Origin of the sequence: Streptomyces albicerus, from assembly GCF_008905045.1 — a bacterium.
GTDB lineage: Bacteria > Actinomycetota > Actinomycetes > Streptomycetales > Streptomycetaceae > Streptomyces > Streptomyces albicerus.
In genome coordinates, this window is the sequence record NZ_VWMY01000023.1 from 126,186 (window position 1) to 167,556 (window position 41,371).

The 41,371-nt window shown below is 69.6% G+C and carries 33 protein-coding genes and 3 pseudogenes (1 of these 36 running past the window's edge); 19 read left to right on the forward strand and 17 right to left on the reverse strand.

Translation table 11 applies throughout. The features are described 5' to 3' along the window. On the forward strand, positions 1 to 436 hold the 3' portion of the coding sequence (locus GAS53_RS22060) for a hypothetical protein (RefSeq protein ID WP_151479389.1). The gene continues 173 nt to the left of window position 1, outside the view; only the last 436 of its 609 coding nucleotides appear in the window; its start codon lies off the left edge, out of view; it ends in the stop codon at positions 434 to 436. A 285-nt stretch (positions 437 to 721) separates the two neighbouring features. Here the strand turns inward: GAS53_RS22060 and GAS53_RS22065 are convergent, their stop codons facing one another. Then, entirely contained in the window at positions 722 to 2,554 is a 1,833-nt protein-coding gene (locus tag GAS53_RS22065) for a phosphoenolpyruvate carboxykinase (GTP) (protein WP_151479390.1), read from the reverse strand. Between the two features lie 350 nt (positions 2,555 to 2,904). On the opposite strand from GAS53_RS22065, the gene trhA reads away from it, so the two are divergent. The 4 genes from trhA to GAS53_RS22085 all read left to right on the forward strand — a co-directional run bounded on the left by trhA (position 2,905) and on the right by GAS53_RS22085 (position 6,890). Beyond that, complete coding sequence (gene trhA, locus GAS53_RS22070; RefSeq protein WP_151479391.1) at positions 2,905 to 3,618, forward strand: PAQR family membrane homeostasis protein TrhA; 714 nt, start codon at positions 2,905 to 2,907, stop codon at positions 3,616 to 3,618. A gap of 180 nt (positions 3,619 to 3,798) precedes the next feature. Next, positions 3,799 to 5,460 (forward strand): DHA2 family efflux MFS transporter permease subunit, encoded by a 1,662-nt coding sequence (locus tag GAS53_RS22075; protein WP_151479392.1) that lies wholly within the window; start codon positions 3,799 to 3,801, stop codon positions 5,458 to 5,460. A 5-nt stretch (positions 5,461 to 5,465) separates the two neighbouring features. Further along, positions 5,466 to 6,095, forward strand: a complete 630-nt coding sequence (locus GAS53_RS22080; RefSeq protein ID WP_151479393.1) for a TetR/AcrR family transcriptional regulator — start codon at positions 5,466 to 5,468, stop codon at positions 6,093 to 6,095. Positions 6,096 to 6,161: 66 nt separating this feature from the next. Further along, positions 6,162 to 6,890 (forward strand): Mut7-C RNAse domain-containing protein, encoded by a 729-nt coding sequence (locus GAS53_RS22085; protein ID WP_151479394.1) that lies wholly within the window; start codon positions 6,162 to 6,164, stop codon positions 6,888 to 6,890. A 43-nt stretch (positions 6,891 to 6,933) separates the two neighbouring features. Here GAS53_RS22085 and GAS53_RS22090 read toward each other — a convergent pair whose 3' ends face one another. The 5 genes from GAS53_RS22090 to GAS53_RS22110 form a co-directional block, all read right to left on the reverse strand. After that, entirely contained in the window at positions 6,934 to 9,387 is a 2,454-nt protein-coding gene (locus GAS53_RS22090; RefSeq protein WP_151479395.1) for a galactose oxidase early set domain-containing protein, read from the reverse strand. Then, entirely contained in the window at positions 9,387 to 10,670 is a 1,284-nt protein-coding gene (locus tag GAS53_RS22095) for a glycosyltransferase (protein WP_151479396.1), read from the reverse strand. Before GAS53_RS22095 ends, GAS53_RS22090 begins: the two co-directional genes overlap by 1 nt. Further along, entirely contained in the window at positions 10,667 to 12,346 is a 1,680-nt protein-coding gene (locus GAS53_RS22100; protein WP_151479397.1) for an ArnT family glycosyltransferase, read from the reverse strand. Before GAS53_RS22100 ends, GAS53_RS22095 begins: the two co-directional genes overlap by 4 nt. Continuing rightward, the gene (locus tag GAS53_RS22105; RefSeq protein WP_225859029.1) at positions 12,343 to 13,659 is read right to left on the reverse strand and encodes a glycosyltransferase; all 1,317 of its coding nucleotides are present in this window, start codon (positions 13,657 to 13,659) and stop codon (positions 12,343 to 12,345) included. Before GAS53_RS22105 ends, GAS53_RS22100 begins: the two co-directional genes overlap by 4 nt. Positions 13,660 to 13,857: 198 nt before the next feature. After that, entirely contained in the window at positions 13,858 to 15,888 is a 2,031-nt protein-coding gene (locus GAS53_RS22110) for a thioredoxin domain-containing protein (RefSeq protein ID WP_151479398.1), read from the reverse strand. A gap of 179 nt (positions 15,889 to 16,067) precedes the next feature. Between GAS53_RS22110 and GAS53_RS22115 the strand changes: the two genes are divergently transcribed. Next, on the forward strand, positions 16,068 to 19,271 hold the full coding sequence (locus GAS53_RS22115) for an AAA family ATPase (RefSeq protein ID WP_151479399.1): 3,204 nt from the start codon (positions 16,068 to 16,070) through the stop codon (positions 19,269 to 19,271). A gap of 253 nt (positions 19,272 to 19,524) precedes the next feature. On the opposite strand, the gene GAS53_RS22120 is transcribed toward GAS53_RS22115, so the two are convergent. Both GAS53_RS22120 and mca read right to left on the reverse strand, forming a co-directional pair. Further along, positions 19,525 to 19,788: a hypothetical protein gene (locus tag GAS53_RS22120; protein ID WP_192583224.1), complete on the reverse strand. Its 264-nt coding sequence runs from the start codon at positions 19,786 to 19,788 to the stop codon at positions 19,525 to 19,527. After that, on the reverse strand, positions 19,781 to 20,641 hold the full coding sequence (gene mca, locus GAS53_RS22125; protein ID WP_192583231.1) for a mycothiol conjugate amidase Mca: 861 nt from the start codon (positions 20,639 to 20,641) through the stop codon (positions 19,781 to 19,783). Before mca ends, GAS53_RS22120 begins: the two co-directional genes overlap by 8 nt. Positions 20,642 to 20,788: 147 nt before the next feature. Between mca and GAS53_RS22130 the strand changes: the two genes are divergently transcribed. Then, positions 20,789 to 21,181, forward strand: coding sequence for a DUF4307 domain-containing protein (locus GAS53_RS22130; protein WP_151479402.1), 393 nt, complete (start codon positions 20,789 to 20,791; stop codon positions 21,179 to 21,181). 225 nt (positions 21,182 to 21,406) lie between these two features. Beyond that, positions 21,407 to 21,904: a transcription elongation factor GreA gene (gene greA / locus GAS53_RS22135; protein ID WP_151479403.1), complete on the forward strand. Its 498-nt coding sequence runs from the start codon at positions 21,407 to 21,409 to the stop codon at positions 21,902 to 21,904. A gap of 64 nt (positions 21,905 to 21,968) precedes the next feature. Here the strand turns inward: greA and GAS53_RS22140 are convergent, their stop codons facing one another. The 3 genes from GAS53_RS22140 to ilvA form a co-directional block, all read right to left on the reverse strand. Beyond that, positions 21,969 to 22,814, reverse strand: a complete 846-nt coding sequence (locus GAS53_RS22140; RefSeq protein ID WP_151479404.1) for an ABC transporter permease — start codon at positions 22,812 to 22,814, stop codon at positions 21,969 to 21,971. Further along, positions 22,811 to 23,821, reverse strand: coding sequence for an ATP-binding cassette domain-containing protein (locus tag GAS53_RS22145; protein ID WP_151479405.1), 1,011 nt, complete (start codon positions 23,819 to 23,821; stop codon positions 22,811 to 22,813). Before GAS53_RS22145 ends, GAS53_RS22140 begins: the two co-directional genes overlap by 4 nt. 187 nt (positions 23,822 to 24,008) lie before the next feature. Next, the gene (ilvA, locus tag GAS53_RS22150) at positions 24,009 to 25,238 is read right to left on the reverse strand and encodes a threonine ammonia-lyase (RefSeq protein WP_151479406.1); all 1,230 of its coding nucleotides are present in this window, start codon (positions 25,236 to 25,238) and stop codon (positions 24,009 to 24,011) included. A 162-nt stretch (positions 25,239 to 25,400) separates the two neighbouring features. Here ilvA and GAS53_RS22155 point away from each other — a divergent pair, with 162 nt between their 5' ends. The 3 genes from GAS53_RS22155 (at position 25,401) to GAS53_RS56415 (ending at position 26,836) form a co-directional block, all read left to right on the forward strand. Beyond that, positions 25,401 to 25,901, forward strand: a complete 501-nt coding sequence (locus GAS53_RS22155) for a MarR family winged helix-turn-helix transcriptional regulator (protein ID WP_192583232.1) — start codon at positions 25,401 to 25,403, stop codon at positions 25,899 to 25,901. A gap of 177 nt (positions 25,902 to 26,078) precedes the next feature. Beyond that, on the forward strand, positions 26,079 to 26,588 hold the full coding sequence (locus tag GAS53_RS56410; RefSeq protein ID WP_225859030.1) for a sigma factor-like helix-turn-helix DNA-binding protein: 510 nt from the start codon (positions 26,079 to 26,081) through the stop codon (positions 26,586 to 26,588). After that, positions 26,585 to 26,836 (forward strand): hypothetical protein, encoded by a 252-nt coding sequence (locus GAS53_RS56415; RefSeq protein WP_225859031.1) that lies wholly within the window; start codon positions 26,585 to 26,587, stop codon positions 26,834 to 26,836. The genes GAS53_RS56410 and GAS53_RS56415 overlap by 4 nt, the downstream gene beginning before the upstream one ends. 120 nt (positions 26,837 to 26,956) lie before the next feature. Here GAS53_RS56415 and GAS53_RS22165 read toward each other — a convergent pair whose 3' ends face one another. Beyond that, on the reverse strand, positions 26,957 to 28,111 hold the full coding sequence (locus GAS53_RS22165; RefSeq protein WP_192583225.1) for a cystathionine gamma-synthase: 1,155 nt from the start codon (positions 28,109 to 28,111) through the stop codon (positions 26,957 to 26,959). Between the two features lie 631 nt (positions 28,112 to 28,742). Here GAS53_RS22165 and GAS53_RS22170 point away from each other — a divergent pair. The 3 genes and pseudogenes from GAS53_RS22170 to GAS53_RS58790 form a co-directional block, all read left to right on the forward strand. After that, entirely contained in the window at positions 28,743 to 29,861 is a 1,119-nt protein-coding gene (locus GAS53_RS22170; RefSeq protein ID WP_151479409.1) for a hypothetical protein, read from the forward strand. Between the two features lie 189 nt (positions 29,862 to 30,050). Then, positions 30,051 to 30,731 carry a peptide-methionine (S)-S-oxide reductase MsrA gene (gene msrA, locus GAS53_RS22175; protein WP_151479410.1) on the forward strand — a complete coding sequence of 227 codons (681 nt, stop codon included), beginning with the start codon at positions 30,051 to 30,053 and terminating at the stop codon, positions 30,729 to 30,731. Positions 30,732 to 30,878: 147 nt separating this feature from the next. Then, a pseudogene (locus GAS53_RS58790) lies at positions 30,879 to 31,028 on the forward strand (DUF4291 family protein); the annotation flags it as partial. A 73-nt stretch (positions 31,029 to 31,101) separates the two neighbouring features. On the opposite strand, the gene GAS53_RS22185 reads toward GAS53_RS58790, so the two are convergent. Next, entirely contained in the window at positions 31,102 to 31,725 is a 624-nt protein-coding gene (locus tag GAS53_RS22185) for a dihydrofolate reductase family protein (protein ID WP_151479411.1), read from the reverse strand. A gap of 113 nt (positions 31,726 to 31,838) precedes the next feature. Between GAS53_RS22185 and GAS53_RS22190 the strand changes: the two are divergent. Together GAS53_RS22190 and GAS53_RS22195 are read left to right on the forward strand one after the other, a co-directional pair. Then, positions 31,839 to 32,350, forward strand: a pseudogene (locus GAS53_RS22190) (DUF4291 domain-containing protein). 371 nt (positions 32,351 to 32,721) lie between these two features. Next, positions 32,722 to 35,019 (forward strand): bifunctional serine/threonine-protein kinase/ABC transporter substrate-binding protein, encoded by a 2,298-nt coding sequence (locus tag GAS53_RS22195; RefSeq protein ID WP_225859032.1) that lies wholly within the window; start codon positions 32,722 to 32,724, stop codon positions 35,017 to 35,019. Positions 35,020 to 35,148: 129 nt separating this feature from the next. Here the strand turns inward: GAS53_RS22195 and GAS53_RS22200 are convergent, their stop codons facing one another. Next, complete coding sequence (locus GAS53_RS22200) at positions 35,149 to 36,327, reverse strand: FAD-dependent monooxygenase (protein ID WP_151479413.1); 1,179 nt, start codon at positions 36,325 to 36,327, stop codon at positions 35,149 to 35,151. A 472-nt stretch (positions 36,328 to 36,799) separates the two neighbouring features. Here GAS53_RS22200 and GAS53_RS56420 point away from each other — a divergent pair. Beyond that, positions 36,800 to 37,055 (forward strand): annotated as a pseudogene (locus GAS53_RS56420) (transcriptional regulator); the annotation flags it as partial. A gap of 276 nt (positions 37,056 to 37,331) precedes the next feature. On the opposite strand, the gene GAS53_RS22210 reads toward GAS53_RS56420, so the two are convergent. Further along, positions 37,332 to 37,763, reverse strand: a complete 432-nt coding sequence (locus GAS53_RS22210) for a hypothetical protein (RefSeq protein WP_151479414.1) — start codon at positions 37,761 to 37,763, stop codon at positions 37,332 to 37,334. Positions 37,764 to 37,878: 115 nt separating this feature from the next. On the opposite strand from GAS53_RS22210, the gene GAS53_RS22215 reads away from it, so the two are divergent. Then, complete coding sequence (locus GAS53_RS22215; protein WP_192583227.1) at positions 37,879 to 38,433, forward strand: SAM-dependent methyltransferase; 555 nt, start codon at positions 37,879 to 37,881, stop codon at positions 38,431 to 38,433. A 19-nt stretch (positions 38,434 to 38,452) separates the two neighbouring features. On the opposite strand, the gene GAS53_RS22220 is transcribed toward GAS53_RS22215, so the two are convergent. Both GAS53_RS22220 and GAS53_RS22225 read right to left on the reverse strand, forming a co-directional pair. Then, the gene (locus GAS53_RS22220) at positions 38,453 to 38,842 is read right to left on the reverse strand and encodes a VOC family protein (RefSeq protein WP_151479416.1); all 390 of its coding nucleotides are present in this window, start codon (positions 38,840 to 38,842) and stop codon (positions 38,453 to 38,455) included. A gap of 239 nt (positions 38,843 to 39,081) precedes the next feature. Then, positions 39,082 to 40,122, reverse strand: coding sequence for an NAD(P)-dependent alcohol dehydrogenase (locus GAS53_RS22225; RefSeq protein ID WP_151479417.1), 1,041 nt, complete (start codon positions 40,120 to 40,122; stop codon positions 39,082 to 39,084). Positions 40,123 to 40,295: 173 nt separating this feature from the next. Here GAS53_RS22225 and GAS53_RS22230 point away from each other — a divergent pair, with 173 nt between their 5' ends. Then, on the forward strand, positions 40,296 to 41,213 hold the full coding sequence (locus tag GAS53_RS22230) for a helix-turn-helix transcriptional regulator (RefSeq protein ID WP_151479418.1): 918 nt from the start codon (positions 40,296 to 40,298) through the stop codon (positions 41,211 to 41,213). The last annotated feature ends 158 nt before the right edge of the window (positions 41,214 to 41,371 follow it).

The window sequence follows — 41,371 nt, forward strand, 5'->3', positions numbered from 1 at the left end:
GGAGCGTCCGCCGCTGCCGGACTTCCCGGATCCGTCCGCTCAACTGGACGAGGTGCGGGGGGACTTCGACAAGCTGCGCACCTACTTGGCCGACGTCGAACTGCCGCCCGCCGCGGCGGGCCGCCTCACCGAGCTGACCGAACTCCTCGCGGCCCTGCTGGATCCCGGCTGGGTCGCCGAGGTCCTCGCCCAGGACCCGGACGGGGTGCACACCCTGTCCCGGGCCGTACGGCAGGACATTCCGGAGGCCGTCGACACGTTCGTACGGACTCGGTGGTGGACCCGGATGACGCCCGGCAGCGAGCCGCCGGAGCGGCATCTCGAGCGGCAGCTCGCCGTGCTGCACAAGGAGGCGGAGACCTTGACGACGAACCTCCGAGAGGTCGAGGCCCGCCGTCAGGAGTCCCACACCCGCTACTTGGAGGACCGCTCGTAGCCGTCCTGCTCGGCGGGAGTTCTTCGCCCCCGCCGCCCCTACCCCGTCCCATCCCTGGGGGCTGCGCCCCCAGACCCCCGCTCATCGGCCTAACGGCCTCGTCCTCAAACGCCGGACGGGCTGAAAATCAGCCCCTCCGGCGTTTGAGGAGCGGGGTCTGGGGCGGAGCCCCAGAAGGATGGGACGGGTAGGGGCGGCGGGGGCGAAAGAAAACCCCCGCGGCCGGCCCTGACGACGTCGCAGGTCAGGGCAACTCGGACCGGCCGCGGAGCTGAAACGTGGGCGTCAGCCCAGGCGCTGCACCAGCGCACGGTACTCGTCCCACAGCTCCTTCGGCGTGTGGTCGCCGAAGGTGTTGAGGTGCTCGGGCACCAGCCCGGCCTCCTCGCGCCACACCTCCTTGTCGACGGTGAGCAGGAGGTCCAGGTCGGACTCGGACAGTTCGAGCCCCTCGGTGTCGAAGGCCTCCTTGGTCGGCAGGATGCCGATCGGCGTCTCGACGCCCTCGGCCTTGCCGTCCAGACGGTCCACGATCCACTTCAGGACGCGGCTGTTCTCACCGAAGCCGGGCCAGACGAACTTGCCCTCGTCGTTCTTGCGGAACCAGTTGACGTAGTAGATCTTCGGGAGCTTCGCCTGGTCCTTGTCCTTGGCGACGTCGACCCAGTGGCCCATGTAATCGCCCATGTTGTAGCCGCAGAAGGGGAGCATCGCGAAGGGGTCGCGGCGCAGTTCCCCGACCTTGCCCTCGGCCGCCGCCGTCTTCTCCGACGCCACGTTCGCGCCGAGGAACACACCGTGATTCCAGTCGAAGGACTCGGTCACCAGCGGAACCGCCGTGGCGCGACGCCCGCCGAACAGGATCGCCGAGATCGGCACGCCCTTCGGGTCCTCCCACTCGGGCGCGATGATCGGGCACTGGGAGGCGGGGACGGTGAAGCGGGCGTTCGGGTGGGCGGCCGGCGCCTCGGACTCCGGCGTCCAGTCGTTGCCCTTCCAGTCCGTCAGGTGGGCCGGAGTCTCCTCCGTCATGCCCTCCCACCAGATGTCGTTGTCGTCGGTCAGCGCGACGTTCGTGAAGACGGAGTTGCCCCACAGCGTCTTCATCGCGTTGGCGTTGGTGTGCTCACCGGTACCGGGCGCGACACCGAAGAAACCGGCCTCGGGGTTGATCGCGTACAGCCGGCCGTCCTCGCCGAACCGCATCCAGGCGATGTCGTCACCGATCGTCTCGACCGTCCAGCCGCGGACCGTGGGCTCCAGCATGGCGAGGTTCGTTTTGCCGCAGGCGCTCGGGAAGGCGGCGGCGACGTACTTCGACTCGCCCTGCGGCGGCGTCAGCTTGAGGATCAGCATGTGCTCGGCCAGCCAGCCCTCGTCGCGCGCCATCACGGACGCGATGCGCAGGGCGTAGCACTTCTTGCCGAGCAGCGCGTTGCCGCCGTAGCCGGAGCCGTACGACCAGATCTCGCGAGTCTCCGGGAAGTGCGAGATGTACTTCGTGGAGTTGCAGGGCCACGGCACGTCCTCCTGGCCCTCCTCCAGCGGCGCCCCGAGCGTGTGCACGGCACGCACGAAGAAGCCGTCGGAGCCGAGTTCGTCCAGGACCGGCTGACCCATTCGGGTCATGGTGCGCATGGACACGGCGACGTACGCCGAATCGGTGATCTCGACGCCGATCGCGGAGAGGTCGGAGCCGAGGGGGCCCATGCAGAACGGGACGACGTACATCGTCCGGCCCTTCATCGAGCCTCGGAAGACACCGCCCTTTCCGTCCGTGCCCTGGAAGATCTCCCGCATCTCGGCGGGGGCCTTCCAGTGGTTCGTCGGGCCGGCGTCCTCCTCCTTCTCGGAGCAGATGAACGTCCGGTCCTCGACCCGCGCGACATCGGTCGGGTCGGAGGCGGCGTAGTAGGAGTTGGGGCGCTTGATCGGGTCGAGCTTCTTGAAGGTGCCCTTGCGGACGAGCTCCTCGCTCAGTCGCTCGTATTCGGCCTCTGAGCCGTCACACCAGACCACGCTGTCCGGCTGCGTCAGTTCGGCGATCTCGTTGACCCACGAGATCAGTTCCTGATGGTTGGTGGGAACGGTTGAGGGAGCCGCGATGTCGCGCGCCACGATTGCTCCTAGATGAGGGATTTTTTGTTGAATGCCCCGTGGGGGCCGCGACCCGGATGCTTCACGTGACCAACCTCGTAACCGATCTTTCCGGCACGTATCGATCCGCCTGGCGCTCATCCGGTGCCGACCGCACTCATTTGATCATCCGACGGGTCCGCGCATATGTCCAGAGGGCCTCACACCTGAGCAGCGTGAGCATCACCACTTATTGCCAGCCATTTACACAGGGTCATTTCGCGCCCACCAACCTCCCGGCCTCCATCTGCCCGTGAGACCCTGGCCACTTGGCGACCTTCATACGGTCAGACTGATGTGTAACTTACGGTTCCGTAGGTACGATGGCCTTCATGACTGCGTCCGCCCCCGACGCGCCCTCGGACTCGCCGGCCGACAGCCGCGTCTCCGCCGCGCTCTCCCTGCCGCATGACGTCAAACCGAAGCTTCGTGGCTGGCTGCACGCCGGAATGTTCCCGGCCGTGCTCGTCTCCGGCCTCGTCCTGACCGCGCTCGCCGACTCGACCCGGGCCCGCATCGCCTGCGGGATCTTCGTCCTCACGGCCTGCCTGCTGTTCGGCGTCAGCGCGGTCTACCACCGGGGCACCTGGAGTCCGCGCATGGACGGTGTGCTGCGCAGACTCGACCACGCGAACATCTTCCTGATCATCGCGGGCACCTACACCCCGCTGACGATGCTGCTGCTGCCGGACGGCAAGGGACAGTGGCTGCTGTGGGGCATCTGGGGCGCGGCGGCCGCGGGCATCATCTTCCGCGTCTTCTGGATCGGCGCCCCGCGCTGGCTCTACACCCCGTGCTACATCGCGATGGGCTGGGCGGCCGTCTTCTTCCTGCCGGACTTCATGCGGGCGGGCGGCATCGCCGTCCTGGTCCTGGTGATCGTGGGCGGGCTCCTCTACAGCGCGGGCGGCGTGATCTACGGGATCAAGCGCCCGAACCCGTCACCGCGGTGGTTCGGCTTCCACGAGGTGTTCCACTCCTTCACGCTCGCGGCGTTCATCGCGCACTACATCGGCATCTCCATGGTGGCCTACCAGCACGGGTAGCCCTTCCGACCTGCCCCTTCAGTGGCCGTGGCTTTCGAGCCGCGGCCACTTTCGTGTGCCCGGACGGCCTCGCGCCCTCACCTCCTCACGCCCTCACGCCCTCACGCCCTCACGCCCTCACGCCCTCACGCCCTCACGAAGTATTGACAGCAACCATCTTTTGACAGCTACTCTCATTTCATGGCTACTGTCATTCAGCCCGTCGAGGCACAACTCGACCCGCGCCGCTGGTGGGCCCTCGGAGCCCTGGTCGCGAGCATGCTCGTGCTCGGCTTCGACATGACGATCCTCAATGTGGCGCTGCCGACGATGGCCGAGCAGTTGGAGGCGAGCACCGGCGAGCTCCAGTGGATCGTCGACTCCTACATCGTCGTGTTCGCGGCGCTGATGCTGCCCGCGGGACTGCTCGGCGACCGTTTCGGGCGGCGCAGGATGCTGATCGCGGGGCTCCTCGTGTTCCTCGTCGGCGCCCTGCTCGGCACCCTCGTCGGCACGCCCGCTCTCCTGATCGCCGCGCGGACCGTCATGGGCGTGGGCGCCGCGCTGGTGATTCCGCTGGGACTGTCCGTCCTGCCGTCGATGTTCGGGCCGCAGGAGCGTGGCAAGGCCGTCGCCGCCGTCACCGCCTCCATGGCCGCGGGTATGCCGCTCGGGCCGCTCGTCGGCGGGCTGCTTCTCGACCACTACTGGTGGGGCTCGATCTTCCTGATCAACATCCCGATGGTGGCCATCGGGATCGCCGCCTGCCTCTTCCTCCTGCCCGAGTCCCGCGACCCCGCGTCGCCCAGGGTCGACGTGCTGTCCACGGCCTTCAGCGCAGTGGGCCTCGGCGCGCTGGTCTTCGGCATCATCGAGGCGCCGGAGCGCGGCTGGGGCAGCCCGCTGGTCGTGGGATCGTTCACGGCGTCCGCGGTGCTGCTCGCCGCCCTTGTCGTACGGGAGCGGCGCGCCCCACGGCCCATGCTCGACCTGAAGCTGCTCTCGCACCGCGGCTTCCTGTTCAACAGCCTGGCCGCGACTCTCGGCACCTTCGTCTTCTCCGGGCTGCTGTTCATGCTGCCGACCTACCTTCAGGAGATCGGCGGCAACGACGCGTTCGGCACCGGCGTACGGCTGCTGCCCTTGATGGCGGGGTTGATGGTCTCCGCGAGGGCGAGCACGGCGCTGGTGCAGCGCCTGGGACCGCGCCCGGTGGTGACCGCGGGCCTGACGGTGCTGTGCTTCGCCGCGCTGCTGGGCGCGCGCACGGCGCCCGACAGCGGTTACGCGTTCACCGCGCTCTGGCTGACGATCGCGGGACTGGGCTTCGGCCTCGCGATGGTGCCCGCGATGGACGCGGCGCTCGGCGGGATCCCCGCGGACGAGGCCGGCAGCGGGTCCGGGCTGTTGATGACGCTGCGCCAGGTCGGCGGGGCGATCGGCATCGCGCTTCTCGGCAGCCTGCTCGCCGGCGCCTACGACGACCGGCTCGACACCACGGGCCTGCCCGCCCGGGCCGCCGAGGCGGCGCACGACTCGCTGACCGGCGCGCACCTGGTCGCCGAGCGGCTCGGCCTGCCGCGCCTTGCCGCCTCCGCGGACGCCGCGTACGTGGACGGGATGGGCACGGTCCTGGCGGTCTGCGGTATCGCGGCGCTGGTGGCCGCACTGCTGACGGCGGCGCTGCTGCCGAACGTACGGCCTGCCGGGTCTGCCGGGCCCGACGGAGAACGGCCCGTCGAGGCCGAGCCCGGTGATCGCCCGGCCCCGGACCCGGCACAAGAGGACCCGGCGGAACCGGGGGACCCGGCGGACCCGGCTGAGGCGGACGTGGCCCGCCACGGCACGCATGACCGACAATGAGCAGCATGACCACGGCACGTATCCCCGCCGCCCCGCAGGCCCGGCTGGGCCTGCGCGAGCGGAAGAAGCTCAAGACACGTACCGCGATCAGGAACGCCACCTATGCGCTGATCTCGGAGCAGGGGTACGACGCGACGACCGTCGAGCAGATCGCGGAGCGCGCGGAGGTCTCACCGAGCACCGTCTTCCGCTACTTCCCGACCAAGGAGGACATCGTCCTGACGGACGAGTACGACCCCCTGGTCGAGGATCTGCTGCGGGAACGCCCGGCGGAGGAGAGCCTGCTGGATTCGCTGCGGTTCGTGATCCGGCAGGGACTTCGCATGGCGGTCGCCGACGACCCGGACTTCGCGGAGCGCGAGATGAAGCTGCGCATCGGGCTGATGGCGAAGGTCCCGGCCGTGCGGTCCCGGGCGATGGAGAGCATGTCCGTCACGGGCCGCCTGATGTGCCGGGCGATGGCGGAGCGCACGGGGCGCGACGAGAACGACCTGGAGGTACGGGTCTACGCGATGGGACTGATGGGCGCACTCCTCGAAGCGTGCATCTACTGGGCCGAACGCGACTGCCAGGACGACCTGCTGGACCTGATCGACCGCACCCTCGCCACCTTCAAGGACCTCCCGAAGCGCTGAGCCGGGGGCACCGGGGCCGCCGAAAAGCACCGGCTCACCGCCCGGCGCGCATGTCATCCTGACCCGGTGAACGGACCGGAGATCCATGTCGAATTCGCTCCCGAGCTGGGAATGTTCGTCCCGCACAGGCGGCGTACGGGTGCCACCGCGGTCGCCGCCGACGGCGTCTCGACGCTCGGGCACGTCGTCGAGTCCCTCGGCGTACCGCTGACCGAGGTCGGCGCCCTCGTGGTGGACGGCCGGGAGGTACCGGTGTCGCACATCCCGGCGGCCGGCGAGTCCGTCGAGGTGCGGACCGTGGAACGCCCGCAGCGGGTGCCGGGCGCTCCGCTGCGGTTTCTGCTCGACGTTCATCTGGGCACGCTTGCCCGCCGGCTGCGGCTGCTCGGCGTGGACACGGCGTACGAGTCCACGGACATCGGCGACCCCGCGCTCGCCGCCCGCTCGGCGGCCGAGCGGCGTGTGATGCTCAGCCGTGATCGGGGGCTGTTGCGGCGGCGGGAGTTGTGGGCGGGTGCGTTCGTGTACAGCACGCGGCCCGATGAGCAGTTGCGGGATGTGCTGGGTCGGTTCGCGCCCGAGTTGAAGCCGTGGACTCGGTGCACTGCGTGCAACGGGCTGCTCAAGGAGGCCTCGAAGGAGGAGGTCGTTGATCAGCTTGAAGGGGGGACGCAGCGGTCGTACGACGTCTTCGCTCGGTGTGAGGAGTGTGGGCGGGCGTATTGGCGGGGCGCGCACCACGAACAGCTGGAAGCGATCGTGGTGCGCGCCCTGGGGGAGTTCGGTGGGTTGTGACGTGCTGGTCGATGAGGGCTGGTCGCGCAGTTCCCCGCGCCCCTTACGGGGCCCGGCCTACGTCACCCTTCCCACACGCCACCCCGTCCCTGTTGCGGTCCAAGCGCAACGGGTCGTCCTTGCCGTTGATCTTCAGGCGGCCGTAGTCGTTCGCCTTCAGCCAGGCGCAGCGGGAGGCGGTCGTCTTCTTGACCTCGTCGGGGAAGGTCGTCGGGACGCAGACGTTGGCGGTGCCGTAGTGGCGGTCGCAGCCGGAGATCGTGGGGCTGACCTTTGCCGAACGGCGCTTCTTGCCGGGCTCCTTGACGCTGCCGTCGAGGGAGTCCGCGAAGGCGTGGACGTGGGCCGAAGCCGTGTCCTCGGAGGCCGCGGCGAGGGCGGACGGGCCCTGGAGGTGGACCCACTCGGCCACCGACGGGACGCCGTTCGCGTCGACCGCGAAGAGCATGTACCAACCGGGCGGCGCGATGTTGGGGTTGCTCGTCACGTTCAGGTCGACGTTGTTGCCGTCCACGGACAGGGGCAGGTCGACGAAGCGCTGGTTCGGGTCGGACGAGTGCGTCACCGCCGCCGGGCGGATCAGTTCCGCCTTCGCGATGGGCCGGTCGACCGTGATGCGCTGCGTGTCTCCGTACACCCATTCCTTGTCGATCACCGAGGTGATGTCCGGGCGCTCGCCCTTCAGGAGATAGGGCGGGGTGTAGACGGAGACGTTGTGGTTCCAGGAGCCGTTGCCCGGGTTGTCGCCGGTCGCCATCACGCGGCCGTCCGGCAGCAGGAACGCGGACGAGTGGTAGCCGCGCGCCTCCGGGTCGGTGGCCACCGGGTCGAAGGTCTCCGTCGCCGGGTCGAAGATCGACGACTCGTAGACCGGGTTGGCGCGGTTGTGCAGGGCACCGCCGGTCTCCAGGACCTTCCCGTCGGGCAGCAGCACGGCGGAGACGTACATCTTGCCCTGGTTGCCGGTCTGCGGGACCTGGCCGTTGCCGAGGTCGACTGTGCCCTGTGGGAGCGGCGGGCCGGCGACGTACGTGGGGTTGGGCGCCTTGAGGTCGATGATGTCCGTCAGGCGGTTCGCGTCCGGGTTGGAGTCGATGTTGCCGCCGCCGATGGTGAGGACCTTCTGGTCCTGGGCCGGGGGCAGCAGCACGCTCGCCGACTGGTCGCGCTCATCCTTGTTCTGCAGCCCCGGCGTCTGGGTGATCGTGTTGGCGTCATAGTCGTAGATCGCCGAGCCCGTGCCGGGGATGTTGTTGCCGAAGGTGTGGCTGCCCGTGTAGAAGAGGCGGCCGTCCTGCATCAGGACCATCGTCGGGTACAGACCCCAGTACGACCAGGTCTGGTTGACCTGCCACGTCGGCAGCCACTTGTTCTCGGCGTCCGACCAGCGCTCGGCCGTCACGGATCCGGTCGAGTCCTCCTTCAGCCCGCCGAAGGAGATCACGTCACCGTTGCCGAGGATCGTGGCCGACGGGTACCAGTGGCCGTCGTTCATGTCGTTCGTCTTGCTGTACGTCTCGGTGACCGGGTCGAAGATGTACGAGTCCTTGTAGCCCTGGTAGCCGATCGTGCCGTCGGCGGACGGATAGCCCTTGTTGCCGCTCATGACGAGCACGCGCCCGTCGTCCAGCTGCACATGGCCGGCGCAGAACATGTCCTTCGGAGTGGGGATCTGCTTGTACGAGCCGTTCGCCGGGTCGTAGACAGCGCTCTCGAACTCGCCCGCCTCGAACCTCTCCGGATCGTTGCCGGAGCCCGCGATCAGCAGCACCTTGCCGTTGTTGAGGACGACGGAGTGCATGGAGCGGACCGGGTTCTGGGTGGGCAGCACGTCCCACTTGCCGTTGGCGCACTCCTCGGCCGTGCCGGTGCACACCGGGTCGGGGACCGGGTCGGCGACCTGGTCCATCGTGTAGTCGTCGGTGGTCGCGGAGCCGGTGCCGTAGACGGAGACGCCCCAGCTGATGCGGTCGGTGCCCGCCGGGACCTCGGGTGTACGGACCGTCGCCTCCGACCAACCCGCGCTGATCGGCAGGGTCTTGAGGTCGGTCCAGTACTGCCAGCCGGCGGTCGTGTCGTGCCGGAAGAGGGTGAGCGAGGTGTCCGGGGTCGTCGACTTGTACCAGAGCCCGAGGTCGTACTGCTTGCCGACGCTGACGACCGGCGCGCACTCGGCGGACTCGGTGATCAGCGCCTTGCGGTCGCCCTCGGTACGGCGGGTCAGCTCGACCTTCATGGCCTTGGAGCCGGAGTGGGCGTCGGCGACGGTCGAGAAGGTGAAGTCGTTGTCGCCCCAGCCGGACTTCTCCCAGCAGTACGGCATGTCGTCCGCGCCTCCTGGGCCCGCGGTCTCGAAACCGGGGTTCTTCACGAGGTTGGCGGCGGAGGCGGGCTGGGGGACGGTGAGGAGCAGTCCCGAGGTGAGGGCTCCCACGGCCAGCAGGGTCGTGCGGCGTCTGGGGCGGGCGGGTCTTCTGCGGGCGGGTCTTCTGAACATCAGCTGGTTCTCCTTGCTGTGCGGCTCCCTGCGTGACGGCCCGTCTCGGCGGCCGTCGTGTTTCCGGTGCGCTCTCCCTTCCGGGGGAGATAGACCAGGGCCTCCGTGCTCACGAAGCGCAGGACGAAGGTGGTCACCAGGGCGAGTGCGGTGGCGCCGAGCGCGGTCATGCCGAACCGGCCCACGAACAGCGCGATCAGTGGGATGCGCAGCACCAAGTCGGCGTTGGCGAGCAGCGCGAACCGGCCGGCGCGGTCCCACCAGTGCCGGTGCTGTCTTCGGTCCCGGAAGCAGAGGTGCTCGATGAGCAGGAAGTTCCAGGCGACGCCGAACTGGTTGGCGACGATCTCGGCCGGCAGGTAGTGCATTCCGGCGGCCGTCAGGGCCCAGAGCGCGGCGAGGTTCGGCAGGAAGCCGGTCGCCCCGATCAGCCCGAACACCACCATCCGCGCCACCGGTGACGCGGTGCGCAGCCCGGCGAGGTGCCGGAGGAACCGCATCCCCTCCTGCGCGGTCGACTTGGACTCGCCCGCGAACCGGTCCTGGAAGACGAACGGCACCTCGGTGACCTGGCGCGGGCGGGCGCGTACGGCCGTTTCGAGGAGGATCTTGTAGCCGAGCGGCTTCAGGACGTCCGCGGTGACCACGCTGCGGCGGATCGCGAAGAAGCCGCTCATCGGGTCGCTGATGCCACGCAGCCGGCGCGGGAACAGCGTCTTCGTGAGCCAAGTCGCGCCGCGCGAGACGGCGACGCGGTAGCCGCCCGCGAGTCCGGCACGGCTGCCGCCCTTGATGTAGCGGGAGGCGACGACGAGCCCGGCGTGGGTGCGCTCGCCTGCGGCCACCAACTCCGGTACCAGGGACGGCGGATGCTGGAGGTCGCCGTCCATGACGACGATCCAGTCGGAGGTGGCGGCCCGGATGCCCTCGACGACGGCCCCGCCGAGACCGCCGGCCGGAGTGTCTCGGTGCAGCACGGTCACCGGGTACGGGCAGCTCCGCGCGGCCTCGCGGATCACCTCCGGGGTGTCGTCGGTGGAGTCGTCGACGAACACGACCTCGCACGGCAGCCGCGCGGGCACCGACTCGGTGATCCGGTGCAGCAACTCCCGTATGTTCGCGGACTCGTTGAAGGTCGGCACGACGATGGTGACGGCGCCGGGCTCGGGGATCGCCCCCTTTTCGCGCTCGGTTCGCCTCCGGGGCGCTGCAGCCGGTGCACTCGCGGCGGCGCGAACCGCCGGTTCGCCCAGCTCTCCGGGGACTGTGGACTCGTACGTCATCGGTCGCCTCCGGCGGCCGTACCGGCCGTGCCCGTCGCGCTTGCCGTACTGCCCGTGATCTGCCGGATCTCGATCCGGTCCTCGCCCTTGCCGAAGGTGGCAACCGGCGTCGAATGCTCCATCGCCTGCTTGACGTTGGGCAGGTCGACCGCGTCGCGCCGCACCGTCGGGGAGGCGACGACGTAGTCGATGTCCTTCCAGCCGCGCGGCATCGTCTTGGTCACCGCGGGGTCGAGGTCCGCCTTGTAGAACCAGATGACGCCGAGTCCCGGCCGGTAGCCGGCGTGGACGAGGTCGAGCCAGAGCGCGTCGTCGACGAGGACACGGGTGTCCTCGGGGTTCTCGACCTCGGTGGCCAGCCACTTCGACGCGGCCCGGTAGGGGGCGTTGGCATCGGCGGTGACGGCGGTGCGGTCGCCGTCGTACCAGCGCGGCACGACGTACGCCGCCGAGGCCGCGACGAGCAGCGCCGCGACCGCGTACCGGGCCCGGGTGACGTACTCCTTCTCCTCGCCGTCACGCCATCTGCGCAGCACGCCGTGCGCGACGCTCGCGGCGCCTCCGGCGAGGACCAGCGCGAGGAACGGCAGGGCCTGGATGACGTACATCGCGGGCAGGTAGCCGTTCGGGCGCAGGGCGACCACCGCGAGGATGGCGACGGTGAACGCGGGTCCGGCGAGCGCCCGGGCGGTCACCGACCAGCGCCAGGTGATCAGGAGCAGGAGCGCGCCCGCGAGGCCGCCGAGGGGCAGCACGCGGTCGTAGTAGAGCCAGGACTGGAGGACGCCGTACGAGCCGGAGCCCTGGTCGAGGATGAAGCCGGAACCGGGCCTGGTCAGCTGGTACTCGAGACCGTCCCAGAGCGAGACGTGCCCGGCGCCCGGGAAGAACTCGCCCTTGAGCAGGGCGAAGAGGGGATACGACAGGCCGATCAGCACGCAGGCCGTGACGGCGCCGGTGATCGCGAACTTCCGGGTGTCCTTGTGGCTGTGCCGCCACATGGTGATCAGCACGGCGGGCAGTACGAAGATCATCGTCTCTTTGGTCAGGACGGCCGCCGCGGCGGCGATGCCCGCCCCGAAGTGGTGCCAGAGATGGCGGCTCGGCGAGGCGGCCAGGACGAACGCGACCAGCGTCCACATCACCGCGATGTTGTCGAGGAAGATCTCCCGCTGCAGGACCACCGACAGCGGCGAGAGCCCGAAGAGGAGCATGGCGAGCCCGGACGCCCAGCGGGGCAGCCAGAGGCGGCGGGCCAGGACATAGACGAGGATCGCGCTGATGGCGCTGACCAGCAGCATCACGATCCGCATCGAGCCGACCGTCATCGACTCGGGGCTGAGCGCGGCCGGTATCCAGGTGAGCAGGGCTATCTGGATCCAGCCGAGGGGCGGGTGGTCGTACCAGTACGTGTAGTGGGCGAGCCCCTCGCCCTGCTGCACGGCCCAGGCCTGGGCGAGGTAGGTGCCCTCGTCGTCACTGAGCGTCGGATAGTCCGCGATGTTCCAGCCTTGCACGGTCATGACAACCACAAGGAGTACGCCGCAGAGGATCAGGTCGGCGCGCGAAGTGCGCAGGCGGGAAGGGGTCGTTCGAGGAGTCGAACCGGTATGGGGAACAGGCGTCCGCTGCGCGGGGACCTTGGGGGTGGTCACCGCGGGAAGGGTGGAGGTCACGCAGGAACGTCCTCTCGGGACCCGCGGTTCGCTACGGCCGCGGCTTCGGTGGCTTCAGTGCCTTCGAGGGCCTCGACATCGGTGAGATGCGCGCCGACATGGCTGGTCAACTCCCAGTCGTTCTGGCCCCGTTGCTCACGCCACACGGCACGGACGGCCGCACCGGCGAGGAGCACCTGATAGAAGGGGCCACCGACGATGAGCTTGAGGTAGTGGACGAATCGGACGCGAAGCCCGTACTGCTTGCCGAAGTCGTGCAGCCCGACAAGCTCGAAGACGAAGGTGACGAACGCGGTGACGGCCGGCAGGAAGGTGATGAAGGCGATGCCGACCGGTACGTCGAGGAAGAGCGCGACGGCCACGTTGAGCGGGATGATCACGCCGGAGATCGCCTGGAGGTAGGGCGTCATCAGCGTGTAGCGGGCGAGGAGGCGCTGCCCGAAGCCCGGCAGCTGCTTCCAGTCCTTCTTCCGGTAGACCTGCAGGAAGCCCTGGTTCCACCGGGTGCGCTGCTTGAGCAGCGACATCAGGCTGCCGGGGGTCTCCTCCTTGGTCACCATGTCGGAGTCGTACGCGACGACGACCTTCTTGCCGATGCTGGAGAGCCGGACGCCCAGGTCGCAGTCCTCGGCGAGGCAGTTGGGGTCCCAGCCGTCGGCGGCCCTCAGGACGTCCGTGCGGACGAAGACGGTGTTGCCGCCGAGGGGGATGAACCCCTTCTGCGCGTGCAGGTGGAGGCGCGAGCGGAACCAGAAGAAGTACTCCAGGCAGTTGCGCAGGCTGTACCAGCTGGAGTGGAAGTTGATGAGCTGGACGCCGCCCTGGACGACGTCCGCGCCGGTGGAGCGGAAGGCGTGGTCGACGTGAGCGAGCAGCTCCGGGTGGACCTGGTCCTCGGCGTCGAAGACTCCGACGATGTCGCCGCGGCAGTGCGGCAGCGCCGTGTTCATGGCCTTCGGCTTGTTCTTCTTCTCGTGGGTGTCGACGACGACACGTACCCGCGGGTCGCGCTCGGCGGCCTCGCAGGCCACCTCGGTGGTCTCCGGGTCGTCGTGGCCGACGATCACGATGATCTCGAAGTCGGTGTGGCTGGATTCCAGCAGGCGCTGGATCGTGTGGTCGAGCACGGCCTGCTCGTGTCTCGCGGGCAGCAGCAGCGAGAACGACAGGTGCTCGCCCCCGTCCGGTCTGCTGAACCGGGTGGAGGCCAGCACCTCGGGCGTACGCCACGCGTGCATCTGCCACCACAGGGTGAAGGCCGCCATCCAGAAAAGGGCAAGCGAAACGGCAGCGATGAAGACAGATGTGAGCAACAGATCCCCCCAGATCCCCAAAACCCCCTGTCGCGACAGTGAGTCACTCCTGTCGCGTCCGATGGAGAGAATAAGGGGAAAGTGTGAAGTCTGGGAGCTGTTCTGATAAATAGAGTGTTTCGGAATGGTCGGTCGACTTGTGGGACGTATCCGAACACGTGCACACATTAAGCCCCATAGTGCAGGTGTTTCTGCTGCTCAGCGCCCCAGCGCCGCCCGGAGACGGTCGACATCGGTCGTCGGAGCGTCACATGTGAAATTACGGCAGACATACGCGGTCGGTTCACCGCTCACGAGTGGTCGGTCGGCGAGCAGGGGGAGTTCGTCGCTGCCGGGCGCGCCCGCGGCGACGACCGCGCCGGGTGCGGTGGCGAGGAGGGCGATGCGGTGGAGTTCCTTCGTCGCCGGGTCGTCGGCCGGTCCCACGACGGCCACCTCGCGCGGCCCGTCGAGCAGGGCCTCCGCGGTGGCAAGGCCCCAGCCGATGAAGCGCGGGGCGCGCGGGGCCAGTGCCTTGACGACGCCCAACGCCCGTTCCGCGGCGGTGCGGTGGGGCTCGGCGCCGGTCTGGGCCGCGTACGACAGCAGGGCGCCGGCGGCCGCGCTCCAGCCGGAGGGCGTGGCGTTGTCGGTCGGGTCCTGCGGGCGGCGGATGAGCTTCTCGGCGTCGGCTGCCGTGTCGTACAGCGTTCCTGACTCCTCGTCGGTGAACTGCACGAGGACGTGGTCGAGCAGGAACCCGGCGAATTCCAGCCAGACACCCTCGCCGGTCACCGAGGCGAGCGCGAGGAAGCCTTCCGCCACGTCGGCGTAGTCCTCCAACACGCCCGCGTTGGCGCCCACTTTGCCGTCCTTGCTGGTACGGGCGAGGCGGGCGTGCTCGTCCAGGTGGAGGCGTACGAGGAGGTCGGCGGCGGCGAGCGCGGCGTCGACCAGGTCGGGGCGGTCGAAGTACGCGCCGGTCTCGGCCAGGGCGGCGACGGCGAGACCGTTCCAGGCGGCGACGATCTTGTCGTCGCGGCCGGGGGCGGGACGGCGGTCGCGCGCGTCTAGGAGCCGCGCACGGATGGAGGCGATTTTGGCGGCGTCGAACACGCCTTCCCGCTGCGGGAGCTGGAGGACGGAGGCGCCCTCCTCGAAGGTGCCTTCCTCGGTCACTCCGAAGTGGTGGGCGGCGAGTTCGGCATCCTGCTCGCCGAGGACCTCCCGGAGCTGCTCGGGCGTCCAGACGTAGTACGCGCCCTCGACGTGCCTGCCCGTTCCGTCGTCGCTGTCGGCGTCGAGCGCCGAGGCGAACCCGCCCTCGTTCGTGCGGAGTTCGCGGACCATGAAGTCGGCGGTCTCCAGAGCGACGCGGCGGGCGAGGTCGGAGCCCGTGGTCCGCCACAGGTGCGCGTACACCCGGCACAGCAGGGCGTTGTCGTACAGCATCTTCTCGAAGTGGGGCACGACCCACTCGCGGTCGACGGAGTAGCGGGCGAAGCCGCCGCCGAGCTGGTCGTAGATGCCGCCGCGGGCCATCCGCTCGCAGGTGTCGGCGGCCATCTGCAGCGCGCCCTCGCCCCCGGTGCGGGCGTGATGCCGCAGCAGGAACTCGACGACCATGGACGGCGGGAACTTGGGCGCCCCGCCGAAGCCGCCGTGCGTGGAGTCGTAGTCCCGGGTGAGCCCGAGCAGCGCCTGTGCGAGCTCCTCCTCGCCGGGCGCCTGCGTGGCGCCGAAACCGATCTCCCGGCCCGCGAGGTCCCGCACGATCTTCCCGGCGACCTCGGCAACCTCGTCCCGCCGGTCGGTCCACGCGCTGTGCACGCCCTCGAGGACCTGCCGGAACGAGGGGCTCCCGTGCCGGGGCGCGGGCGGGAAGTAGGTGCCGAAGTAGAAGGGTTCGGCGTCGGGCGTGAGGAAGACGGTCATGGGCCAGCCGCCCTGCCCGGTCGCCGCCTGCACGGCCTCCATGTAGACGGCGTCGACGTCGGGCCGCTCCTCCCGGTCGACCTTGACGCTCACGTAGTGCGCGTTGAGGTAGTCGGCGGTCTCCTGGTCCTCGAAGGACTCGTGCGCCATGACGTGACACCAGTGGCAGCTGCTGTAGCCGACGCTCAGCAGGACCGGTTTGTTGCTCTTGCGCGCCTCCTCGAAGGCCTCGGTCGACCAGGGCCACCAGTCGACGGGGTTGTCGGCGTGCTGGAGGAGGTAGGGGGAGGTCTCATGGGCCAGTCGGTTCGGCATGGGATCCATCCTGCCGCAGTACCGGGGAGGCGGTGCGGATCACTGGTGCGTGCCGGGGGTAGGTGATGGGTCCGACCCATTCCGGTTGAGCGTGGACATGCCAGAGTTTCTCTCGCCTTCCCCGCTCATCCGCAGGACACTTGACCAAGAAAGCCGTTGCCGGCGGAGGGGGACGCGATATGCGGGACAGCCATCGGGCGGAGGCCGAACGGCTGTTGGCCCGGGCCGTGGAGGAAGAGGTCCGGCGCTCAGGCGGGCGGGCCGACGGGAGCGTACTGCTTTCACGGGCGCGGGCCGCCCTCGACGCCATGGCACAGACGGCCGCCGAGGAGTACGAGGCGTACACCAAGGCCCTGGACGAGGCGGAGGCGGGCCGACTGACCTGGGGGCAGCGGTACGCCCGTGAGGGTGCCGGAACTCCTCTGCTGGTGGCGGCCGTTGCCGCCGTCGCGGCCTGTGTCGCGGACCTGGCGCTCGGCACCGGCGCGGGCACGGCGGTGGGCGCCGGCGCGGTCGTCGGCGTCGCGGGCGCCGCGACCACGGTGGCGAAGGTGACGGCCTCGCATCTGCCGGCCGCGAGCCGCCGGGCGGGAGCCCTGGGCCAGCCCGGCGGCCCGGAGCAGCTGCGCCTGGCGTGGCTGACCGCCCTGGAGGTCCGCGGCATCCGCCCGTTCTTCGACCAGCAGCGCGTACTCAGCGCGTCCACCGGCGCGAAGAAGGGGGCGCCCCAGCTGCGGCGTACGGACAAGAGCGCGGCGGCCCGCAGGCGAAGTGTCCTGGAGCAGTCCTTCGGTCAACTCCCTGAGCCGATGGGTCCGTTCGCGGGCCGCCGGCAGGAGGTGCTGCGGATCGCGCAGTGGGTGCACGCGGCCCGCGCGAGCACGGAGACCAAGCCGACGGTGGTTGTCCTGCACGGCGCGCCGGGCTCCGGCCGCAGCACGCTCGCCATCCACGCGGCACACGAGCTGAAGGACCAGTTCCGTGGCGCGTGCGTCGTGGACCTGCGCGGCGACAGCCCCGAGGAGTCGCCGCTGAACACCCGCGACGCGCTGCTGCACCTGCTCAACCGGCTGGGCGCACCCCGCGAGCAGCTCCTCTTCCGCGAGCGCTCCTCGCCGGATCAGCAGGTCAGGCGGCTCGCCGAGCTCTACCACCAGCATCTGACCGGCCTCCCGGTGACGATCGTCCTGGACGACGCGAGCGATGTGGAGCAGGTACGGACCCTCGTGCCCGAGCGCTCCGACAGCCTGGTCGTGGTCACCGCCCGCAAACCCCTCGACCTGCCCGCCGACCTCCCCGCCTGGGTGCACCAGCTCCCGGTCGAGCCGCTGACCGCACCGGGCGCCGAGGAGCTCCTGAAGGCGGCGGCGCAGGACGCCTCGGGCCCGTACGACGCCGAATCCTGCGACGAGGTACGGGAGTTGTGCGGCGGCCTGCCTCTCGCGCTGCGCATCGCGGGCTCGTCCCTCGGCCCGCGTACGCACCGCCAGCTGGCCGTCGACCTGGCGGCGTACGGCCCGGTCGAGCCGGTCGAACGGGTGCTGTGGCTGCGCTACACCGACCAGTCGGACACGGCCCGCCGGCTGCTGCGCCGGCTCGCTCTTGCGGGCCGCGCCTCGCTCGGGGCGGCCGCGGCGGCCGCCCTGCTCGCGACGGACGAGCCGGAGGCGACCCGTCACCTGGAGGCCCTCTCGCGCGCGGGCCTGATCGACCACGTACGCGGCAGCCGCTACCGCCTGCACGACCTCGTACGGGCCTTCGCGCAGGCCCGCCTGCTCGACGAGGAGGAACCGGCCGAGCGCACGGCCGCGCAGGAACGGCTCATCGTGAACTACGGCGAGCTGGCCGACTCGGTGATCCGCCTGGTCGACGGCAAGACGTCCACGCGCGCCGACCAGTTCGGCCCGCACGGCTTCACCTCGCTGGACGCGGCCCTGCGCTGGCTGGACGACGAGTCGAGCTTCATCACGGCGGCCCTGCGGCACGCGGAGGGCGTGAACCAGGCGGCGGTGCTCAACCTCCTGGGCGCGCTGTGCGACTACTGCCTGCTGCGCGGCGACCTCTACCGCCTGGGCGAGATCAGCGAGCTGACCCAGGCCGTCGACCAGGGGCTGCTCGTGCGCTCGGTCCAGTGGCGCACGGGCATCGCGGCCCGCCAGCTCGGCGAGCTCGACAAGGCGCGTACGCAACTCGCCTCGGTGGTCGACCTCTACTTCGAGGCCCACCACGACGCGGGCGCGGCACGCGCACTCTGCTCCCTCGGGATCACGCTGCACCACCAGGGCAATCTCACGGAGGCGGCGGCGAAGCTCCAGGAGGCCATGGACCTCCAGGCCTCCCCCGAGCTCGCGGCGGACCGCGCCTGGACGATGCACGCGCTGGCGGCGGTCGAGCGGGACCGGGCCAGGCTGCGCGCGGCCCTGGACCTCCTCACCGAGGCCCTGGTCCTGCACCGCGCGGGCGAGTCCGTGCACGGCGAGGCCTGGGCCCACTTCCAGCTCGGCCAGCTGGGCCTGCGTATGGGCGACGTATCGCGCGCCGAGTCCGAACTCCGGGAGGCCCTCGACCTGTACGGCCGCACCCGCGACCCCCGCGGCGAGGCCTGGGCGCTGACCCAGCTGGCCCGGGCCCGGCTGGTCGACGGCGACCCGTCCTCCGCCGTGGACGGCCTGCGCCAGGCGGCCTCCCGCCACCGCGACAACGAGGACATGCGGGGCGAGGCCTGGACGGTCTACTACCTGGGCCAGGCCCTGGAGGAGACGGGCAACCTCGACCAGGCGGTCCGTGAGCTGGAGCGGTCGCGGACGATGTTCTCCCGGATCCGCGACGTGTACGGGCTGGCGTGCGCCCGCCACCACTCGGCCCGGGTGACCCGCGACCAGCGGGCCGCGCAGACCGGCTCACTGCGGAACTCGGGCTTCGCCCGGCAGCTCCTGGTGGACGCGCGGGCCGACTTCCAGCGGATCGGCGTCGCCCACGGCGAGGCCTGGACCTGCCTGGAACTGGTGGTGGTGGACGCCGGCAACGCCCGTACGCAGTCGGCGCTCACCCTGTGCGACGAGGCCGCGTCGCTCTTCGCCTCGTACGGCGACCGCCGCGGCGAGGACTGGGCCCGTTTCCTGCGCTGCACGCTGCTTCCGTACGCCTCCCCCGGCGGCACCGAGGTCGGCACGGCCGTCGCCCAGGAGGAGCTGACCCAGCTCTCCCGCACCGGCCATCCGGCCCGCGACGGAAAGCTGGACGACTACATCGAGGCGTACCAGCTGCTGCTGGAACGGGGAGCCGACCTGGACGCCGGCTGGCAGGCCTGGCGACTGGGCATGGTGCCGAACCGGCATGCCCGGGAGGTCATGGGGGTGGCGGTTTCGGCTCGGCGGGCGTGAGCGCTCCGCTGGACGTGCCGCGATGGTCCGTCGATCGTCTGCGGGTCTGTCGTGGCTGGTCGCTCCCCCACTCTCGGCTTCGCTCGAGCGGGGGGACCCCCATCGCGGCGGAGCCGCAAATGTCACAGCCCCGCGCCCCTTCGGGGCATTGCCGAACCGCAGTCGACTTCGCCAAGGCCGCTTGGGCCAGGGTTCTGATTCACGGGCGGAATCTGGTTCGGTGACACCCGACAGGCGTCACCGAACCCGGACGTCAGCCCTTCGCGGGCGAAGTCTTCCCGCCGGAACCGGCCGAGCCGGTCGCCTTGTCGGAGGCGGCCGCCTTCGGGTCGGGGTCCTCCTTGAAGTCGACCTTGCCCATGTGCCGGTTCATGCTCTTCATCAGCCCCCACACCGCCAGGGCCATCACCGCGAAGACGATGAAGCCGAGGACACCGGGGGTGACCTTGTTCTCGTCGACCTCCTTGGCGAGAGGGACGAGGTGCGTCAGTGCCAGGCTTGCGCTCATGTCAGGCATTGTCGCGGATGCCCGCGAAGAGGTCGTCCTCGGGGAGGGACGTATCGACGAGCGACTTCGCCAGCTCGTACTCCTCCGTGGGCCAGACCTCCTTCTGGATCTCCATGGGGACCGTGAACCAGCCGCCGTCGGGGTCGATCTGCGTGGCGTGGGCGATGAGGGCCTTGTCACGGATCTCGTAGAAATCGGCGCACGGGACGTGTGTCGTCAGCGTGCGTTCGGTGCGCTGGAACTCGTCCCAGCGCTTCAGCCAGTCCCCGTACGGCGACTCCATGCCGCGCGACAGCAGGGCCTTGTGCAGTGCCTCGGTGCGCGGGCGGTTGAAGCCCTGGTTGTAGTAGAGCTTCTGCGGCTGGAAGGCCGGGCCGTACTCCGACTCCGGGTACTTCTCGGTGTCCCCCGCGCCCTCGAACGCCACCATCGAGATCTTGTGGGTCATGATGTGGTCCGGGTGCGGATACCCGCCGTTCTCGTCGTAGGTGGTGATCACCTGCGGACGGAAGGAGCGGATCTTGCGGACCAGCTCGCCGGCCGCCTTGTCGACGTCCTCCAGGGCGAAGCAGCCCTCGGGAAGCGGCGGCAGCGGGTCGCCCTCGGGCAGCCCCGAGTCCACGAAACCGAGCCACTCCTGCTTGACCCCGAGGATCTCGCGGGCCTCGTCCATCTCCTTCTTGCGTACCTCGTGGATGTGCTCCTCGACGTACTTGTCCCCCTGAAGCTTCGGATTGAGGATGGAGCCGCGCTCCCCGCCCGTGCAGGTCACCACCAGCACGTCCACCCCCTCGGACACGTACTTCGCCATGGTGGCCGCGCCCTTCGACGACTCGTCGTCGGGGTGGGCGTGGACGGCCATCAGTCGCAGCTGGTCAGTCAAGACTCAAATCCTCGTCAGTCGGCGCCCCTGTGTGAAACGGCGCGATCGGCGCTTCTATAGTGACCGAATCGGCGGGCGAAAAATTCCGGGTCCCGGCCCCGAACACCCGCCCCGGAAGGGACGATCATGAGTACGGTGCAACTGCCCGAGGGCCGGTACGGCCGCTCCGCGGACGAGCGCGCCGACCGCAAACTCAAGATCGCCGGTGCCGTGCTGGGTACGGCCCTGCTCGCGCTGATCGGCTATTTCGCCTACTACTACGTCGGCGGCAACAAGATCAGCGCCGAGATCATCTCCTACGACCTCTCGGACACCGCGGTGCAGGTGCACCTGGAAGTCCGCAAGGACGCGGGCGCGACGGGCTACTGCACGGTCCGCTCACAGGCCGAGAGCGGCGCCGAGGTGGGCCGCGCGGACTTCCGCTTCGACCAGGACTCCTCGCGTATCGACAAGGTGGTCACGCTCCGCACGACGGCCCGCGGCACGACCGCGGAGCTCCTCGGCTGCCACGCGGACTGAGCGCGGGACGGGCCCCGGACGCCGCCACGGGTCGCGTCCACGCCCGACACTGACCGGTATCACCCTCGACAACTCGCCGCTGACCTGCATTGACGTAATTCTGATGGCTTATGTCCTCCCCCTTCGGCCACTGAATTGTTAGGCTCGTGGTTTCGCCCACCCGTGAAAGAACATTCTTCTGGGTAGGGCGATGCTTTGTATTCCCAGTACCTACGAGGAGCACCTGTGACCCAGACCAGCGAGAACGTCACCTGGCTGACCCAGGAGGCGTACAACCAGCTCAAGGCCGAGCTGGAGTACCTGTCTGGTCCTGCGCGCACGGAGATCGCCGCCAAGATCGCGGCAGCGCGCGAGGAGGGCGACCTGCGCGAGAACGGCGGGTACCACGCGGCCAAGGAGGAGCAGGGCAAGCAGGAGCTCCGTGTGCGCCAGCTGACCCAGCTCCTGGAGAACGCCAAGGTGGGCGAGGCCCCGGCGGCCGACGGTGCGGTGGCGCCCGGCATGGTCGTGACCATCGCCTTCGACGGCGACGAGGACGACACGCTCACGTTCCTGCTCGCCTCGCGCGAGTACGCGAGCTCGGACGTCGAGACGTATTCGCCGCAGTCCCCCCTGGGCTCCGGCGTGAACGGCAAGAAGATCGGCGAGGACGCCCAGTACGAGCTGCCGAACGGCAAGCTCGCCTCGGTGAAGATCCTGGAGGCCAAGCCGTACGCCGCGTAGTTCCGTCCGGCGCGTCGTCCCTGGTGAGCCCCCGGTGCCCATGCGCCGGGGGCTTCGCCGTGCCTCAGGCCGTCGCCGAGCGGTACTTCCGCACTGCCAGCGTCCGGAATATGACGATGATCAGGACCGAGTAGATCAGCGAGGCCCAGACCGGGTGCTGCATGGGCCAGGCGTCCGACGGCGAGACCCCCGGGTTGCCGAAGAGCTCGCGGCAGGCCTGGACCGTGGCGCTGAAGGGGTTCCAGTCGGCGACATGCTGCAGCCAGGGCGTCATCCGGCTGGAGTCCACGAACGCGTTCGAGACGAACGTGACCGGGAACAGCCAGATCAGTCCGCCGGAGGTCGCCGCCTCGGGCGTGCGCACGGACAGGCCGATCAGCGCACCGATCCAGGTGAACGCGTACCCGGCCAGGAGCAGCAGCCCGAAGGCTCCGAGCACCTCGCCCACGCTGGTGTGCGTACGCCAGCCGACCAGCAGGGCGACGACGGCCAGCACGAGCAGCGTGAGCGCCGTCTGCACCAGGTCGGCGAGCGTCCGACCGGTCAGGACCGCGCCGCGTGCCATCGGCAGGGAGCGGAAGCGGTCGATGAGTCCCTTGTGCATGTCGTCCGCGATGCCCGCTCCGGCGCCCGCGGTGGCGAAGGTGACGGTCTGCGCGAAGATGCCGGCCATCAGGAATTCCCGGTACGTACTGGATTCGGTGCTGCCCCCGATGTTCATGGAGCCGCCGAACACGTACGAGAACAGCACCACGAACATGATGGGCTGGATAAGCCCGAAGATGACCATTTCGGGAATCCTGGACATCCTGATCAGGTTCCGCTTGGCGACGACCAGGGAGTCCCGGACGGACTGGCCGAGGAAGCCCCCCGGGGCCACGGTCGGCACGGCATCGGTGACGGCGCTCACTTGGTGTCCTCCTTCTTGCGCTTGGGGCCCTTGGCGTCCTCGACCACGCCGTTCGCCTCGTCCTCTGCCTCCGCGTGGTGTCCCGTCAGCGAGAGGAAGACGTCGTCGAGGGTGGGGCGGCGCAGGCCGATGTCGTCGATCTCGATGCCGCGGGTGTCCAGCTCACGGATGACCTCCGCGAGGAGCTTCGCGCCGCCGGTGACGGGCACGGTGAGCTTGCGGGTGTGCTGCTCGACCGTGGTCTCGCCCTTGCCGAAGCCGCGCAACACCTCCGACGCCGTCTCTATGTGCTCGCGCTCGTGGACGACGACCTCGACGCGCTCGCCGCCGGTGCGGGCCTTGAGCTGGTCGGAGGTGCCGCGGGCGATGACCTTGCCGTGGTCGATGACGCAGATGTCGTGCGCGAGGTGGTCGGCCTCTTCGAGGTACTGGGTGGTCAGCAGCAGCGTCGTACCGCCCGAGACCAGCTGTTTGATGACCTCCCACAGCTGCTGGCGGTTGCGCGGGTCGAGGCCGGTCGTCGGCTCGTCCATGAACATGACCGGCGGCGAGACGACGAGCGCCGCCGCGAGGTCGAGCCGGCGGCGCATACCGCCGGAGTACGTCTTCGCGGGGCGGTCGGCGGCGTCGGTGAGGTTGAACTGCTCGAGCAGCTCGACCGCGCGGACCTTCGCCTGCTTCGCCCTCATCTGGTAGAGCTGGCCGACCATGTGGAGGTTCTCGCGGCCCGTCAGGTATTCGTCGACCGCGGCGAACTGGCCGGACAGGCCGATCGAGCGCCGCACTTCGTTGGGATGCTTGAGCACGTCGACGCCCGCGACGATCGCCTTGCCGCGGTCGGGCCGGAGCAGCGTCGTCAGGCAGCGGACGGCGGTGGTCTTACCCGCGCCGTTCGGCCCGAGCAGGCCGAGGACCGTGCCCTCCGGGACATCGAGATCGACGCCGTCCAGAGCCCTTACGTCGCCGAAGGTCTTCACCAGGCCTTCGGCGTAGATGGCGCCTGGCATGTGAGTTCTCCCAAAATCGGTTGGGGATCCTACGGAAAGAAGCTAGTTTTGCCGGTTTACACAGCCCGGTGGACCAGCACGAGCCAATGCGGACCAGCGGGCAATTCTGCGATGAGACACACACCATAACGCGATGTATCGCGTTCCTCAACAGGTTTTTCTGCCCTGGACAACAAGGGTCCTGGCCTCAGTCGATGATCGTGTAACCCGCCTGCCGCAGCGCCGAGTTCACCTCGGCACAGTGCTCCGGCCCCTTCGTCTCCAGATGCAGCTCGACCTCCACCTCCGTGAGCCCGAGCCGTGGGTCGGTCCGTACGTGGCTCACATCGAGGACGTTAGCGTCCACCACTGACAACACCCCGAGAAGTGTCGCCAGGGCGCCGGGCCGATCCGTCAGCCGAAGCGTGACCGCGAGATAGCGGCCGCCCGCGGCCATGCCGTGCCGCAGGATGCGCTGCATCAGCAACGGGTCCACATTGCCGCCGGACAGCACCGCCACGACCGGCCCCTCGAAGGCCTCCGGCTCGCTCAAGAGCGCCGCGACGGGGCTCGCGCCGGCCGGCTCGACGACCAGCTTGGCCCGCTCCAGGCAGAGCAGCAGCGCGCTGGACAGGGCGTTCTCAGAGACCGTACGGACCTCGTCGACCAGGTCGCCGATGATCCGGAACGGTACGTCGCCGGGCCGCCCGACCTTGATTCCGTCGGCCATCGTGGCCGGGTTCTCGACCGACACCGGGCGCCCGGCCGCGAGCGAGGGCGGATACGCGGCCGCACCTGCCGCCTGCACCCCCACGATCCGTACGTCGGGCCGCAGCGCCTTCACGGCGACCGCGATGCCCGCGGCCAGACCACCGCCGCCGATACCGACGACGATCGTGCGCACCTCGGGGCACTGCTCCAGGATCTCCAGGCCGACGGTGCCCTGCCCGGCGATGATGTCCGGGTGGTCGAAGGGGTGGATGAAGACGGCGCCCGTCTCGGCCGCGTACCGCTGCGCCGCCGCGAGCGTCTCGTCCACCACCGTCCCGTGCATGCGGACGTCGGCCCCGTAGTGCCGGGTCGCGGCAATCTTCGGCAATGGGGCACCCGTAGGCATGAACACCGTGGAGCGCACGCCGAGCAGCGAGGAGGCCAGGGCGACGCCCTGCGCGTGGTTGCCGGCACTCGCGGCGACCACGCCCGCGGCCCGCTCCTCCGGAAGCAGCCCGGCGATACGCACGTACGCGCCGCGCAGCTTGAACGAACCCGTCCGCTGGAGGTTCTCGCACTTGAAGTGGACCGGCGCGCCCACCAGCCCGGACAGGTGCCTGCTGCCCTCCATGGCGGTCACCCGCGCCACACCGGTGAGCATCTTCTGGGCGCCGCGCACATCGTCGAGGGTCACCTGCGGCAAGGAGTCAGCCGTGCGGTAGCTCATGACCACCAGTCTCGCAGTTCACGCGGCGCCACACCGGCCGTGACCAAGGTCCGAGACTGGTTTCCGCAGCGCCGGTACGGCCCGCCTCCCGTCCGCGTACTCTGTCCCCCAACCCTGCCCCACGCATGAATAGAGCCCCCGGCCATGCCCACAACACCTGAAATGTCGATGGACATGACGACCGTCGGTGACACCGGTCTTCTCGAATCGCTGCAGCACGAGGTGGCGGTGTTCGCCCGCCGTGCCGAACAGACCCGGCTCGGCGGGGTCGGGCAGGTCCGCAACTCCATGGACCGCGCCGCGTATCTGCTGCTCAACCGCCTCGACAAGGAGGGGCCGATGGGCGTCAAGGCACTCGCCGCGAGCATGGGCATCGACTCGTCGACGGTCACCCGTCAGGTGGCCCCGCTCGTCGACACCGGGCTCGTCAAGCGCACCTCGCACCCGGAGGACGGACGTGCCGTGGTGCTCCAGCTGTCCCCGCGCGGGCTCTCCCGCCTGGAGGAAGTACGGTCCTCGAGGCGTCAGCTGATGGCCGAGCTGACCGAGGACTGGGCACCCGAGGAGCGCGAGGCGTTCTGCACGCTGCTCACCCGCTTCAACGTCGCGCTGTCCGCCCGAATGGCCGCGTCGCCGTCCGTGGAGGCACCGGCGTCCTCCTGAGCGCCCCGCACACCGCGTCACGTCCCCGTCCCGCACCGCGTCGTGTCGTGTCGGCCTCTTGACCAGGGGCCCGCGCCTGGCCTCATATGAGACCGGGTCCTGTCGTACGCGGCTGTCGTACGCGGCTGTCCTCCGCGGACGTCTTCAGGGCCCGGTTTCCCCCAGACGGGAGGCGCGGTGCGAGAGCGGGGGGCGTCCCAGAGCGCCCGCCGGGCCCGGGAGTTCGAAGCGTTCGTCGCGGGCGCGGCAGGGCGGCTGTTGCATGCCGCCACGCTGCTCACGGCGGAGCCCCCGGACGACAACCCGCGCGCGCGGCGCCTGCTCACGGCGGCCCTGGCGCATACGTACGCCTCCTGGGACCGGCTGCGCGGCGAGGACCCGTACGACAGGACCCGGCAGCAGCTGGCCGTGCGCTTCGCGCGCGGGGCATGGCATCAGTACGGCGGCCTGGGCTGGACGCACCCCCGGAGCCGCGCGAAACCCGCGGGCGTCCTGAACTGCCTCACTCCCCAGGAACGGCTGATCCTCGTGCTGCGCATGTACGAGGGCGTCGCCGAGGAGCAGGCCGCGGCGCTGCTCGGGCTGCCCACGGAGCGCGTACGGGCGATCTGTGCCCGTGCGATGGCGACGCTGCTGCATCCGCCGCGGGAAACCGCTCCGGCGATCGCGGAGGTGGCGCCGTCATGAGCCGGATGAGCCGCAAAGAAGCGGATGTCCGCCGGATCCTGGAGGAGCCGCAGCCGCCCGTACCGCGCGACCTGTACGCGGACGCGGTGCGCCGTGGCGGGCGGATGCTGCGCCGCAGGACGGCGGCCAGACGGCTGATGTGGCTGGTGCTGTTCGCGGCGGCCGTGGCCTTCATCGTGTGGGCGTCGATAGCCCAGCCGTGGGTGGAGCCGCCGTCGGAGACGACTCCACCGCTGACCGGCTGGTGAACCCTGACGGGCCGGTGACCCCTGGCGGGCTGGTGACCCCTGGGGGGCTGGTGAACGCCGACCGGCCGGGGAACGCCGACCGGCCGGTGATCACCGCCGGTGTAACCGCTGGGCCGGTGACTAGCCCAGGGCCTGTGTGAGGTCCTGAAGGAGATCGTCGACGTTTTCGATGCCTACGGAGAGGCGTACGAGATCGGCGGGGACCTCGAGGGCCGAGCCGGCCACGGACGCGTGCGTCATGCGCCCCGGGTGCTCGATCAGGGACTCGACGCCGCCGAGGGACTCGCCCAGGGTGAACACCTTGGCGCGGTTGCAGACCTCGACGGCCGCCTCCTCGCCGCCCTCGACCTGGAAGGAGACCATGCCGCCGAACGCCTTCATCTGCTTGGCGGCGATCTCGTGACCGGGGTGCTCCGGGAGCCCCGGGTACAGAACGCGCGTCACGCGCGCGTGCCGGGTGAGCATCTCGGCGACCTTGGTGGCGTTCTCGCTGTGCCGGTCCATTCGCACGGCGAGCGTCTTGGCGCCGCGCAGCACCAGCCAGGAGTCGAAGGGGCCGGCTACGGCGCCCATCGCGTTCTGGTGGTAGGCCAGTTCCTCGCCCAGCGCCTCGTCTCCCACGACGAGCGCACCGCCGACGACGTCCGAGTGGCCGCCCATGTACTTGGTCAGCGAGTGCACGACGACGTCAGCGCCGAGCGCCAGCGGCTGCTGGAGGTAGGGGGTCGCGAAGGTGTTGTCGACGACCAGCCTGGCGCCGGCCTCGCGGGCGATCTGCGAGAGCGCGGCGATGTCGCTGATACCGAGGAGCGGGTTGGAGGGGGTCTCCACCCAGACGGCCTTGGTCTTCGGGGTGAGAGCGGCCCGTACGGCCGCGGGGTCGCTGGTGTCGGCGACCGACCACTCCACCCCCCACCGGGAGACGACCTTCGCGAAGAGGCGGAACGTACCGCCGTACGCGTCATTGGGGATGACCACGTGGTCGCCCGGGCTGAGCAGCGTACGCAACAGGCAGTCCTCGGCCGCCAGTCCGGACGCGAACGCGAGCCCGCGGCGGCCGCCCTCCAGGGCGGCGAGGTTCTCCTCCAGGGCCGTCCTGGTCGGGTTGGCGCTACGGCTGTACTCGTAGCCGCCGCGCAGGCCGCCGACGCCGTCCTGCTTATAGGTCGAGACCTGGTAGATCGGCGGGACGACCGCGCCGGTGAGGGGATCGGCGGTATTGCCCGCGTGGATCGCCACGGTTTCGAAGTGCTGGCTGATGTGCCTGTCGCTCATGGGCACCGAGGGTAGTGCGCTCGGGGGGATTACGAGGGCGGGGGCTTGACGGGGGGGGCGGGGCAAGGGGCTGGGGGCCCGGGGCAAGGGGGCTGGGGCTGGGGGCTGGGGGCTGGGGGCTGGGGGCTGGGGGCTGGGGACTGGGGGCTTCGATGGTGCCGGGGGGTGTACGGCGGCCGCCCGGAGGGGAGGCGATTGGAAGATTTGGGCCAGGCCGGCACAGGGCGGGGCAGGTCAGGCCAGGTCACCGGCACCGCAGACTCTCCGAGGAGTCCCAAATCTTCCAATCGCCACCGTCCGGAGCGGTCGGCACCGCCCGGAAGGAGTCGCCACTGTCCGGAGGGGTCGCCACCCTCCGGAGGGGATTCCACCATTCCCCCCAGAACCGGGTCACCGGGTCACCGGGTCCGAGGGCTTCGGCCCCTGGAATTCGCCCAGGATCCAGGGGGTTCGATCGAGATCCGGGCGGGGCCCAGGCGCTTCGATCGATACGCAGGACAGGGTCCAGGGGCTTCGATTGTGACCCGGGATCGGGCTGTGGCGGCTTCGACCGTGTCCCGAGATGGGACTGTGGCGGCTTTGTTCCCGACCGGGTTCGCCAATTGTCGGACCCGTCTGGTTCGCTTGAGGTATGGAAATTCTCTGGGTTCTGATGGCGCTGCTCATGATCGGGTTCGCCCTCGGGCCGATCCTGAGGCGCAGGCGTGTCGGCATCCAGCAGGTCGCCCCGGGCGACCCGGACGCCGCCGACCCGGCGAACTACGGCTTCCTGCGCCAGGAGGAGCTGGACATCCGCATGCCCGGCCCCGACCCGGACCTGCTGGAGGTCCTGGACCTGGTGCAGAGCAGCCAGGACTACCGGGCGGCGTCGCAGCTCCTCGCCGGCACCGAGATAGAGGGCGAGCGGCGCTGGCAGCGCGTGCAGGCCTTCGCGGGCGCCGCGTCGCTGGAGCTGCAGCAGCGCCCGGGCGGGGTGAGCGACAGCCCCGGCGGGCAGTGGCTGCGGGTGTGGCGGGCCGAGAAGCCCAAGGACGCGGGCGGCGCCGCCGTGCACGCGGAGTTCCTGGTGCAGCAGGCGTGGCGTACGTCGACGCCGGGGACGGACGAGTTCCGGATCATCATGGAAGAGGCGCGGGCCGCCTGCGGCGAGGCTGCTCTACTCTCCCCCGGTGACCCGATCCCGTACATCATCGAACTCTCCGTGGCCCGCGGACTCGCCTACTCCCAGCCGGAGTTCGAGAAGCTCTGGCTGAAGATCCTGGACCGCGCGCCCGCGCACATGGGGGCACATCTGGCGGCGCTGCACTACTGGTGCGAGAAGTGGCACGGCTCGCGCGAGATGGCGTACGCCTTCGCGGAGGCGGCGGCGGCCCGGGCCCCCCAGGGTTCCCTCCTGGCCGCGATGCCCCTGTTCGCGGTCTTCGAGCACCTCCCCGAGGTGAACCTGGTCAGCGGCTTCTACCAGAGCGAGGTCGTCACCAAGGCGGTCCACGGCGCCCTCTTCGCGGTCCACGCGGCCCGCCCCGACGACCCGATGCTCGCCCACGTCCGCCACCTGCTGGTCTTCTTCCTGGTCCGCGGCGAACGCTGGGCGGAGGCGATGAACCAGCTGGTCCACGTCGACGGCCACGTGGGCGCCCTGCCCTGGACCCTCACCGCCGACCCGGCCGCGGACTACGCGATATACCGAGCGCTGGCGGTGGCGGGCTACGAGGCGAACGGCGGAAACCCGGCGACACTGCCGCACTGAGGGGACTTTTCCTGAAAGGCCGGGGGTCCGGCCCTGGAAGGCCTGAGCGGCACGGGTGGACCAGGGATTCGAAGGTCCGGAAGGCCGGAGGCCCGCAGCGGTACGGGTGGGCCACGGCTTCGGGAGTTCGGAATGCCGGAGGGGGTCCAAACGTTCTCGTCACTGGCCCCCCATCGCCGAGGAGACTGCATGTTCCTGCACAGCCGTACGCCGAAGTTGCCCACCGCCGAGCAGGCCCTGCGCGGCCGCCCCGAGCCGACGTACTCGGTTCCCGAGCGGCACACCGTTCTCGGCAACCCGCTCCTCGGCCCCTACCCCGACGGCCTGGAGGTCGCCGATTTCGGCCTGGGCTGTTTCTGGGGCGCGGAGCGCAAGTTCTGGCAGCTCCCGGCCGGCATCTACACAACGCTGGTCGGCTACCAGGGCGGCTACACCGAGCACCCCAGGTACGAGGAGGTCTGCTCGGGCCTGACGGGCCACACCGAGGCGGTCCGCGTGGTCTACGACCCCGCCGTGATCTCGTACGAGCGCCTCCTGAAGCTCTTCTGGGAGTCCCACGACCCCACCCAGGGCTTCCGCCAGGGCAACGACGTGGGCACCCAGTACCGCTCGGCGGTCTACACCCACACCCCGGCCCAGGCAGCCACCGCCGAAGCCTCCCGCGCCTCCTACCAGAAGGTCCTCACGGGCTCGAACTACGGCACGATCACCACGGAGATCCTCCCCGCGGAAGGCCGGACCTTCTATCCGGCGGAGGGCTGCCACCAGCAGTACCTGGACAAGAACCCGGCAGGGTACTGCGGGATCGGCGGGACGGGCGTCTCCTGCCCGATCGGTGTCGCCCCGGCGCCGGAGGCAACAGACAAGTAGCCGGCGGCGCCCCGAGCTCGCTCTTCAAGAGGACGGTCGTAGCACCGGCAACTCACGCCGTGCTGCGGCTGACTCCCCCTCAAGCCCTCATCGAGGTCGTCGAAAATCGATGGCCGCCCATACCCGGCGGGCTACACGCTGTGCGCCATGGAAGAACCGCAACGCAGAATCCGAGCGCTCCACACGCCGTCCACGATCACCGTCTACCAGGCATACTCCCCGGAGATCGGCCTGCCCGCCGTCCGAGAGGGCCGGTTCCCCACCGCGTGGAAGCGGGACCGGATGACGTGGGTCAAGGCATGGGAACTTCGCAGCGTTCAGCGCATCGCGCGAGTCCCGATCGAGTGGTCGTTGTCGGTGCGCGCAGGTGTCAGCCATCCAGGCCCTGGTCCGGCGCTGCGACGTCAGACGTGTTCTGGTCATGAGCGACGTGGAACCGCAGATGTGTGACGTGCGGCGAGGCGAGAATCCTGGTCCGTTCCAGCTCGATGCGTTCCGTTCCCAGATGCTCGAACAGCCGGCGTCCGTCGCCCATGAGCACCGGTGCGATCTGGAGGTTGATCTCATCGAGGAGTCCCGCGCTGAGCGCCTGTTGAGCGATGTCCGCCCCCATCAGCAGGACGTCCTTCCCGTCCGCCACTGCTTTCGCTTGCTGCAGCGCCTCTTTCACGCCGCCGGTGACGAAGGTGAAGGTCCCGCTCTTCATGACGCGCCGGTTTCGAGTGTTGTGCGTGAGCACGAAGCACGGCACTGGGTAGGGCGTGTCCTGCCAGACGTCGACGCCTACGTCGAATGTTCTTCTGCCCAGCACGACGGCACCTGTCGAGGCCGTGACCTCCTGTGCCACCGTGGCGTCCACATCGCTGGTCGGTGTGTTCAGAATCCATTCATGCAGGCGCAGCCCACCCCGGCCCATGGGGTGTTCGACGCTGATGTCCGGGCCGGCCATGAAGCCGTCGAGCGACATGGTGACGTTCAAAACCACCTTGCTCATGGGACGTACCTTTCCGCGCGCTTGTGTCGGGCATGCAGGGAGGTAGACCGTGGGGCGAGACCAAACTCATCGGTCACCCGGACACAGCGGTGAGCGGGGTCATCAGCTGACTCCTGCTTCGAACGGCCTCGCGGACACGACTGCGCGGAAAGGTCTGTGAACGAGGCTTGACATGGATCAAGCCGTCGTTCCTGTGGATGATGTACCGCTGCGGTTGGGGCGCGAAAGCAGGACAGGAGACCGTTCTGGCTGTCGAGGTCACGCGCGACGGCTTCGAGTGGGCACTGCGTAACGCGTGCCTGTCCAGCTACGTGCGTGGGGTTCACCCCGACCGCGCCACCTGGCAGCGTCAGCTGAAGCACGCACCCACTCGCATTCAGTGGGACCCCGAGCGCGACCTGCACCTTCAAGCCCTGCCGTACCGCTCCCTGCAACTCGGCCTCTCCGGTGAGGCCGTACGGCGCTACGCGGACGAGTGGACGGTCGCCATCAGCGATGTGCCCCCCTCGCACGTGAGATCCACACTTTCGTGAGCAGCGGCGACCTCGACTCCGCGGCCCGGCTACTGCCACAGGAGCGTCCCTACCCTGCCGCAGACGAACTGCTGGGCCACCTACGTCCGTGACCACAACCAACAACGGTCACCCGAGGGTCACATGACAGCACAGGCTCGCCGGGACGGGTGTCTCCTGCCCTGTCGGCGTCGCCAAGGCCGATGGCTGAGGCGCTTGGCTCTGGTGCGTCGCCGACATGGCCATCGAGGGCGATGAGGACGCGTCACAGGGCGCAGTGCCTTCTGCGCGGGACGCAGGGCGCGGGGCCTCGCTCGTACGTGCGTACGCGAGTGCAGTATGGGTACCAACATGTGCATACGGGGATCCATTGATGCGCACCCGCAGGACGCCCACATCGTGTCCAGGGCAAGTGACGCCCGCTTACCCGAGTGCGCGGACTTCCCGCAGACGGGGGACGGGGGACGCCGTGCGGGGACGGCTGATGAGTGGGCGGTACCGGCTTTTGGCGCGGCTGGGAGCCGGTGGCATGGGGGAGGTCTGGCGGGCTCGCGACGAGAGCCTGGGCCGGGAGGTCGCCCTCAAGATCTTCTCTCCGCCGGAGGGGATCGGGGCCGAGGAACGCGCGGAACTGCTGGGTCGTTTCCGGCGCGAGGCGCGCGCCGCGGCGGGGTTGGACAGCCCGCACATCGTCACCGTCCACGACCACGGTACGGACGGGGACACCCCGTACCTCCTCATGGAACTGGTCACTGGCCGTTCCCTGGAGCAGGTGCTGCGTACGGAGGGTCGGGCTCCGGTGCGGCAGGCCCTGGACTGGGCCGGGCAGATCTGCCGTGCTCTGGCCATCGCCCACGCAGCGGGGATCGTCCACCGCGACATCAAGCCTGCCAACGTCATGGTCCGCCCTGACGGCACGGTCGTCGTCCTCGACTTCGGCATAGCGGGATTGATGGAGGCCGCGGAAGCGGAGTCGGGTGCGGTCCGGCTGACCCTGCCAGGGCAGTTGCCCGTGGGCAGCGTGCTGTACATGGCCCCGGAACAGTTCCGGCAGGAGCCCAGCGACGGGCGCACCGACCTGTACGGCTTGGGCTGCGTGCTGTACGAACTCCTGATCGGCCGGCCTCCTTTCACCGGCCCCGCCGCGGGGGTGATGTACAACCACCTGCACGACGAGCCGTTGCGCCCAAGCCGGGCCCGCGCCGAACTGTCCACCGCAGTCGACCGGCTGATCCTGGACCTGATGGCCAAGGACCCGGACCTGCGCCCCGCCGACGCGCACCAGGCGCGGGCACGCGTCGAGGCAGCGGGCGCCATACAGGGCGGGCACGAGGAGTCCGTGCCGGAGCCGGAGTCTCCACCCGCGTCGGAGCCGAAGTCTCCGCCCGCGTCCGCTCCAGGGCCCAAGTCCTCCAGCCCGCAGCCACTTCCGGAGCGAAAGCCGGAGACAGAGTCCCCCCGGAACACAACAACCCCACCATCCCGAAAGCTCGTGGTGGGTCTGGGGTTGGCGGGTCTGGGATTGGCCCTGGCGATTCCCCTGGGCGTAGTGGCAGCGCGCACCGACTACTTCAGCTCGGGATCCCGGGACGTGAGCCAAGGGCCGAACCGAGAAGTGCGGGAGCCGACGGAGGATGAAATTCCCGAGCCGACGGAGGAGGTGAGCCGACCGCCGGTGGAAGCGGGCGGAGGCCGTCCAGACCGGTACCTCGTCGCGCTTGTCGGCGACTCCAAGGCGATGGAGCCCATGGTCGAGGTCGTCGAGAATGTACTCGCTGCACGGAAGGAATCCTTCCGGCTCGAAAAACCGGTCAAGGTGGTGGCCATCGAGCCCGGGTCCGGGAATTGGGACGAAGTGGAGGAGGATCCCGGCCTGCTCGCGGTGATCGGTGACACGTATGCCGAGGACACCCTAGGGGTACGAAGGCTGTTCCCCGACTCGGGCAGGAACCTCATCGCGCTCGACACCTGCGGCTACCGCTCGCACGCCACCGACTACGCAGCCGAGCGCGGGTCCTCGCTGTCCTGGCCCGGCACCTCCCCTTTCCCGCTCCACGCATCGGAATCGGTACTCGCCACGGCCCTCGCGACCTACCTCGGGGAAGTCCGTGGTATTCGGGCCGTGGCGCTCATGACCATGAATTCGTCAAGCACGTTCGGGCCAGAACTCCACTCCGCCCTCCGAGCGGAGGGCATGCGGGTCTCTGTTACTCCCATGACGGAGTTCCACAAGGACGCCGACGCTCATATCGACCGCATCAAGAACTCCGGTGCGGAAGCCGTGCTGTTCGAGACCTTCGACTACAAGAAGGTCAAATTCGGTATGCCCTCCTCGACTTGGCGGCTCGCTGCGGAGTTCGACGGGCCAGTTCTCGTGCCCGATCTTCCGGAGACATCCTGCGGAAAACCTGACAGAAAGCGGGCGCCCGGTCCGACGGGGCTGCTGCGTTACCGCACCGTCTCGGACGACGGTTCGACATACGCGGCGTCACTCCCCGCGCAGCGGGGGGCGGCGGAGATCCACGACGCGGCACTCCTCCTCGCCGAGGCATTGACCGCCCCGGCCCTCGAGCCCCGCGCCGACAGTGGCATCGGAAGCATCCGCGAACGTCTCGGAGAGGTCATACGGAACAACGACGACACGAGGGGCCTCCTCGGCCGCTACACCTTCGAGGGCGACCCCTTTACCAAATCCACCCGCACCAACGCTCCCGCCTGGATCGACCGCTACAACGGCAAGCGGTGGGAGGAAACAGACATGATCAAGGCCACAAGCGAGTGAACTGCAGGCTGCCGAGCCGCAAGCTTCGACCGTGACGGTACGTGGGCCGGCGCCCTCGACCGGGCATGGAAGGCAACACCGCCGAAGGAACGACGCTGACACTGTCCATCGAGTTGCCCAGCGGGGCACTCACGATGGCGTCTGTTCGTCGAGGACGTCGGCCCTCCACGCGGTCGCCTGGGGCAGGAAGCCGTTCGCGGTCGCGTAGCCCGCCATGCGGGCGTTGCGTGCCTGGGCCTCGGGGCCGTCCGGCAGGTGGAACTCGTCGCCCGCCCGAGCGGCACGGGCCTGCATGCTCGTGGCGGCCGAGAGCCGTCGGCGTACGTACCGGTCGAGCGCGTCGGGTACCTCCGCCGGCGTCGCACCCGTGAGGGCGTCGCCGAGCACGGCCGCGTCCAGAATCGCCTGCGCCGCGCCCTGGGCCTGAAACGGCACCATCGCGTGGGCGCTGTCGCCCAGCAGGGTCACCCTTCCGACGTTCCACCGCGCGAGCGGGGCACGTGTGTAGATGCCGTAGCGGAACACCTGCCCCGCGCGTTCGAGGACTCTGAGCACCCGGGAGTCCCACCCGTCGAACTCGCGCAGCTGCTCTCCCGGTTCCGCCCGAGCGGTCCACGACTCCTGCGCCGCCTCCGCCGTGAACACGGCCACGACGTTGAGCAGTTCCCCACGACGGACCCAGTAGTGGACGAAGTGCCGGCCCGGACCGAGCCAGACGCCGAGTTCCGGCAGGCCCAGATCGGCCACCTCGCCGGCCGGGAGCAGCGCCCGGTAGGCGGCGGTTTTCGAGAAGACCGCCTCGTCCGCGCCGAAGAGCCACTGGCGTGCCGCGGACCGGATCCCGTCGGCGGCCACGACCAGGTCCGCACGCAAGCGCTCGCCGCTCGCCGTGGTCACGCAGGCGGACTCGTCGTCCTGGTCGATTCCCACGACGGCCGTGTTCAGACGCACCGACCGGGGTGGCACCGCCGCGGCCAGGGCCTGGTGCAGATCGGCCCGGTGGAGTAGCAGATAGGGCGCCCCGAACTCCTCCTCGGCCTCGCGTCCCAGCAGGTATCGGCAGATCTCGGCCCCGTCGGACCAGGTGCGGAAGGTCAGGTGGGAGGGGTGGACGGCCTGTGCGGCGACCGTGTCGAGCAGGTCCAGTCGGCGCAGTACACGCGTGGCGTTGGGCGCGAGCTGGATTCCGGCACCGATCTCGGTGAACTGCGACGTCTGCTCGGCCAGCGTGACCTCATGGCCGGCGCGGCGCAGACTGAGCGTCGCCGCCAGTCCCCCGATACCCGCCCCCACGACGATCGCTCTCATGCCACGACCTCACTTCGCCACACTCGCGACTTCGCCACACTCGCGCGCCCACCTCTGACCGGCGACCTGGCGAACACGGGGGCATCGGGCATCGGTGTACGCCTCCGGCGCGGACCGGTCGGTGCGCGGACGAAGAACAGCGCGCAAGTACCCGACCGGGCAAGCACTCGACCGGGCAAGTACTCGGCCAGGCAAGTACTCGGCCGTCAGCTCGGGCAGGGTATCGGACAGAACTCCACGGCTGTACGAGGCATTTCAGCCCACTTCGGGCGCGGTCCGGCCACCGCAGCGGCCGGGCAGCCACGCCCCGCTGGGCGACTCCAGACCGAACTCCAGGCAGAACTCCAGACGAAACTCCAGGCGGAAGCAGACCAGCGATGTCCATGCCGACGGTGCTCACGACCGGCGCGGGCAGCGGCAATTCCCTGCGAGAAATGGCTCGTAGCCCTCCGCCCCGGTTACAACAGGCACCGTGGACTTCCCTCACGCGCTTCGCGAACGTCGTACCCGCCGCCCGCCATCTCAGCCAGCCCGGCCGAAACATGGTGGTTCGTCTGGCCGAGTCGCTCGAACTGCCACTGCGGGAGCGCAACGAGCTGCTGCTGGCCGCCGGGTATGCGCCCGTCTACCCCGAGAGCTCGCTCGATGACGCGGCGCTGGCCCCCGTGCGCACGGCGATCGACCACATCCTCCGTGGGCACCTGCCGTACCCGGCCGTGGTCGTGGACGACGCCATCGAGACCCGTGTGGCCCGGAGCTACGAGCGGTTCGTCGAGAAGGGGGATTCACGTTCCCGTCGCGCGCCGATGCCGTGCGCCTGGACAGCGTGGTCAAGTTCGGCTGGGAGACGGTGTCCGTCGAAACCGGCGACGTGGTGGGCGGGGGGCCTGGAAGTTCTCGTGCTCGACGACGGACGGACGGACCACGGCCACGGCTCAGGCCCCCGGGAGATCGGCTGCATATCGGCCGCTCGGCTGCAGATCAGCCGTTCAGCCGCGGATCGGCTACAGATGTGTCGAAGCGTCGGGTGCCCCGGCCGGCAGTGGGCCGACGGACACAGCCAGATAGCGGAACTCGCCCCCTGGCCCCTCCTGTTCGGAATACGGCTGCCAGTCGACGCGATACGTGCCTCGCAGGCTGCACGTGTTCGGCTCGTAGGCTCCTTCGGCCCACAGCAGCGTGCCGCCGAGTTCCCGTCCTTGATGGATTCTGAAGTCGTGATCCCGGGTCCGCTGGTTCGCGTGCCGCGGAGGTGTCCACAGCGACGGCTCGTTCGTCAGCATGAGCGCGGGCGCCAACTCCCACAGAACCCGGGCGAAACCGTGCTGAAGATCCGCCTCGGAGTGGAACACGGGTCTGTCCCCGCGCAGCCGTGCCATGACGTCGCGCAGTGAGGTCCGTCCGGCGATGGCCGCGGTACCGTCCGTCGATGCCATGGTCACGGCGCCATTGAAGTGCGTGCCCGACGGAACTCACAAGCCCACGGCAAGGCGTACGCCCCTGCATAAGCCCTTACATACGCCCCTGCTTACGCCCCTACACTCGTCGCCTGTGGCGAGCACGGCGGTTCCGGAGCGCATCAGGCGGGCGGTCGCGGCGCTGGATGTGCGGCCGGCCGACCGGCTGCTGGAGATCGGCTGCGGCGGCGGGGGCGCGGTCGCGCTGGTCTGCCCGCTGCTGACCACGGGCACGATCACGGCCGTCGACCGTTCCGCGACGGCCACGTCACGGGCCGTGCGGCGCAACGAAGGCGCGATCCGGGATGGCCGGGCCACGATCGCGACGGCGGCCTTCACCGAGTCGGGGCTCACGGCCGCGGGCATCTCCGGCCGACGCTTCGACAAGATCTTCGCGATCAACGTCAACCTGTTCTGGACGGGCCCGGCCCGCGCCGAACTGGCGCTCGCCGCAGACCTCTTGGCACCGGGCGGAGCCTTGTACGCGTTCTACGAGCCGCCGGGCGACCGCCTGGCCGAGCTCGCCGCGAAGGTCTCCGGCACCTTCGCGGCGGGCGGCTTCACCACGGAGGTGCTCCACGCGGCACCGGTCGTGGGCATCGTGGGCCGCCCTCTTCGACCGCGGCGCTCTCCTGGCCGGCGACCCTGAGCGGTCTCCCCGAGACCGCTCAGGCCTGGCTCCCACTCCCATAAGGCCGCGTAAGGATCTCCAGGTTGTGGCCGTTCGGGTCGTCGAAGTACGTGCCGCGGCCGCCGTCGTTGGTGTTGATCTCGTTGACACGACGGTGGAAGGGATCCGCCCAGTACGTGAGACCGGCGTCCCGGATACGGGCGAAGATCGTGTCGAAGTCGTCCTCCGAGACCAGGAACGCGTAGTGCTGCGGCGGGATGGGGCCGGTCGTGTCCATGTAGTCGAGGGTGACGCCGTTGGGGATCCGGACCGGGATGAAGGGGCCGAAGGGCGGGCTCACCTCCAGGCCCAGGATGTCGGCGAGGAACTGGGCCGAGGCCTTCTTGTCGTGGGCGGCCACGATCGTGTGGTTCAGCTCGACGGTCATCGTGCGTACCTCCTCGGCTCGTCGGCGGTGATCTTTCCGCGCGTCCTCCCCTTCCACGCTAAGCGCCGGCTGCTCGGCGTCCGGGAGCTCCGAAGGATTGCTATGGCTCCTGGCGGCCCCTAGGGAACAGGGGCGCAGCCCCGTCCCCTAGGGGCGCGGGGCGGTGACATTATGCGGCTCCGCCGCGTGGGCGCGCCCAGCCCCCACGCACCCGCAGACAAAATCCGCCCCCAGCGGAGCTAAATCGTCGCGGTGTCGATCACGAACCGATACCGCACATCACTGCTCAGCACCCGCTCGTACGCCTCGTTGATCTCAGCCGCACTGATCAGCTCGATCTCCGCACCGAAGCCGTGCTCGGCACAGAAGTCCAGCATCTCCTGGGTCTCCTGAATGCCACCGATCCCGGACCCGGCAAGGGTCTTGCGGCCGCCGATGACCGAGAAGAGATTGAGGGAGACGGGCTCCTCGGGCGCGCCCACGTTCACGAAGGCGCCGTCCATCCTGAGCAGGGACAGGAACGCGTCCAGGTCCAGCGGAGCCGAGACCGTGGAGAGGATCAGGTCGAAGGATCCGCGCAGTTCCTCGAAGGTCTTCGGGTCGCTGGTGGCGTAGTAGTGGTCGGCGCCCAGCTTCAGCCCGTCGTCCTTCTTCCGCAGGGACTGCGAGAGGACCGTCACCTCGGCGCCGAGCGCGTGCGCGATCTTGACGCCCATGTGGCCGAGGCCGCCCATGCCGAGGATCGCGACCTTCTTGCCGGGGCCGGCGTTCCAGTGCTTGAGCGGGGAGTACGTGGTGATGCCGGCGCACAGCAGCGGCGCGGCCTCGTCGAGGGCCAGGCCGTCGGGGATGCGGACGGTGAAGGCCTCGTCGACGACGATGTGGGTGGAGTAGCCGCCGTAGGTGGGCTCGCCGTTCTTGTCGAGGGCGTTGTACGTGCCGACGTTGCCCTGGGTGCAGTACTGCTCCAGGCCCGCCTTGCAGTTCTCGCACTCGCGGCAGGAGTCGACCATGCAGCCGACGCCCACGCGGTCGCCGACGGCGAACTTGGTGACGCCGGGGCCGGCCTCGGTGACGATGCCGGCGATCTCGTGGCCGGGGACCATCGGGAACATGGCCTCGCCCCAGCCCTCGCGGGCCTGGTGGATGTCGGAGTGGCAGATGCCGGCGAACTTGATCTCGATCAGGACGTCGTTCTCGCCGACCGGGCGACGTTCGATGGTCGTGCGCTCCAGCGGAGCCTTTGCGGCGGGAGCGGCGTATGCGGCGACAGTGGTCATGCCGGGGGTTCTCCTAAGGAGTGGTTCCGTGCCCGGCCTGCCTTCCGGCCGGGTACGCCGTCCACCGTGCGCCTTCTCCCACGTGTCACCCAGACCACGGCTTTGCGTACGACCGCTGGTCCTACTACTGATGGGGGCAGGTTCGTGGACGTACGACCGTGAATACTGGACGTATGGAAGAACAGCCCTCTCAAGAGCCCGCCGGGGAAGCGGGGCGCCCGCTGGACCGGCGTGCCGAGCTCAGCGAGTTCCTGCGCTCGCGCCGGGCCCGGCTGAAGCCGGAGGACGTGGGGCTGCCGGACTACGGGCGGCATCGCCGGGTGCCGGGGCTCCGCCGGGAGGAGCTGGCGCAGCTCGCCGGGGTGTCCGTGGCGTACTACACACGGCTCGAGCAGGGCAACGGGCGGAACGTGTCGGCGGAGGTGCTCGACTCGATCGCGCGCGCCCTGCGGCTGACCGGGGCCGAGCACGCTCATCTCACGCATCTCGCGAAGCCGAAGCAGCACAAGAAGAAGGCGTCGGCTCGGCCGCAGCAGGTGCGGGTCGCCTTGCAGCAGCTGATCGACAGCTTCGAGAACGCGCCGGCGTACATCGTGGGGCGGCGGTCCGAGATCCTCGTGTGGAATCGGATGGCCGCGGCCGTGTTCGGGGACTGGTCCCAGATGCCGCCTCAGGAGCGGAACTGGGCGCGGATGGTGTTCCTCAAGCCCGAGTATCGCGAGCTGTTCGTGGAGTGGGATCAGAAGGCGTCGGACATGGTGAGTTTCCTGCGCATGGACGCGGGCTGCCATCCCGACGACCCTCGTCTGTCAGCCCTCGTCGGCGAGCTCTCCGTGAAGAGCGAGGAGTTCCGACGGCTCTGGGCCACGCACGACGTCAAGGAGAAGAGCCATGGCGTCAAGCGGCTCCATCACCCGCTGGTCGGTGAGCTGACCCTCTCCTTCGAGTCGTTCAAGATCGTCGACGACGAGGAGCAGTCGATGGTGACGTATCACGCTGAGCCGGGGTCCGCCTCCGCGGAGGCGCTCCGCTTGCTGGCCAGTTGGGGTGCGGACGCTACCCGCGCGGGTACGGCGGCGCCGAAGGCGTAGTTCTTTCGCCCCCGCCGCCCCTACCCGTCCCATCCCTGGGGGCTGCGCCCCCAGACCCCCGCTGTCGGCCTGGCGGCCTCGTCCTCAAACGCCGGACGGGCTGAAAATCAGCCCCTCCGGCGTTTGAGGTGCGGGGGTTCGGGGCGGGAGAAAGCCAA

Bases quoted from the DNA above. Each gene is read 5' to 3' on its own strand.
- GAS53_RS22155 (WP_192583232.1), top strand. From the start codon at position 25,401: ATGTCGATGGACATGACGACCGTCGGTGACACCGGTCTTCTCGAATCG.
- msrA (WP_151479410.1), top strand. From the start codon at position 30,051: ATGTTCCTGCACAGCCGTACGCCGAAGTTGCCCACCGCCGAGCAGGCC.
- GAS53_RS22165 (WP_192583225.1), bottom strand. From the start codon at position 28,111: ATGAGCGACAGGCACATCAGCCAGCACTTCGAAACCGTGGCGATCCAC.
- GAS53_RS22080 (WP_151479393.1), top strand. From the start codon at position 5,466: ATGACCACGGCACGTATCCCCGCCGCCCCGCAGGCCCGGCTGGGCCTG.
- GAS53_RS22075 (WP_151479392.1), top strand. From the start codon at position 3,799: ATGGCTACTGTCATTCAGCCCGTCGAGGCACAACTCGACCCGCGCCGC.
- trhA (WP_151479391.1), top strand. From the start codon at position 2,905: ATGACTGCGTCCGCCCCCGACGCGCCCTCGGACTCGCCGGCCGACAGC.
- GAS53_RS22090 (WP_151479395.1), bottom strand. From the start codon at position 9,387: ATGTTCAGAAGACCCGCCCGCAGAAGACCCGCCCGCCCCAGACGCCGC.
- GAS53_RS22200 (WP_151479413.1), bottom strand. From the start codon at position 36,327: ATGAGAGCGATCGTCGTGGGGGCGGGTATCGGGGGACTGGCGGCGACG.
- GAS53_RS22225 (WP_151479417.1), bottom strand. From the start codon at position 40,122: ATGACCACTGTCGCCGCATACGCCGCTCCCGCCGCAAAGGCTCCGCTG.
- GAS53_RS22120 (WP_192583224.1), bottom strand. From the start codon at position 19,788: ATGCCTGACATGAGCGCAAGCCTGGCACTGACGCACCTCGTCCCTCTC.
- GAS53_RS22220 (WP_151479416.1), bottom strand. From the start codon at position 38,842: ATGACCGTCGAGCTGAACCACACGATCGTGGCCGCCCACGACAAGAAG.
- GAS53_RS22095 (WP_151479396.1), bottom strand. From the start codon at position 10,670: ATGACGTACGAGTCCACAGTCCCCGGAGAGCTGGGCGAACCGGCGGTT.
- GAS53_RS22110 (WP_151479398.1), bottom strand. From the start codon at position 15,888: ATGCCGAACCGACTGGCCCATGAGACCTCCCCCTACCTCCTCCAGCAC.
- GAS53_RS22195 (WP_225859032.1), top strand. From the start codon at position 32,722: ATGAGTGGGCGGTACCGGCTTTTGGCGCGGCTGGGAGCCGGTGGCATG.
- GAS53_RS22185 (WP_151479411.1), bottom strand. From the start codon at position 31,725: ATGAGCAAGGTGGTTTTGAACGTCACCATGTCGCTCGACGGCTTCATG.
- GAS53_RS56415 (WP_225859031.1), top strand. From the start codon at position 26,585: ATGAGCCGGATGAGCCGCAAAGAAGCGGATGTCCGCCGGATCCTGGAG.
- GAS53_RS22130 (WP_151479402.1), top strand. From the start codon at position 20,789: ATGAGTACGGTGCAACTGCCCGAGGGCCGGTACGGCCGCTCCGCGGAC.
- GAS53_RS22170 (WP_151479409.1), top strand. From the start codon at position 28,743: ATGGAAATTCTCTGGGTTCTGATGGCGCTGCTCATGATCGGGTTCGCC.
- ilvA (WP_151479406.1), bottom strand. From the start codon at position 25,238: ATGAGCTACCGCACGGCTGACTCCTTGCCGCAGGTGACCCTCGACGAT.
- GAS53_RS22145 (WP_151479405.1), bottom strand. From the start codon at position 23,821: ATGCCAGGCGCCATCTACGCCGAAGGCCTGGTGAAGACCTTCGGCGAC.
- GAS53_RS22230 (WP_151479418.1), top strand. From the start codon at position 40,296: ATGGAAGAACAGCCCTCTCAAGAGCCCGCCGGGGAAGCGGGGCGCCCG.
- GAS53_RS22210 (WP_151479414.1), bottom strand. From the start codon at position 37,763: ATGGCATCGACGGACGGTACCGCGGCCATCGCCGGACGGACCTCACTG.
- mca (WP_192583231.1), bottom strand. From the start codon at position 20,641: ATGGCCGTCCACGCCCACCCCGACGACGAGTCGTCGAAGGGCGCGGCC.
- GAS53_RS22115 (WP_151479399.1), top strand. From the start codon at position 16,068: ATGCGGGACAGCCATCGGGCGGAGGCCGAACGGCTGTTGGCCCGGGCC.